This is a genomic window from Mycobacterium sp. 1245499.0 (genome assembly GCF_001673615.1).
Taxonomy (GTDB): domain Bacteria; phylum Actinomycetota; class Actinomycetes; order Mycobacteriales; family Mycobacteriaceae; genus Mycobacterium; species Mycobacterium europaeum_A.
Genome location: NZ_LZMG01000156.1, coordinates 1 through 57,671, shown reverse-complemented (window position 1 = coordinate 57,671; position 57,671 = coordinate 1). Strand labels below are relative to the sequence as shown.

Below are 57,671 nucleotides of genomic sequence, written 5' to 3'. Positions count from 1 at the left end.
GGCCCGAGGTCGGAGGCCAGGTCGGCCGGATCGCGGCGCCCTCGGTCGCCTCGATCACCCTGACCCTCGGCGACGGCCGGGTGGTGATCTGGGGCACTACCGACCGCACCGACGAGAAGGCCGAGAAGCTGGCCGCGCTGTTGACGCAGCCCGGCAAGACCTACGACGTGTCCAGCCCGGATCTGCCGACGGTCAAGTAGCGATCTTCGTCACGTCGTCCGCCCCCGATCCGCCGTCGAGCAGCGCTCACGCCGCCGCGACGCACCAAAATTGCCCAAAATTTGCGGGGCGCGTGTCGGCGCGCCTGCGGGGTTAGGGCGCGCCCTACCCATACCGTTCTGGTTGCGCGCCACTACTTGACATAACTCTAACTCTATGGTTGAGGTTGAGGGTTTGCCAGGGAGGGGCCGCGACGTCCGGAGGAGCCCACCGCCGGGAGAGCTGAGCCAAGCCCATCAGGGAGGAAGACGAATGATGACCCCCCCGCACAACTACCTGGCCGTGATCAAGGTCGTGGGTATCGGTGGCGGCGGCGTCAACGCCGTCAACCGGATGATCGAACAAGGCCTCAAAGGCGTGGAGTTCATCGCCATCAACACCGACGCGCAGGCGCTGTTGATGAGTGATGCCGACGTCAAACTCGACGTCGGGCGCGAATCCACGCGTGGCCTGGGCGCCGGGGCGGACCCGGAGGTCGGCCGCAAGGCCGCCGAGGACGCCAAGGACGAGATCGAGGAGCTGCTGCGCGGCGCGGACATGGTGTTCGTCACCGCCGGCGAGGGCGGCGGGACCGGCACCGGCGGCGCGCCCGTCGTCGCCAGCATCGCGCGCAAGCTGGGCGCGCTGACCGTCGGCGTGGTCACCCGCCCGTTCTCGTTCGAGGGCAAGCGGCGCGGCAACCAGGCCGAGAGCGGCATCTCGGCGCTGCGCGAGAGCTGCGACACGCTGATCGTGATCCCCAACGACCGGCTGCTGCAGATGGGCGACGCCGCGGTCTCGCTGATGGACGCCTTCCGCAGCGCCGACGAGGTGCTGCTCAACGGTGTGCAGGGCATCACCGACCTGATCACCACCCCGGGCCTGATCAACGTGGACTTCGCCGACGTCAAGGGCATCATGTCCGGCGCGGGCACGGCCCTGATGGGTATCGGCTCCGCCCGCGGCGAGGGCCGCTCGCTCAAGGCCGCCGAGATCGCCATCAACTCGCCGCTGCTGGAAGCCTCGATGGAGGGCGCGCACGGCGTGCTGATGTCGATTGCCGGCGGCAGCGACCTGGGGCTGTTCGAGATCAACGAGGCGGCCTCGCTGGTGCAGGACGCCGCCCACCAGGACGCCAACATCATCTTCGGCACCGTGATCGACGACTCGCTGGGCGACGAGGTGCGCGTCACCGTCATCGCCGCGGGCTTCGATGCCGCCGGCGCCGGCCGCAAACCCGTCATCGGCGGCAGCGCCGACAGGGAGGAAAAGGGTGGTGCGCACCGGATCGAGTCGGCAAAGGCGGGCAAGCTCACCTCGACGTTGTTCGAACCGGTCGACGCGGTCAGCGTGCCGGTTCACACCAACGGCTCGACCTTGAATATCGGCGGCGATGACGACGATGTCGACGTGCCGCCCTTCATGCGTCGCTGAGATATGCCGGTGACCCTGGATCCCCGGCCGCGACGGTCGGGGCCGCCTGTTAGACAGGGCATCTCCGATACTGGTCACGTGAGCGTTCGCATTCGACGGGTGACCACCACCCGCGCCGGTGGTGTCTCGAAGCCGCCCTTCGACAGCTTCAACCTCGGCGACCACGTCGGGGACGACCCCGCGGCGGTGGCCGACAACCGCGCCCGGCTGGCCGCGGCCATCGGGCTGCGCGGCGCTCGGGTGGTGTGGATGAACCAGGTCCACGGCGATCGGGTCGAGGTGGTCGACGGGGCGCGCGACACCGCGGTCGACGACACGGACGCGTTGGTGACCCGCACCGCGCGTCTCGCGCTGGCGGTGGTGACCGCCGATTGCGTTCCGGTGTTGCTGGCCGACGCGCGTGCCGGTGTGGCCGCGGCGGTGCACGCCGGTCGGGTCGGCGCCCAGCGCGGGGTGGTGGCCCGCACGCTGGAGACGATGGTGGAGCTCGGCGCGCGGCCCGAAGACATTTCGGCGCTCCTGGGTCCGGCGGTCAGCGGCCGCAATTACGAAGTGCCCGCGGCGATGGCCGACGAGGTCGAGGCGGCGTTGCCGGGCAGCCGGACCACCACCGGGGCGGGCACGCCCGGGCTGGATCTGCGTGCCGGAATCGCTTGGCAGCTAAGGAATTTAGGCGTGACGGCCATCGACATCGATCCGCGCTGCACGGTGGACGACCCGGCCTTGTTCAGTCACCGCCGGGACGCGCCGACCGGGCGGCTGGCCTCACTGGTCTGGATGGAGTGATTGCGATGGCGGCCCCGAATAGTCGAAGCGACCGCGAATCGGAATTGACCCACGCGTTGGCGTCGGTGCGCTCGCGCCTGGCCGCCGCAGCGGAAGCGGCGGGCCGCAACGTCGGCGAAATCGAAGTTCTGCCGATTACCAAATACTTTCCAGCAACCGACGTTGTGACTTTGTCCCGATTGGGTTGTCGTGCCGTTGGTGAATCGCGGGACCAGGAGGCGACGGCGAAAGTGGCCGAAGTCACCCGGCTGCTGGCGGCGTCCGCGCGGGCGGGCGTGGGAAATCCAAGCTGGCACATGGTCGGTCACATCCAGCGGAATAAGGCACGGTCGGTGGCGCGCTGGGCGCACACCGCTCACTCCGTCGACAGCGCTCACCTGGTGACCGCGCTGGACAAGGGGGTGGCCGCGGCGCTTTCCGACGGCCGTCGCACCGACCCGATGCGGATCTATGTCCAAGTCAGCCTCGACGGCGACGAGTCTCGCGGTGGCGTCGACATATCCCGGCCGGGAGCCGTCGATCAGGTGTGCGACCAGGTCGAGGAGTCCAAGAACCTGGACCTGGTGGGGCTGATGGGGATTCCGCCGCTGGACTCGGACCCCGAAGAGGCCTTTGACCGGCTCCGATCCGAGCATCGACGGGTTCTCGAATCCCACCGCAACGCCGTCGGGCTGTCCGCCGGCATGTCGAACGACTTCGAAATCGCCGTCAAACACGGTTCGACGTGTGTGCGTGTCGGTACCGCGCTAATGGGCCCGCGGCGGTTACCGTCACCGTAAGTAGTCACTGCAGTAACAGCTTTATCACTAACACCAGTACTCCCAGGGGCTAGAAGGGTCAACGCAATGAGCACACTGCACAAAGTCAAGGCCTATTTCGGTATGGCCCCAATGGACGACTACGAGGACGAGTATTACGACGACCACGCGCCGTCCCGTGGTTTCCCGCGCCCGCGATTTGACGACGGATACGGTCGCTACGAGCAAGACGACTACGACGATCCGCGCCGCGAACCCGCCGACTACCCGCCGCCCGCCGGCTACCGCGGCGGCTACGGGGACGAGCCGCGCTACGGCGCCGTCCACCCCCGCGAGTTCGACCGCGCCGAGCGCGGCGGCGGCCCGCGCTTCGGGTCGTGGTTGCGCAACTCCACCCGCGGCGCGCTGGCGATGGACCCGCGCCGGATGGCGATGATGTTCGAAGAGGGCCACCCGCTGTCGAAGATCACCACGCTGCGGCCCAAGGACTACAGCGAGGCCCGCACCATCGGCGAGCGTTTCCGCGACGGCACCCCGGTGATCATGGACCTGGTGTCGATGGACAACGCCGACGCCAAGCGGCTCGTCGACTTCGCGGCCGGCTTGGCCTTCGCCTTGCGCGGCTCGTTCGACAAGGTCGCCACCAAGGTGTTCCTGCTGTCGCCCGCCGACGTCGACGTGTCTCCGGAGGAGCGCCGCCGGATCGCCGAAACCGGTTTCTACGCTTACCAATAGGCGCTTCCGCCGCCCCGATCCGCAGCGGCGGCTCGGTCACCCGAGTCACCGCAAGGGTGACGTGAGATAGGGGCTCTTACTCGGAGTCGGTAGGCTGGCAGGCGCCGCGCTGGTCCGCGGCGCTTGGCCATCGCTGAGCATCGCTTGTCATCTCATGGGTAAGGTCGGGGCACTTCAGTTGGTGTTGTTCTTTCAGATCCTCGGGTTTGCGCTGTTCATCTTCTGGCTGCTGCTCATCGCTCGGGTCGTCGTCGAGTTCATCCGCTCGTTCAGCCGGGATTGGCATCCCACCGGCATCACCGTCGTGGTGCTCGAGATCATCCTGTCGATCACCGATCCGCCGGTGAAATTGCTGCGCCGGCTCATCCCGCAACTCACCATCGGAGCGGTCCGCTTCGACCTGTCGATCATGGTGCTGTTGCTCGTCGCGTTCATCGGCATGCAACTGGCCTTCGGCGCCGCCGCATAGGCCGCCCGGAGGCCCGCCGGGCGGTCCGTCGGAGCTAACGCATTCCGCCCCGGAGACGGTTCGGACACGTTTTAGCGTCGGTTTGGTTCCCCCGATTTAAAATTTCTAAGGTTTCGGATTTTATTGCCCTCAATGTTTGAAATTGGTCCTTATTTATTGGGCTAATCAGCAACGGTCGCGCCTGGTGTGACAGGATGGACGGCAGTTGCACTACGGCTACCACTGCGTTCTACACTTTCCAGAACGTTCGAGAAGGAACTTGAGGGGACGAAACAATGCCGCTTACACCAGCCGACGTCCACAATGTGGCGTTCAGTAAGCCACCGATCGGCAAGCGGGGCTACAACGAAGACGAGGTGGATGCCTTCCTCGATCTGGTGGAAGCCGAGCTGACGCGGCTCATCGAAGAGAACAGCGATCTGCGCCAACGAATCGAGGAGCTGGACCACGAGCTGGCCTCCGGCGGTGGCTCGGCCACTCCGGCCGCGGCCGCCGCCCCCACCCAGGCCATTCCTGTGCGCGAGCCGGTCCCCGAACCGGAACCGGTCAAGCCGGCGCCGGCCGCAGCCCCGGCCGCCGCGGCCAACAACGAGGAACAGGCCATGAAGGCCGCTCGGGTGCTGACGCTGGCGCAGGACACCGCCGACCGCCTGACCACGACCGCCAAGGCCGAGTCGGAGAAGATGCTGGCCGACGCCCGCGCCAATGCCGACCAGATTCTCAGCGAGGCGCGCAGCACCGCGGAGACCACCGTCACCGAGGCCCGGCAGCGCGCCGACGCGATGCTCGCCGACGCGCAGACCCGTTCGGAGACCCAGTTGCGGCAGGCCCAGGAGAAGGCCGACGCCCTGCAGGCCGACGCCGAACGCAAGCATTCCGAGATCATGGGCACCATCAACCAGCAGCGCACCGTCCTGGAAGGCCGCCTCGAGCAGCTGCGCACGTTCGAACGCGAGTACCGGACCCGGCTCAAGACCTACCTGGAGTCCCAGCTGGAAGAACTCGGCCAGCGCGGATCCGCGGCGCCCGTGGACTCCAGCGCCGACGCGGGCAGCTTCGACCAGTTCAACCGGGGGAACAACTAGCCGTTCGGGCGTGCCGGTCGCTCGCCGAGCTTCGGGGTTGGCACACTAGGTCATGAAACCGCGGTCCCGCTCGTCGCTTGGAGGATGACTGATGCTCATCATTGCGCTGGTATTGGCCCTGATCGGGCTCGTCGCGTTGGTGTTCGCGGTCGTCACCAGCAACGAGCTGGTGGCCTGGGTCTGCATCGCCGCTAGCGTGGTGGGCGTGGTGTTGTTGATCCTCGACGCGCTGCGGGAACGCCAGCGGCGCGACCTGGGCGGCGACGAAGCCCAGGACGCCGACGAGGCGCAGGTCGACGAGGAGGGCTACGTCGACTACCCCGAGGAGGTCCCGGGCGAGGGCGAACCGGCGACGGGGGAGACCGCGCCGACCGAGGAGTCCAGGGTCCCGGCCGAGGGCCACGGCGACGAGCCCGCCAAGTAATTCTTTGCCTCGACGGCTCGGCGCTCAGTCGGTAGCCGTGCCCAGCAGCTCGCGCACCTCGTCGTCGCTGATCTGGTGGAAGTCGTCGTAGACCTGTCCGACCGCTTCGAATCCGGGCGGCATCGTCAGGCACACCACGTCATCGGCCTCCCGCGCGAGGTCGCGGCAGGTCGACTCCGGACCCACCGGCACGGCGATCACGATCGATTTCGGCCCGGCGGCCCGGATGGCGCGCACGGCGGCGAGCATGCTTGCGCCCGTTGCGATTCCGTCGTCGACCAGGACGACGATCCTGTCGCGCAGGTCGGCCATCGGGCGACCGCCCCGGTAGGCGTGTTCGCGCCGCAGCAGCTCGGCGGCCTCGCTGTCGATCACCTCGCGGACCTGCTCGTCGGTGATGTGCAGGCTGGCCACCACATCGTCGTTCATCACCACGCCGCCACCGCTGGCCAAGGCGCCCATCGCCAGCTCCGACCACTGCGGTACCCCGAGCTTGCGGACCAGAAAGACGTCGAGCGGAGCACCGAGGGCCGCGGCGATCTCCAAGGCCACCGGCACGCCGCCACGCGCCAGACCGAATACCAGCACGTCACCGCGGCCGCGATAGGCCGCCAGCTGCAGTCCCAGCGCGCGTCCGGCCTCGCGTCGGTCGACGAACGTCTTCGGCGATGTCCGCCGGACAAAGCCACTCGATCGGTTCATGCGTTCACACTCCCGGCTACTGGGCCTGCTTCCAGGCTACGTGCGGTCGCAATGGGGAGGATGCGCGAGATGAGACCGCGCCACCCAGGCGGCGTGACCAGGTACGGGCGTGATCGCCGCTTCGCGGCTCAGCACACTCCATCGGCTCAGGAATGAATGCGAGCATCCATTTCACTCGGCTCAGTCGCGTGTGCGCGCCGCTGCGCGGCTCAACACACTCCATCCTCGGAAATGAACGCAAGCGTCCATTTCGCTCGCCTCAGTCGCGTGTCCGAGGGGGGACTTGAACCCCCACGCCCATTAGTAGGGCACTAGCACCTCAAGCTAGCGCGTCTGCCATTCCGCCACTCGGACAAGGCCAAACCAGCATGGGTTGGCAGCTAAGGCTATCGGATCGCGGGCCGCGAACCCAATCCAGCTCCTCGAGACGTGTCGACGATCGGCATCGAGCCGTCCGGCCTCGGCAATGGTAGGAAAGGTGGTTGTGACCATTCAGAGCGGGGCGACCGAGGGGCCAACCAACCCGAGCGACGACGTGGTCGAGGTTGTCAGCAAGTTGATCCGGTTCGACACCACCAACACCGGCGAACCGGAGACGACCAAGGGAGAGGCCGACTGCGCGCAGTGGGTGGCCGAGCAGCTCGCCGAGGTCGGCTACGCGCCGCACTACGTCGAATCCGGCGCCCCGGGCCGCGGCAACGTGTTCGCCCGGCTGCCGGGGGCGGACTCCTCGCGTGGCGCCCTGCTGATTCACGGGCATCTGGACGTGGTGCCGGCCGAGCCGACCGAATGGAGCGTGCACCCGTTCTCCGGCGCGGTCAAAGACGGCTTCGTCTGGGGTCGCGGCGCGGTCGACATGAAGGACATGGTCGGCATGATGATCGTGGTGGCCCGCCACTTGAAGCGGGCGGGCATCGTGCCGCCGCGCGACCTGGTCTTCGCGTTCATCGCCGACGAAGAACACGGCGGGACCTTCGGCGCGCAGTGGCTGGTCGACAATCGCCCCGAGCTCTTCACCGGCATCACCGAGGCGATCGGTGAGGTGGGCGGCTTCTCGCTGACGGTGCCGCGCAAGGACGGGGGCGAACGTCGGCTCTATCTGATCGAGACGGCCGAAAAGGGGCTGTCCTGGATGAAGCTGACCGCCCGGGGGCCGGCCGGACACGGGTCGATGGTGCACGACCAGAACGCCGTCACCGCCGTCGCCGAGGCCGTTGCCCGCCTGGGCCGCCACCAGTTTCCGCTCGTGCTGAACGACGCCGTCGCGCAGTTTCTCGCCGCGGTCAGCGAGGAGACCGGCCTCACCTTCGACACCGAATCGGGGGACCTGCGCGGGGCGATCGACAAGCTGGGCCCGATGGCCCGCATGCTCAAGGCCGTGCTGCACGACACCGTGAACCCCACCATGCTCAAGGCGGGGTACAAGGCCAACGTCGTACCGGCCGTCGCGGAGGCGGTGGTGGACTGCCGGATATTGCCGGGCCGCAGGGAGGCGTTCTTGGCCGAGGTCGACGAGCTGCTGGGACCGGACGTGACGCGCGAGTGGATCCAGGATCTGTCGTCCTATGAGACCAGCTTTGACGGCGACCTCGTCGATGCCATGAACGCCGCCGTGCTGGCGTTCGACCCGGGCGCCCGTACCGTGCCGTATATGCTTTCCGGCGGCACCGATGCAAAGTCGTTTGCGCGCTTGGGTATTCGTTGTTTCGGCTTCAGCCCGCTGCGGTTGCCGCCGGACTTGGATTTCACGGCGTTGTTCCACGGCGTGGATGAGCGGGTACCCATCGATGCGCTGCGGTTCGGCACCGACGTGCTGGCCCACTTCCTGACCCACTGCTAGATCAGACGCAAGCCGATCACACGAGAGGACCGCCATGAGCACTGCTCCTGACCCGTACGCATCGTTGCCCAAGCTGCCGACCTTCAGGCTGACCTCCCAGTCGGTCACCGACGGCCAACCGCTGGCCAAGCCGCAAGTCAGCGGAATCATGGGCGCGGGCGGCGAAGACGTCAGCCCCCAGCTGAGCTGGTCGGGCTTCCCGGACGAGACCCGCAGCTTCGCTGTCACGGTCTACGACCCCGACGCCCCGACGGCCTCCGGGTTCTGGCACTGGGCGGTGGCCAACCTGCCGGCCGACGTCACCGAGCTGCCCGCGGGCGCCGGCGACGGCAGCAACCTGCCCGGCGATGCGCTGACGCTGGTGAACGACGCCGGGCAGCGCCGCTACATCGGGGCCGCGCCGCCGGCGGGCCATGGCCCGCACCGGTACTACATCGCCGTGCACGCCGTGGACACCGAGAAGCTGGATCTGCCCGAGGACGCCAGCCCAGCCTTCCTCGGGTTCAATCTGTTCCAGCACGCCATCGCGCGAGCGGTCATCCACGCAACCTACGAACAGAAGTAGGGGCGGGCCTTAACGGCCAACGGCGTTCCGCGCGGGAAGGTTCCCGGCGCTGGTAGGGCTCCGGCGCGAGGCACGCTCCGGCCGCCCGGCATCTCAAATCACGTTCGCCACATCGTCCCGGTGGTTTCTCGGCGGCGCGTTTTGTCGGTGGGCTGTCGTAGCATTCGAACATGTGTTCGAGTGCATGGGAAAAGATTCAGGCCGACGTTGACGCGTTGAGCGCGGCCGTCTCGCGCTTCCAGGCGCTTTCCTGGGAGGCTCTGACGCCTGCCGAGCTGGTTGACGTGCTGGAGAGATACGCGTGTTTTATCGGCCGGCTGGATGCCCTCATATATGAGCTGCGAAGCCCCTTCGCACGGCTGGGTGGGACGCGCCCATGACTTTGACCAACCGCGAGCAGCTTCAGGACGACGTTGAGGCATTGTGCGCTGCGGCCGCTCGCTTTCAGGAGCATTCCTACGAGGCTTTGACCAACCCGGAACGCCTCGGAATCTTGGAGACACTCGAACGCGTAACACGCAAGCTTCGAACGCCAAGTCATCAGCTCATCAATCAGCTTGGTGAGCAAGGGGATTCAACGGAGTTTGGCGGCAAGCTGTCCTGGGTGTTGGCCGATCGGCTGCACATCACCCGCGCCGAGGCCGGCCACCGGATCGCTGAGGCCGCCGATCTGGGCCCGCGCCGGGCGCTGACGGGTGAGCCGTTGGCTCCGTTGTTGCCGGCCACTGCGGCGGCGCAGCGCGACGGGGCGATCGGGCAAGACCACGTGGCGGTGATCCGTCGGCTTTTCCACCAGCTGGCCGAGTCCGTCGACATCGAAACGCGTGAGCACGCCGAGCGGCAGCTGGCAGCCCAGGCGCGCGAATTCCGGCCCGATCAGCTCGCCAAGCTCGCCCGCCGCCTGATGGACTGCCTCAATCCCGACGGCAACTACACCGACGAGGATCGAGCACGAATGCGCGGGCTCGTACTCGGCAATCAGCAACCCGACGGCATGTCGCGCCTGAGTGGATGGCTGACGCCGGAAGCCAGAGCCAGCTGGGAGGCGGTGCTGGCCAAGCTGGCCGCGCCGGGCATGTGCAATCCCGACGACGACACGCCGATAGTGGACGGCGCCCCGCCAGAAGAGGCGGTGCGGCATGACCCCCGCACCCCCGGTCAGCGCAATCACGACGGGCTCAACGCGGCGTTGCGAGCTGCGCTGGCCAGCGGAGAGTTGGGTCAGCACAACGGATTACCGGCCAGCATCGTCGTGACCACCACGCTCAGGGAACTCGAAGCCGCCGCCGGAACGGGCTTGACGGGCGGCGGCACCCTGCTGCCGATGTCGGATGTGATCCGCCTGGCCCGCCACGCCCACCATTACCTGGCGATCTTCGACAAGGGCAAGGCGCGGGCGCTGTATCACACCAAGCGACTGGCATCACCCGGCCAGCGAATCGTGCTGTACGCCAAGGATCGAGGGTGTTCCCATCCCGGCTGCGACGTGCCCGGTTATTACTGCGAAGTGCACCACGTCGAAGATTGGGCCAAGACATACCGCACCGACATCGACCAACTCACCTTGGCCTGCGGACCGCACCACCGGCTTCTCGAGAAGGGCTGGACCACCCGAAAACGGGCGAACGGCGACACCGAATGGATACCCCCGCCGCATCTCGATCGGCGGCAACCGCGGACCAACACGTTCCATCACCCGGAGGAATTGCTGAGCGAGGGAGAAGACGGCGAGAACGACAACTCAGTGGGGGCGGCTTAAGGCGGCGACTTACATGCGTCCGTACGCGACGGCCATGATTAGACCCAAACCCGCCAGCAACAGAAACATGATTGCGACCGGGTCGATCACTTCGAAGATCATGTGATCATCCCTGGATGGGCGAGATGACAGGAATTGGTGTAACCGGCCGTAGTTCAACACATCCGGGCATCATGCGATCGCGACGCCTGGCGGGATACGTTGCGTGCTAATCATATTTGTCGTTCTCGTTATGCCGTAGTGCGAGTCCGGGCCGGTGCCCTTTGTGATGCGAACGTCGTTGATGCGGTTGGTTTTCCGCGGCTACCTTCCGCCAGATACATGTCATAGGGCACGGCCTTGAGTAGCGTCACCAGTCGCCCCGTCTCATCGGGAATTGAGTAGATGCGCTGGTCGCCGGGACGCGCGCCGGCTATCGCGCGGCCCAAGGGCGACGCCATCGAGTAGACCTTGATATTGGCGCCCTCGCTGCCGCGTCTGCCGAGCAGAAAAGTCTCGGTCTCGCCGGTGACGTCGTAACGGATCGTCAGAACCATGCCGGGTTCGGCCATGGAGTCACCGGCGGGATTCTCGTCAACGACCGCCTTGGACAACAGCTTTTGAATCTCGCGGATGCGTCGTTGTCGCGCTGCGCGATTCGCGTCGAAGTCCATTATGTCGTCGGGAGTTTCAACGATGAGCCCCGAGCGCAACGCGTTGAGTCTGTTCCGCAGACGGGTGTATTGCTGTCGTGTCATCCAGATGGGTTCGGAGCTGGTCATTTCAGCGGTGTCCCTTCGTTTGTAGGGGAGCGTCGTCAGGGGCGGGCCGAAGTGGGCAGCCGCCACTGACGACTCGGAGGCCCGTGGTGGGGCGAGATTTTGATGCGGTTCAAAGTTTTTCGTGTAGCGCTCTAATTCCATGGTGCCTGCATCGGTACGAGGGTGCTTGCCGGACACCGACAACCGCGGTGCGCGGCATTGTCAGGCCCCGACAACGCTGTGGCTGGTAGCGTCCCAACACACCACAGGGGAGCGCGCTGCTAAATACCAAAACTCAACCCCCGCGGGGCTGGGTCGGAGATAGAGTGGGGCGCGCTGCTTATCGTCGTTCGACCAGGCGGTCGAAGCTCTGCTGCCATCGGGCGTAGCGGAGTCGGTCAAGGGTGATGCGCGCGCGGGCGAACAGGGCGACTGCCAAGAGGCTCACCCCCCACCAGGTCGCTACTGCAAAGACCAGCGCGTCGTTGCGGGCGGCGTTTAGCGGTCTTGCCACCGGAAGGCCCCGGTCGTCGACCCAGATCTCGATCTCGTCCCCGGTTTTGGCTTTCAGCGGCGCGGTAACGTCGCCGGTGCGTTCGGTCCCGGCGGCGAACCATCGAGCGGGAACCGTCACTGTCGGGCTGTCAAGGTTGCGACGCTGACTCTCACCGGTGACAGTCGCGGTCACCGGGCGGCGAGTTTGGACCTGCTCGGCATAGAGACGGCTTCGAGAATCATGGACCACCGTGCCCACGGCGGCACCGATGGGTACGGCGATCAACGACATCGCAACGGCTAGTACCAGAATCAGTGCCTCCACTCGGTCTGTCTTGCGTATCAGCGGGTTACGACCAAACAGTCGCGCCAACAGCCTTCGGGGCACAGGCAGGGTGAATGTTTCCATCGCGGCGTCATCGTCTGGTCGGCGGTTGGCCATCCGTTGATGATCGGGCTCTGGGGTGGACATCGCATTTCCTATCGGAGGGTTCGACCCAGGCTTGAGGTCGCGCAATGCGGGCGGAAACCAATCGTGAGTCAAGCCTGGCCACTGACTGGGCAACCTTCATGATGGTGCGGATGTTCGCCGCAAGCTTTGCCGCAGCCGGACAATGTCGCCGACCCGCTTTGTCGGGTTTCGACAGCGCGTGGTCAATCGGTGTCGAGAGCCGCGAGTTCGATCATCATCGCCAGCCGCTTTCTGGCATCGTCTAACGGCAAAGTGGTGATCTCGGCCATCTTGCGCAGCCGGTAACGCACGGTGTTTTCGTGCACTCCGAGCTGTTCTCCGGCCTCGGCCGGGTCGCCCTGGGCCTCCAGCCATGCTCGCAGCGTGGCGACGTAGTCGGTCCCGTGGGCACGGTCATGACGGCCCAGCTCGGCCACCGGCCCACGGGATGGGGAACGGCCTGAGCGCGCTGCGGCGCGCAACCGCTGCAGCAGGATGTCAGCCCATGACTCGTCATAGACCGGAGGCGCGGCCCCGGGTGATATCTCATGCAGCGCAAGACATTCCTCGGCTTCCTGGCGTGCAGCGGCAAGGTCTGTCACCTCAGCCGCGCCACTTACACCGGCCAACACGGTCACCTGTTCGGGCAGGGCCGCCCGCAGACCGGTTACCCAGCGCCGCGCCGTCGCCGCTTGCTCGGCGGGCAGTAGCGTGTACACGATTTTGCCCGCCAAAGCGCTGCGCCCCGGCCGTGACCAGCCGAATCCGGTGGTAGCACGCTCGAACGACAACAACAAAGCGGCATCGCGTTCATCGCCGATGAACGCCTGCAGCGCAATGACTCTCAGGCCATCGTGCGGCAGACCCAGCCTGCTCGCCACCATGGCTGCATCAGCAGTGCCCTCCAGCAGTCGAAGCACGAGTTCGGATTCGACTTGACGTTCCAAATCCGCGCTCGCGCGGGACCGGAGAAGATGCAGGGCTACGGTGTGCGCACCCGCGGCCAAGGCGGTGCGCGCCGCTTCGTCGAGAGGCGCCGAACACGCCACCCATACCGACCCGATCAGCTCTCCCGCGGAGCGCACCGCCACCACTTCACGCCCGATCAAACCGTGTTCGGGATCCTCGGGGACGAACAGCGGTTCGTCGGAGGCCCCCAGGTGTGCGAATACGCCCCGCGCATCGAACGATTCGCGCAGCTGCTCGGGCGTCTGTCGTTCCAGGATGGTCTGCACCCGCGCCGGGTCAGCGTGCTGCTGTTGTTTCGAATACGCCAACACCCGCAACAGCGCGTCGTGAATGACGACTGAACTGCCGACAGCATCCGCCAGGCTATCGGCCAGCGCGAACAAATCCGTTGGGCCACGACCGGATTCGGTCTCGCGGCCCTCCAACACGAGACCGTAGACGACCGCACTCACCTCGCTCCAGGTGACCGCCTCGTCAACCACCAGGACGGCGCCGACCTCGGCCTCGCTGTCGAACGCCTCTCTGTCGAGCGCGATCGGCTCACCGTCGCGTACCAACACCACGACGGCGCGCGCCGAAGCCGCCCACCGCACCGCTTCGCGAACGGAGCCGGCGCCGATGGCCAGCAATACATCGCCTACCACCACACGATCCGGCGCGGCTTCGTGGATCACCACGCTGCGCAGTTCGGTCGACCTGGGCACCGACGACCACCGCAAGCGGACCCTATAACCACCCAGCACGTTCACCAAGCGGTCCAACGTGATCACCAGCCGCTCCTTATGCCGAACTGGTAGTCAGCCTAGCCAGGCGTCAAGCGGGTCCGATGAAAATGCAATTGCTGGGCCGATGAGCTTCTGCTCGACCGCGCGGCCCGACTCAATCCGGCGGGTGGGCCGCCGAGCCGACGGCATCGCTGAGCGACGCGAAGCCGCCGTCGCGTAGCCGCTGCGCGATGCCATCGTGAATCTGCTTGGCCCACAAGCCTCCTCCGTAGATGAAGCCGGTGTAACCCTGCAGCAGCGATGCGCCCGCGGTGATCCGCTCCCAGGCGTCGTCCGCTGTCTCGATGCCCCCCACACTGATCAGCACCAGGCGGTCACCGACCCGGCCGTAAAGCCGGCGCAGCACCTCGACCGCGCGGCGTGCCACCGGCGGCCCGGAGATGCCACCCGGACCCAGCTCGTCGACCCCGGGCGTCCGCAGACCCTGCCGTGACACCGTGGTGTTGGTGGCAACGATGCCGGCCAGGCCCAGTTCCATTGCCAGGTCGGCGATTTCGTCCACGTCGGCATCGGAAAGGTCCGGCGCGATCTTCACCAGCACCGGTTTGGACGTCTCGGCGAGCACCGCCGAAAGGATGGGCCGCAGCGTGTCGACGGCCTGTAGATCACGCAGCCCGGGGGTGTTCGGCGAGCTGACGTTGACCACCAGGTAGGACGCCAGGGGGCCGACCAGCCGGGCGCTCGCCCGGTAATCGTCGACGGCCGCGGCGGCCGGCGTCAGCTTCGTCTTGCCGATGTTGACCCCGATCGGCACCTCGGGCCGCTGCCGCGCGAGGCGCATCGCCAGCGCGCCGGCACCGAGGTTGTTGAAGCCCATCCGATTGAGCAGGGCCCGGTCGGCCGGCAGCCGAAACATCCGGGGGGCCGGGTTGCCCGGCTGTGGGCGGGCCGTGACCGTCCCGACCTCCGCGTGCCCGAATCCGAGCGCCCCCCACGTGAGCAGCCCCAGGCCGTCCTTGTCGAAGCCGGCGGCCAGTCCCAGTGGCCCGGCGAAGCGCACCCCGAACACCGTGCTCGCCAGTGCCGGATCCGTCGGGGCCAGCAGCCGGTGCAGCAACCGCCGTGTCCAGCCGACCGAGGTGACACCACGCAGCAAGGCGAACACCAGCGTGTGAATCCGCTCGGGCGGGATCACGAAAAGCAGCCGTCGCGCCACGCCGTACATCCGGTGTCCGCCCTCGCGTGGCCGGGCGGCTGTCACAGTTCCGGCTGGTCGGGCCGTCGCCCCTCGGAAGCCGCGCCCTCGATGCGAGACTTCTTGCGGCGCAACAACACTCGTCTGCTACCGTCGGTGTAAAGCCGCACCCTGGTCAACTCCCAGCCGCGGTATTCGGCCTCGATGGACAATCGGGTGGACGCACTGACCCGGGTCACGTCCGGCGGCAGACGCAGCGGCGCCCATTCGTATTCGTCGGACATCTCGGTGTCCCATCCCGCGGGCAGGCGGCTGCGCCGCGCCGCGGTCAACGCGTACCCGCCGCGTGCTCGATGACCTGAACTCCCGCACCGGAACCCGACACCACGTACAGGGTGCCTGACGCTTCGTCGATGGCCAGCGAGTTCGGTTGCTGCACGGTCGGGTAACGCACCTTTTCGACGGGAATTCCGGTGGACAGATCGTAACCAATGACGATATTGGAAACGGTCTGCGAAACCCAGGCTAACGCGCGGGAGCCGGCCAGGCCGTACGGCGCCTGCGCAACCGGGTAGGCCTGCCGCAGAATCAACGGGTCCACGCCGTACACCAGCAGCTGGCCACCGCGGGTGTCGGCGACCAGCACCCGGCCCGCCGGATCGGCGGCCATGGTGGTGGCGCCCCGGCCCGCGCGCAGCGCCTGCTCGGCATGACCGTCGGCGCCCATCGTGGTCACCGACGTCTGGCCGCGGTCCAGCACCACCGTCGTATTGCCTTGTGTGGCAAGGGCATCGACGCGCGCAAAGATCTTGTTGCGGTTGGCGACGGTCGCGCTGGTGGCCGCGCCCGGCGTCGGGGAGGCAAGGGTGTAGACGGCGCCGTCGGCGCTGCCCAGCACCAGCTTGCCGTCGGCGCGCTGGGCCACCGCGGTGAAATCGGTCTGGGAAGCGTCGGCGACGGTCACCTGAGTCGCCCGGCCGGTGGACAGCTCGACCGTGAAGTAGCCGCCGCGGGCGGCGAGGTAGGCGGTTCCGTGGCCGTCGTCGGCCAAGGCGGTGGCCGGTCCCGGCAACTCGACGACACGGGGCGTGACCTGCGCGTCACCGAAGACGGTGACGCTGGCGGGGGAGGCCGCGTCGGCCCCCGGGGTCAGGACCACCAGCTGATGCGTGCCGTCGTCGAAGACCGCCGCCGCGGCGTGACCGGGCAGCGGCCGCACGGCGCCGGTGGGCTGCTGTGACGCGGGCGGCGACACGGCGGCGCGTGCCGGTTCGATGGTGTGCGGAGCGCCACCGAGCGAAGTGGACGAACATCCGGCTATCGCTAGCAGCAAAACCGCGAGACTCGTCAAACCGCCCCGAACTGCCCGTTTCCGGCGCGACGGTAGTGGCAGCAATTCATTTCCCTTGTGGTCTGGCGGCGAGAAGCACGCGGAACACAGATTCTATGAAACGCTTTCGCCTCCACCGGGCCATGCCGCCTGCATTCGACCCTACCGGCGAGGTATGGTCAGCTCATGGCCGTCACCGCTGACCGTCATTTGACGCAGAAAGAGTTTGCTGTCGAGGACATGTCGACAGGCATTGCCGCAAGCGGATACGGACAAGTCGGTGATGGACGGAGCTTTTCGTTCCACATCGAGAACCGATCCCTGGTCGTCGAGGTTTACCGGCCGCGGCTGGCGGGGCCCGTGCCGCAGGCCGATGAGGTGGTCGCCACGGCGGTCCGCGACGTGGTCGACATCGACCTGACCGACGAGCGCAGCCTGAGCGCTGCGGTGCGCGACTCCATCGCGCATGCGGTGCCCGTTTCGCGCTAGCGGTGACCCGGCCAGCGGGTACCGTCGTGGTCGATATGACCGTCATCCTCTTACGGCACGGCCGCTCGAGTTCGAACACGGCGGGCGTTCTCGCCGGTCGCTCCGAGGGCGTCGACCTCGATGACAAGGGCCGTGAACAGGCCGAGGGGCTCATCGATCGGATCGGCGAGCTGCCGATCCGGGCGCTGGTCAGCTCGCCGCTGCTGCGCTGCCGGCGCACCCTCGAGCCGTTGGCCGACGCGCTGTGCCTGACGCCGCTCGTCGACGACCGGCTTGCCGAGGTGGACTACGGCGAATGGACGGGCCGCAAGATCGGCGACCTGGTCAGCGAGCCGCTGTGGAAGGTCGTGCAGGCTCACCCCAGCGCGGCGGTGTTCCCCGGCGGCGAGGGCCTGGCGCAGGTGCAGGCCCGGGCGGTGGCCGCCGTGCGTGAGCACGACCGCCGCCTGGCCGCCGAAGCCGGTGCAGACAGCGGCGGCGACGTGCTGTGGGTCGCTTGCACTCACGGTGATGTCATCAAGGCCGTCATCGCCGACGCGTACGGCATCCACCTGGACGGCTTCCAACGCGTCACCGCCGACCCGGCGTCGGTGAGTGTGATCCGGTACACCGAGCTGCGTCCGTTTGTGTTGCATGTCAACCACACCGGTGCGCGGCTGGCGGCATCCTTGCGCGCCGGCCCTCCGGCGAAGGAAGAGGCTAAGGAAGGCTCGAAGCACGACACGACGCCCGACACCGACCCCAAATCCAACGGAGAAGCACAGCGGCCGGGTGCGGGAGTGCCGTCCAGCGACGCGGTGGTCGGCGGTTCCGCGGATTAATTCGGCGGGTGGGTCCATCGGATCGCACGGCGACGGCAACTGCCGGTATTTTGGGAAGTGCCATGGCCCGCGCAATTCATGTTTTCCGCACACCCGACCGCTTCGTGGCCGGGACCGTTGGCCAGCCCGGAAATCGCACGTTTTACATCCAGGCTGTGCACGACGCCCGAGTGGTGTCGGTGATATTGGAGAAACAGCAGGTGGCGGTGCTCTCCGAGCGCATCGGTGCGCTGCTGCTGGAGGTGAACCGCCGGTTCGGCACGCCGGTTCCCCCCGAGCCCGCCGAGATCGAGGACCTCGATCCGTTGGTCACCCCCGTCGACGCCGAGTTCCGGGTCGGAACCATGGGCCTGGGCTGGGATTCGGAGGCCCAGACGGTGGTGGTCGAGCTGCTGGCGGTCACCGACGCCGAGTTCGACGCGTCGGTGGTGCTCGACGACACCGAGGAGGGTCCCGACGCGGTCCGGGTGTTCTTGACGCCGGAGTCGGCGCGCCAGTTCGCCACCCGCTCCAATCGCGTCATCTCCGCGGGACGGCCGCCGTGTCCGCTGTGCGACGAACCACTGGACCCGGAGGGCCATATCTGCGCGCGCGCCAACGGATATCGGCGCAGTGCGCTGCTCGGGCCTGACGATGACCCCGAGGTCTGACGACCGTGAGGTGTTGCGCGACGGCGAGCTGACGGTCATCGGACGGATCCGCTCGGCCAGCAACGGCACCTTTCTCTGCGAATCGACGCTTGGCGAGTCCAGCGTGCACTGCGTCTACAAACCCGTCGCGGGGGAGGCGCCGCTGTGGGATTTTCCCGACGGGACGCTGGCCGGCCGCGAACGGGCGGCGTATCTGGTGTCGGCGAAGCTCGGCTGGAATATCGTGCCCTACACCATCATTCGGCACGGACCGGCGGGCCCGGGCATGCTGCAGCAATGGGTGCAGCAACCCGGCGACGCGGTGGACACCGAGCCGCGGCCGGGGCCGGACCTGGTCGACCTGTTTCCCGCCGGCAGCAAGCAGCCCGGTTACCTGCCGGTGCTGCGCGCCCTCGATTATGCGGGCGACGAGGTCGTCCTGATGCACGCCGACGACATTCGCCTGTGGCGGATGGCGGTGTTCGATGTGCTGGTCAACAACGCCGACCGCAAGGGCGGCCATGTGCTGCGCGACCTCGACGGCCACATCTTCGGGGTCGACCACGGCGTGTGCCTGCACGTCGAGGACAAGCTGCGCACGGTGCTGTGGGGATGGGCCGGCAAGCCGATCGACGATCACACCTTGGAAGCCGTGGCCGGCCTGGCGGACGCGCTCGAGGATCAGTTCGGTGACGAACTGGCCGAGCACATCACCCGGGCCGAAGTCGCAGCGCTGCGCAGACGCGCCCACGCGCTGCTGGACCGTCCGGTGATGCCCGGGCCGAACCGGCATCGCCCCATTCCCTGGCCGGCTTTCTAGCGGTGATCGCAAGCGCGGCGCAGCCATCGGTGAAGGCCGCGGTACGCCGTCGGTGATACTGAAGCGGTGAGCCCCGCCGACGAGATAACCGCCGACGAGATAACCGATGCCGCGCTGGCCGCCGATCTCGCCGCCGAAGCCGGGGAGTTGCTGCTGAAGGTCCGCGACGAAGTCGGCTTCGGGTATCCCTGGGCGCTGGGTGATGCCGGTGACAGCCTGGCGAACGCCTTGATCCTGCGGCGGCTGCACGCGGAGCGGCCCGACGACGGGGTGCTGAGCGAGGAGGCCTACGACGACCTGTCCCGCCTCAACCATGACCGCGTGTGGATCATCGACCCACTGGACGGCACCCGGGAGTTCTCCACGCCGGGCCGCGACGACTGGGCGGTACACATCGCGCTGTGGCAGCGCCCCAGTAACGGCCAGCGCGAAATCACCGACGCGGCGGTGTCGTTGCCGGCCCGCGGCAACATCGTCTACCGCAGCGACACCGTGACCGCCGACGCCGCGCGCGTCGGCGTCAGCGACACCATCCGCATCGCCGTCAGCGCCACCCGGCCCCCCGCGGTCCTGCACCGGATGCGCCAGACGTTGCCCATTCAGCCCGTCGCGATCGGTTCGGCCGGTGCCAAGGCGATGGCCATCATCGACGGGCACGTCGACGCCTACGTGCACGCGGGCGGCCAGTGGGAGTGGGATTCGGCGGCCCCGGCCGGGGTGCTGATGGCCGCCGGCATGCACGCGTCGCGGCTCGACGGATCGCCGATGCGCTACAACCAGCTCGACCCGTACCTGCCCGACTTCGTGATGTGTCGCGCCGAGCTGGCGCCCATCCTGTTGAGCGCCATCCGCGGCACGTAGGCCGTTAGGCCGTCAGCGGCCGAGCCCGCGCCGCAAGTCTTTCGCCGAGAGCATCCGCACCATGTTTTCGATGAAGCTGCCCTTCCTGGTGCCGCAGGGATGCCAGAGCGGCTCCTTTCATCGCGTGTTTTTCGTCGCGCGCCGCCTTCCCGGCCCGCCGCGCGGGCCGCATCGTCGGCGCGCTTAGGCTGATTGCCATGCAGTCGTGGTCTTCCCCAGAGGTCCCCGTGTTGGCGGGGCGCGGCCCGGAGCTTCGGCTGTATGACACGTCCGACCGGCAAGTGCGTCCCGTGGCGGCCGGCTCGACCGCCACGATGTATGTCTGCGGCATCACCCCGTACGACGCGACACATCTGGGCCACGCGGCAACCTATCTGGCGTTCGACCTGATCCATCGGCAGTGGCTCGATCTCGGGCACGACGTCCACTACGTGCAGAACGTCACCGACGTCGACGATCCGCTGCTGGAGCGCGCCGAGCGCGACGGCATCGACTGGCGCGAGCTGGCCGCGCGTGAGGTGTCGCTGTTCCGCGAAGACATGGCGGCGCTGCGCATCCTGGCCCCCCGCGAATACGTCGGGGCGACCGAGGCCATCGCCGAGGTCGTCGAACTCGTCGAGAAGATGCTGGCGTCCGCAGCGGCCTACGTCGTGGACGGCGAATACCCGGACATCTACTACCGCGCCGACGCCACGATGCAGTTCGGCTACGAATCCGGCTATGACCGCGACACCATGCTGCGGCTGTTCGCCGAGCGCGGCGGCGACCCGCAACGGCCCGGCAAAACAGACCAGCTCGACGCGCTGCTGTGGCGGGCCGAGCGGCCGGGGGAGCCCAGCTGGCACTCGCCGTTCGGTCCGGGCCGTCCCGGCTGGCACGTCGAGTGCGCGGCGATCGCGCTCAGCCGCATCGGCAGCGGCCTGGACATTCAGGGCGGGGGCAGCGACCTGATCTTCCCGCATCACGAATTCACCGCCGCGCACGCCGAATGTGTGCGTGGCGAGCGGAGATTCGCCCGCCACTACGTACACGCCGGGATGATCGGCTGGGACGGGCACAAGATGTCCAAGAGCCGGGGCAACCTGGTCTTGGTGTCTGCGCTGCGCGCGCAGGGTGTCGAGCCTGCGGCCATCCGCTTGGGGCTGCTCGCCGGGCACTACCGCGGGGACCGGTATTGGAGCGACCAGGTGCTCGACGACGCCGTCGCCCGGCTGCACCGCTGGCGTAGCGCTACGGGGCTGGCCGTCGGGCCGGACGCCAGCGACGTGATCGCGCGGGTGCGCCAATATCTAGCCGACGACCTCAACACGCCCAAAGCCCTTGCCGCCCTTGATGGTTGGGTCAGCGACGCGCTGGAATACGGTGGCCACGACGCCGAGGCGCCCAGGCGGGTGGCGACGGCGATCGATGCGCTATTGGGCGTGGCGGTCTAGCGAGAGCATGCGCTCGGTCACGCCGGCAGGCCGCTTCCCGTCTTGGGTCCCTCGGGAATGACCTGTTCGGTCGCCGCCAAGGCCGCCGGCCACCATTTCGCCAGTGCCGACAGATCGGCCGCTTCCTCGTAGAGGCTCGTCGACCGGGAATTGACCACCACGGCTTGGTCGGGTGTCTCGGGTCGGTCTCCCGCGGCCTTGGCCTTGGCGGCGTGCGCCAGCTCGAAAGCGTTTGTCGCCGAATCGCGTTCGTCGGCCGGCACGGAGTATGTCTGGAAGAATCGGGCCAGCTCGTCTGGAGCGGTGGCACGGACATAGTGGCGCAGCTGCAGGATCGCATCGCGGATTTCGATGACCGTCTGGTGCAGCTGCAGCGTCGACTTTCGAAACCGCCGGTCGTCGTGTTCGAGGTCGTCGTGTTCGAGGTTGAAACTGCTTTCCGGGACCACGGCTGTCATGCTGAGCCGCAGCGGCTGCAGACCTCTCCAGGTGCGGCTGACGCGGTCGAGTCCGAGGTAGGAATGCAGGCGCACGGCGAGCGGAACCGCGCCGAAGAGATAGACGATGACGGCCATCCACAAAAATTCGAATCCGTGCACCCGCACCCGGAATGCCACGGTATTGCTCCAGCCGAGCTGGTCGCTCACCGCCAGCACCAGCGCCTCCAGGCAGGCCGCGACCGTCAGGACAACCGCGAGCACCCCGGCGGCCGCGAGCAGCAATTCGCGGGTGTCGGTGGCCCTTAGCAACTCCGAGCCGAACATCCACAGCAACCGCGCCACCAAGATGACGATGATGGTCAGGTACAGGCTCAACGCCAACACCGCATCCCAGCCGCCGGACACCTCGAACGGCTGGCCTGCCACGCGAGCACGCGTGCCCGTGGCCAGGAAGGCCGCGGACAGCGCGATCGCGGCCAGGCGGTAATAGCGGTGACTGCGACGCGTTGCCTCCGGTGAGATCCGGTTCCACAGCATGGTGAAACCGATGAATTCACCGCACGCCAAAATCATTGCAACGCAGGACAATTGTTGGGCGGTTGTCACGTTCATGAGGGCGCTCTTCGACAACACCGCTTGCACGCGGCGCTCGCGCAACAGCTGCGCCAGCAGCAGCCAGGCCATCACGTTGTTGAAGTAGGTCTGGTACAGGTTGGCCCTGCACCACCGGAACCGGGCGGCGAGAAGCATCGCCATGATCGCGATCACGGGCCACGCGACGATACCCGGGATGGTGGACGTCATTGGCGACGAAAGAAGGCGCTGCGCATCATCGAGCGACGTTCGGCGGCCTCCGCGGCGGCGATCAGCAACAGGGAAGCGAACATCTCGGCGTCGCGCTCCTGATCACTGGCGTAGTCGCCGCGTCCCAATATCGCGCGCACCGTGGCGGGATCGATGTCGGGCAAGGCTTGCCGGCACACCTTGTATTCCGGTGCCTCTTCGAAGCTGTGACCGCCACTTCGGCCGTGGCCCAGCAAGATGTGTCCGATCTCGTGGCCCACGATCTGGTCGATGTGGTAGTCGGTGGTGCCGGCCTCGTGCAGGATCAGGTCTTCGTCGTCGCAGGCCAGCCAGATTCCGCAGGGGCTGTCCGCCAGCGCCGCGGTGTCCGTCGGGACCAGCCTGATCGGCCGACCGCGCAGCTGGCCCAGGTTCTCGATGAAGACGTTCCGGTCCCAGGGCACCGGGATCGGCAGCTCGCGCGTCAGCGCGAGTATCTCAGCGTTCGAGGCCGCCATCGGGTTGGTCATCTCTCTGGGAGGAAATCGGGGGCAGCCGTTCAAGCTCGCGGAGGTGGTCGACGATCGCCGCCAGGCTGTTGAGGGCCTGGGGGGTGAGCCCCGAGGCGCGAGCCGCCAGGTCGCGCACGCCGTTATCGCGCAGTGCCTGCAGAAGATTCAGTTGCGCGTCGATCGCCGGGTCGGTGCCGCGATCGATCAGGTATGACGGCGGCACGCCGAAAAAGTCGGCGATCGCCCTCAGGTGCGCGACAGTGGGGTTCGTCTTTATGCCGCTTCTGAGTTGCCAGAGGTAAGCCGGGCTGATCGGGACGCCGGTTTTATCGGTGATCGCCGCGGCGGCCGCGGCGTTGGACAGCGGAGGCGTGCCCGCCTTGCGCATGAGTTCGAACAGCTTGTTCAGGCGGGCTGCCAACACGCCGTCGTCGGACCCTTTGGCTGGGGCGCCATCGGCTGCCAATGCACTCTCGTTTCATCAGATCTCTCGCGGTGTGTACTCATGTTACAGGTAGGCCCTTCTCGACGGCCGCGAAACACTACTCGCGAAGACGCTCCGGTGCGCGGCTGTGACCTCGGTGTCTGTGGATGGTGAAGCGCTTCACCTCGTTATGCACAGGGGGCGGCGCGCGGGTTTACATTTTCTTCAGCGTACGGTTGAATTTCCGGCGTGTACTGTGGTGTACGGTGCGGCGCGGCGCCTTTTCCTTCCGATAGGGCGATCGACATGCCGCGCGCTGCGCGTCCGGGCGCGGCTTTGCTGGTGAACGACGAGGGGCGGACGCCAGAGCGCCGGGTCCGGCTTCGCGCGGGGCGGCCCGGGATGTCTCGCCGTGGCCATCCTGCCTTAACAGGCCTTTTTTGTCGGCGAAACAATGCGCCGCGCAATTCACCACGAGGGCGGGAGATCGCCGCCCAGCACAGCAAACTCGAATTCCGGTTTGATGGCCATTGTCGCCATCGGGTAACACGGCCCTATCCAGATGCAGAAGCGCCACTTGTAGGTGAATCCTCACCTGCGACGACGCCCGCTGTTGGTGTTAGCCAACGCCACGATTTGAAGCCAAAGATTTGTTCTGCGCACCGGCGCCATTGCCGGCCGGCGGCGAGCCGTGCAGTGTAGTGATGTTTGCTATGAACTTACCTGGGATCCGACGTGCGTACCTATGAAACACCTGTATAACCTGGGTATTAATTTACACATGCGTCGAATCGCAGCGGGTCGGAATAATTTGCTGTTAGGTGCAAATCGGGGTAGCATTTTCAATACTTACTGGACTGCAGAAGGGATGAGTCCGGTGCACATGACGAGCGAGCCCGCGCGACTGTCGATAGACGGTCACCCCCGTCGGCCGCTGCGTCGTGATCATCGTCGGCCACAGGAGCGTCATGTGGCCGTTACCGATTGGGCCGGTCGCCGGCCCATCTGGAATTTGGAACGCTGCCCACTGGCTACCTTCCTGGCTTTGCCAAACGCCAAGGTGTCTGTGCTCGCTCGCTAAAAATTAGGGTTTACAAGTGTCGGGGGAAGTCGGGTCGACGTGGCCCATTGTGGGGCGAGATGTGGAGTTGCGGCGATCGCTGGCGGCCCTGAGTAGCGGGGATGTCCACGGGGTGGCGTTGGTCGGTGACAGCGGGGTGGGCAAGTCGACGCTGGCGCGCATGCTGGCCAAGACGGTCGAATCGGCAGGCCGGACAGTGCGGTTCGCGCTCGGGACCCAAACGGGCTACGCGGTGCCGCTGGGCGCGTTTTCGCGCTCGGTCAGCCTCGGGGTTACCCACGAACCGGCCGTCATGCTGGCCGCAGCGCACAAGACGCTGGCTCAAGAGAAGAACTTGGTGGTGGTGGTCGACGACGCGCAGCTGCTCGATCCGTTGTCGGCCACCTTGGTCAATCAGCTGGCGGCCGGTCGCAGCGCACGGTTGATCGTGACGATCCGGTCCGGCGAACCGGTCTCGGATGCGGTGACCGCGCTGCTCAAGGAACGCATCTTGTTGACCGTTCACGTCGATCCGTTCACCCGCGAGCAGACGGCCCTATTGGCCCGCGCGGTTCTGGGCGGTCCGGTCGATTTCCAGTTGGTCGACGAGTTGTTCGAGCGCAGCGCGGGAAATCCGTTGCTACTGCGCGGTTTTCTCGCGGCAGGGCAAGAGACTGGGGCGCTGGTTCGCACGGAAGAGGGCTGGCGACTTCGGGGACCGCTGCGCGCCGATCGCGAACTGCACGATGTGTTGGAGTTCCGGCTGCAATCACTGAGTCCGGACGAGTTGGAGGTGGTCGAGATCCTGGCCACCGCCGAACGGCTGAAGTGGGAGGTGCTGCGGGATATCTGCGATCCGGAGGCGGTGGCGAGCCTGGAGCGCCGTGGTCTGATCCAGTTGGTCGCCGACGGGTCGCACGCGGTGGCGCAGTTGAACCAACCCATGCTCGGTGAAGCGGCTACCCGGCACGCCGGAATGGTGCGCTCGCGGCAGGTCAACGGCAAATTGGTGCGGGCCCTGCAAAAGCACGAGCGGGCCGGGGACGGCGTGCTGAAGTTGCCCGGGTTACAGGGCCGAATCCGACTGGCGCAGTTCATGATGCGCAGCGACATGGAGCCCGACCTCGAGGTCGTCACCGCGGCCGCGGTGGACGCGTTGTCGATGTCGAATGTGGTGCTGGGCGAGGAGCTGGCGAGGTTCGCTGTCGATCGGGGCGGCGGTCTGCCCGCCGCGTTGGTGCTTGCCGAGGCGGTGAGTTGGCAGGGCCGCGGCGAGGAGGCCGATACCGTGCTCGTCGATGCCGAACCCGACGGCGGCGACGAATGGCTGATAGCGCGGTGGGGCTGTCTGCGCGCTGCCAACCTGTACTGGGGCTGCGCCGACGTCGAAGCCGCCACCCGGGCGCTCGATGACGTGAAGAAGCGGGTGGCGGCCGAGGCGGGTGTGCAGCTGATCGACGCGCTGGAGTTGTCGATGGGCTACTTCCGCGGCGACGTCGAGACGACCATCGCACTTGGGCCGGCGCTCTGCGAATCCGATCTATTACCGATCGCGACGGTGTGGGCTGCTTTCCCCACCTGCGGTGCCCTGGCCGTGGCCGGTCGACCGTCGGAGGTAAGCCGCGTCGCCGACGTCGGGCTGCGCGCGGCCGCACTGTGCGGACTGGGGCCGCATCAGTTCAACATCGGGATGACGGAGGTCATCGCCGCGACCGCCACCGGCAACGATCGCATGGCCGAACGCAGCTACAAGCGTTACGCCGCGATGGCCACCGGCCTTCCGGAAGCCGAGGCCATGGTGGACGCGATGCTGGGACTCGTGCATCTCGCGCGCGGCGAGCTCGCGTCGGCGTGCGCCGCGTTCGTCAAATCGGGGGCGGTGTTCACCGAGGGTTTTCCGTCGCCGTGGTTGGCACTGGTCGCCGCCCGCCATGCCCAGGCCGAGGGTGCGCGGGGCGACAGTGCCGCGGCAGCGGCGGCGCTGCGCCGCGCGGAGAAAGCCTACGGACCGCATATCGCGGTGTTCTTGCCCGAACTCGAGCTTGCCCGGGCCTGGGAGCGGGTGTCCGCCGGTGACACCACGGCCGCCCAGACGCATGCGTTGCGCGCGGCGCAAAACGCGCGAGTGGCCGGGATGCACGCGGTCGAAATGCAGGCGCGCCATGCCGCCGTGCGGTTCGGCGATCGTTCGCAGGTGGCGCGGCTGGAGCAGCTGGCGCGCATACTGGACACGCCGTTGGCCGGGGCGGTCGCCGATCATGCCCGCGGGCTGGCACGGCACGACGGCAATTTGCTCGATGCCGCGGCACACCGGTTCGCCGACCTCGGCGCGTTGGCTCTCGCCGCCGACGCATCGGCCCAGGCCGCCGCCGAACACACCCGCCGGGGCGACCGCGCGAAGGGATTCGATTCGTCCACCCGCGCACACGCGCTGGCCAGCCAATGCGGTTTGCGCACCCCGTCGGTCGACGCGTCGGCTCGCCCGCTGCCGTTCAGCGGCCGTGAACGCCAGATCGTCATGCTGGTCGCCGCCGGGCTGTCCAACCGGCAGATCGCCGACCGGCTGGTCATCTCGGTACGCACGGTGGAAGGACACCTGTACCGGATCTTCACCAAGCTCGGCATCAACAATCGCGACCAACTCATCTGCCTTACCCGGCAGGAGCCGCCCAAACGAGGGGAGTTGTCACTTCGTGACGACGAGTCCCTGGGCTACGGGAGCCACGACCACCCCCGGACGGGCTGACTCTTCATAGGTACCCTATGAAGTTCGGCGTCCCGCCACTCTATCTCTGCGCGCTCACCACTCGACTTAGCTGTGGATTCCAATGATGCCTGCTTGAGGGGCCATACGCTCCCGCCCATGAGAGGCATTCGGAAGCGCAAAGTCGCGATCGTTGACCACGATGTTGACCCGTCCGGACCCGCGGTGACGGTTTTGCCACGGGAGCCGCTCACAGTCGAGGGCCGACTCGCATCGGGCCGCGTGGGCGGGACCTCGGCGCCGCTTGACGCTTTCAGGCTTTATCTGGCGGCAGCGAGTTCGGCCTTCATGTAGCGAACGGCGAGCTCGGGCCGTCTTGTCGGGCAGACGAGAACGGCGCTGGCTCGCGGTAGTCGACGAGCGCTTGTCGCCGGCGTCGGCGGGAGTGGGGAAATTTTGACGCACCGGGCGAATGAATCGACGTGGCCCATCGTGGGCCGCGACGCCGAGTTTCGGCGGTCACTGGCGGCGCTCAGCAACGGGGACTTCAACGGAGTGGCCTTGGTCGGCGACAGCGGAGTGGGCAAGTCGACGCTGGCTCGCATGCTGGCGAAGACGCTCGAGTCGGCCGGCCGCACGGTGCGATTCGCGCTGGGCACGCAAACTGGTTGCGCTCTGCCGCTGGGCGCCTTTTCTCGCGTGGTGAGTCTCGGAGTGGGACATGAACCGGCGATCATGCTGGCCGCTGCGCACAACACCTTGGGCCAGGACAAGAACTTGGTGGTGGTGGTCGACGACGCGCAGCTGCTCGATCCGTTGTCGGCCACCCTGGTCAATCAGCTGGCGGCCGGCCGCAGTGCGCGGTTGATCGTGACGATCCGGTCCGGCGAACCGGTCTCGGATGCGGTGACCGCGTTGCTGAAAGAACGCATATTGCTGACGGTGCACATCGATCCGTTCACCCGCGAGCAGACCGCCCTATTGGCGGGCGCGGTGTTGGGGGGTCCGGTCGAGCCCGGACTGGTCGACGAGTTGTTCGAACGCAGCTCGGGAAATCTACTGCTGCTGCGTGGTTTTCTGGCCGCCGGGCGGGAGAGCGGTGCGCTGGTTCACACCGAGGAGGGTTGGCAACTCCGGGGCCCGTTGCGCGCCGACCGGGAGCTGCACGACGCGTTGGAGTTTCGACTGCAATCGCTGAGTCCGGCGGAGCTGGAGGTGGTGGAGATTCTGGCCACCGCCGAGTTGCTGGAGTTGGAGATCCTGCGCGAAATCTGCGATGCCGACGCGATGGCGAACCTGGAGCGCCGTGGTCTGATCCAGTTGGTCGCCGACGGATCCCACACCCTGGCGCAACTGAATCACCCCATGCTCGGCGAAGCTGCGATCCGGCGCGCCGGGATGGTGCGCTCGCGGCAAATCAACGGTCTACTGGCCAAAACTCTTCGAAGGCACCTGCGGACAACGGGGCGGCGCTCGCAATTGCCCGACCTACGGGGCCGGATCCAGTTGGCCAGGTTCATGATGCGCAGCGACCTCGAGCCCGACCTGGATGTGGCCGTCAAGGCGGCCGCCGACGCGCTGGCGATGTCGAACGTGGCGCTGGGCGAGGAGCTGGCGAGGTTCGCGGTCGATCGTGGTGGTGGCCTGCCGGCCGCGTTGGTGCTTGCCGAGGCGGTGAGTTGGCAAGGGCGCGGCGAGGAAGCCGAAGCCATCCTGCTCGACGTCGACATCGATGGTGACGAGTGGATGATCGCGCGGTGGGCGTGTCTGCGGGCCGCCAACTTGGCATGGGGGTGCGGTGACGCGGAAACAGCGCGGCGCGTACTGAGCGATGTGAAACAGCGCGTTGCGTCCGAGGGGGGCATCCATCTGATCAATGCCTTGGAGGTTTCCATCGGGTTCTTCTGCGGTGACGTTGCGACGACGCTCGAACTGGGGCCGGGACTATGCGAGTCCGATGTCATACCGATGGCGACCGTGTGGGCGGCCATCGCGACATGTGGCGCCTTGATGGCCGTCGGACGATTCTCTGAAGTCGGCCGAATAGCCGAGGCGGGCCTACGGGCGGCGGCGCTCTGCAAGGCGGGATCACAACGGTTCGCCATCGGGGTGGCCGAGGTCATGGTCGCGACCGCCTCCGGCGACTATCCCGCGGCCGAGCGGATCTACAAGCGCTATGCCGCGATGGCGATCGGCATCCCGGCGGCCGAGGCCATGGTCGACGCCATGTTGGGGCTCCTACAGGTCACGCGCGGTGAGCTACCGACAGCCTGCGCCACCCTCGACCGCTCGATCTCCGAACTGTCCCAAGGTTTTCCGTCGCCCTGGTTGCTGGTGGTGGCCGCCCTGCACGCGCAGGCGGAAGGGGCGCGCGGCGAGAGCGCGGCGGCCGCAGCGGCGTTACGGCGTGCGGAGAAGGCCTACGGCCCGCATGTCGCGGTGTTCTTGCCCGAGCTCGAGCTCGCCCGGGCCTGGGAACGGGCGGCCGCCGGCGACCCAGCGGCCGCCCAGACGCACGCGCTGCAAGCAGCCGAAATCGCACGAGAGGCCGGGATGCACGTGGCGGAGATTCGGGCACGCCATGCCGCGGTGCGCTTCGGCGACCGTTCGCAGGCCGCGCGCGTGGCGGAGCTCGTCGAGACGCTGAACACGCCCTCGGCGCGGGCGGTCGCCGACCATGCCCGCGGACTGGCGCAACACGACGGCGATCTGCTCGATGCCGCGGCACATCGGTTCGCTGACCTCGGCGGTTTGGCGTTTGCCGCCGACGCATCGGCTCAGGCCGCCGGCGAGTACGCCCGCGCGGGTGACCGTCGCAGGGAGGTCGAGTCGTCGACGTGGGCGCATGCTTTGGCCAGCCAATGCGGGCTGCGTACCCCCGCCCTCGAGGCCGCGGCGCGTCCCCTGCCCTTCAGCGGCCGTGAGCGTCAGATCGTGCTGCTGGTCGCGGCCGGGCTGTCCAACCGGCAGATCGCCGACCGGCTGGTGATCTCGGTACGAACGGTCGAGGGACACTTGTACCGTCTATTCACCAAACTGGGCATCAACAATCGCGACGAGCTCATCCGCCTCATGAGCCGAGACGCGTCTTGACCGACATGCCATTCGGAGGTTCGGATCGGGCCACCGGTAGCCAGCCCCGCGGCTGCTGTGTAGTTCGCGCAGGCCTCCGGCACCGGCCCGCATCGTTCACAATCCGAAAGAGTCTCCCGCGCAAGCCGATAGCGCGGGCGCCGCACGCGGTGGGTTCGGCGCAGGCAATCCATCTTTCCGCTGGCGGGCGACGGTCCGAGCACTCTGTGACCACCGGTCAAGCCGGCCGCGACCGAGCCGTCGCGCACTACCTGCCGGGGTACCACTCGATCTGTGCGCGCGTACCACTTGAGTCGATTGAATCGGTTCGTGTGGGTTGTTCGAGCAAACATAAGCTCGCGCACATGACATCATGCGTGGCGGGCATGGCCGGTTGGACTCCTGTGGTTGTCGATTGCTACAGGATGTCACAAAACCCGCGAAAGTCGTTACACCGGACGGATGTTGGGGTCCGCGGCGGGGTTGCCGCAACCGTACCGATGCTGCTCACTGCCGCATGGTGCACGCGCGCGGCTCTCATCTCCGCGAGCGCGGGCCTGCAGCCCGGACGCACACCCACTTGTAACTTCCTCCATCGGGCTGGGGCGAGCACGCAACACACCTACGCCGTTTCTAAGAGGTTGAAATCATGTCTCACAGCCACCGGGTGGTCGACCACATCGTCGGGTATCTCGCGTCAATCGGAGTCGACTACATATTCGGCGTCGACGGCGGCAACATCGAAGACCTGTACGACGCCGCATTCTCACACTCGGACGTCGGCGCGGTGTTGGCCAAACACGAATTCTCGGCCGCGGCGATGGCCGACGGATATAGGCGCAGCGGCGGTGGCTTGGGCGTGGTGGCGGCCTCCGGCGTGGGCGCGCTGAACCTTGTCGCCTGCCTCGAGGAATCGTCGACCAACCGCGTGCCGCTGTTGGCGTTGGTGGGTCAGCCGGCCACCGCGATGGATGGTTGCGGCAGCTTTCAGGACACGAGCGGCCGCAACGGTTCACTGAATGCCGAGGCGCTGTTCTCCGAGGTGTCGGTGTTCTGCCGACGGGTGCGGGCCCCCGCGGACATCGCCTCGGCGCTGCCCGCCGCCGTGGCGGCGGCGCGAGCGGGCGGCCCTGCGGTGTTGTTGCTGCCCAAAGACGTTCAGCAAGCTGACGTGTGCATCCACGGCTTCATGCCCGGCCGCGGAATTGATAGTCCACGGGACATCGGTGATCCGCGTCTGATCGTGGAAATGCTGCGCCGGGTGAGGGGGCCGGTGACAATCATCGCCGGTGAACAGGTGGTCCGTGACGATGCGCGAGCCGAACTGGCGTCGTTGCGGGCGGTGCTCCGCGCCCGGGTGGCGTGCGTGCCTCACGCCAAGGATGCCGCCGGCACACCGGGTTTTGGGTTGTCTTCGGCGCTTGGCGTCACCGGTGTCATGGGCCACCCGGGTGTGGCGAAAGCGGTGGCCGGCAGCGCGTTGTGCCTGGTGGTGGGCACGCGGTTGCCTGTGACAGCGCGCGCAGGTTTGGACGATGCGCTGGCCGCGGTGCCCACCCTCTCAATCGGATCGGTACCGCCATACGTCGCATGCACCCACGTCCACACCGACGATCTGCAGGCATCGCTGCATATGCTGACGAGCGCGCTGACCGGGCGCGAGCGGCCGACCGGAATTCGAGTTCCCGACGCGGTGTCGAGCAGCGAGTTGAATCCGCCGAACTTCGACGGTCCCGGGGTGCGCTATCGCGACGCGATGAGCATGCTCGACCGCGTGTTGCCCGACGGGGTCGATGTTGTCGTCGACGTCGGCAATAGCGGCGCGGCGGCCGTCCATTATCTGCCGGTTCGCCGCGGGGGCCGGTTCGCCGTCGCCCCCGGCATGGGCTACAGCTTTGGCGCCGGGATCGGAATGGCCTTCGGCCGTAGAAGATTCGGGCCGCGGCACGAGCGCGTCGTGGTGATAGCCGGGGACGGTGCCTTCTTCACACACGGCATGGAGGTGCATACCGCTGTGCAGTACGGGCTACCGGTGACGTTCGTCTTGTTCAACAACAACGCCCACGCCATGTGCGCGATGAGCGAAAAGTTGTTCTACGGGAATCGGCATAGTTACAACACCTTCACAACGAGTCGGCTGGGGGCCGGTCTCGCCGCGATGTTTCCGGACCTTCCATCGGTCGATGTCGATGACGTCGACAGCTTGAGCGCCGCCATGCATTCAGCGCTAGAGGTCGACGGGCCGTCGGTGATCAGCGTCGAATGCGCCGCCGACGAAATTCCGCCTCTCTCGACTTTTCTCGGGTCTTTGACACCGAAATCTGTTGATTGCCAGAGTGTCCCGACGGAGAACAGAACCGATATCGTCTTCAGCGCGTGACGGCATCACCCGCCGGTATCGGCGCGATGGCAGTTTCAATGCGTACATCAGCCTAGCTAGGGAGCGCTCGACACAGGTCTCGACCCGGCCCCCGGGTGGGGGTGGCTGTATCCGCGCATGTCGGACCCGGCGCACGGCTGTCTAGTCGGCGTCGGGTAATCCTCTGTGGCCATCTAATCGGTACCGGGTGTTTGCTGACAGCCCAGACCCGCAGCCGCGACGGAAAACGCTGTTGCAGAATAAATTCCACGCTGACACGTGCATCTTTGGTGAACATTTGTCTGCCACTACGCAAGCTGCTGCGTTGGCGTGCGCTGACCACTCTATGTGTGTGCAGTTACTACGCTACCCGGCTTGATAAGCCTTACAACATGATTCAAACCCATACGCTCCCGATCATGTGTAGACCGTTGCTCGGTCAAGCCCCCGAGCTCCCGGTCGGGACCAGCAAGTGCGCAATTCGAGAACTTGGAGGACTAGTGAGTATCAATCCGTTCGATGACGACAATGGCAGCTTTCTCGTGCTGATCAATGACGAAGAGCAACACAGCCTGTGGCCGGCATTCGCCGACATTCCGGCCGGCTGGCAGATGGTTTACGGCGAAGCGGATCGCACTGCGTGCCTGGATTACATCGAACAGAACTGGCCCGATATCCGGCCGAAGACTCTACGAACCAGGCTGGCGACAGAGCGCCGGGGTTCTGGCGAGTAAACCGCGAAGGAAATCCGATGACGATTGATGACCGGGCGCTGCAGGTTGGGCGCGAACAACTGACGGAACCTGACGGTGGCCCATTCCCGCTGACGCGCGGACAGCTAGACATTTGGCTTGCGCAGCAAACGGACCACCAAGGTGCGAGGTGGCAGCTGGGCTATCTTCTGCGAATTGAGGGCACGGTCGACCCGTGGCTGCTTGAGCACACGATCCGGCAAGTGGTGCGCGAGGCCGAACCGATCAGAGCTGCCTTCTTCCAGGTGGATGGCCAGGTCTTCCAACAGGCGGTCGATTACCCGGATGTCGAGCTCGCCTGCTATGAGCACATGGGCTCGCAGGACCCGGTCCAGGAAGCCTATCGGCTGGCAGCCTCGATTCAGAGCACGGTGATGCCGCTTGATGGCCCGCTGTTCAAATTTGCGTTATTGCAAACGCGGCCGGATGAGTTTTATCTTTTCGTCTGCTGCCACCACATAGTGGCGGATGGAATCGGCCTTGCCCTTATTTGTCATCGGATCGGAGAGGTCTACAACGCCCTGGCTTCGGGGGCACCGATTCCCCCCGTCTTCTTTGGATCGCTGAGTGATCTGATTGCTTGCGAGGTGGAATACGAAGCGTCCACCGATTACCTCGATGATCAGGCCTATTGGGCCAAGAACCTGCCGGCGGAAAGCGAACCGCGTTATCGGTCGGCGCCCGCAACGGGCGCGCGCGAGCCATCTGAATCGTCTCCACCCGTTGAATTAGACCCGGCCGTAGTCGCCGGGATCCAGGAATTGGCGCAGGCGTTGGGCGTGCGCCGCTCTTCGGTGATCGCCGCGGCGTGCGCGCTGCTGGTGGGTGGTTGCGACGTCGAGAGTTCCGAGGTGGTGTTCGAATTCCCGGTAAGCAGGCGGGTGCGTCCGGAGACGCAGGCGGTGCCCGGCATGATTACCGGGTTCGTCCCACTGGTGTTAAAAGCTTCGCCGGGGTCCTCGGTTGCCAGTTTTTGTGAACATGTCGACACGCGACTGCGAGAAGCGCTGCACCATCAGCGATTCCCGGTGCACCTCATCGAGAACAGGCGTCTCCGCGGCTCTGCGCAGCGGTCAAATCGCATAATCCTTAACTTCATTCCGACTACAAACCTGGCGAACATTGCTGGTGCCACGGTTTCGGGAACACTGACCCACACCAATCTCGTCGATCAGCTTGGGCTGGATTTTTTCAGCGACCACGATCGGCTTTTTCTCGGCATGCAGCCCGGCGCCACGACGGGTGGGTTCGGGGGCGCTGGACAATGGCTTTCTGATTGTGACGTCCGCGATTTGATCGATCGGTTGGAGCGGGTGTTGGTGGCGATGACCGCCGACCCGGCACGGCCGCTGTCATCGGTGGATGTGCTCGGCGCGGGTGAGCATGCCCGGCTGGGGGAAATCGGCAATCGGGCCGTGTTGAGCGAGTCGGCGAGTATGCCGGTGTCGATCCCGGCGCTGTTCGCGACTCATGTGACCAGGATTCCGGATGCGGTGGCGGTGGTGGGTGAGGGCAAGTCGGTCACTTACCGCGAGCTCGATGAGGCTTCGAATCGGCTGGCGCACATGTTGGCTGGCCGAGGTGCGGGCCCTGGACAGGTTGTGGCACTGCTATTTTCGCGTTCGGCCGAGGCGGTGGCCGCGATCTTGGCGGTGCTCAAGACGGGGGCGGCCTATCTGCCGATCGACCCGGCAGTGCCCGATGAGCGGATCGGATTCGTGCTGGCCGATGCCGCACCGATCGCCGCGGTGACGTCCGGTGGGCTGGCCGAGCGGCTCGACAACCATGACGTGGTCGTCATCGATGTCAACGATCCCGCTGTGGATGCCCAGCCCGGTACAGGCTTGACGGGCCCCGAGCCCGACGATATCGCGTACTTGATCTACACCTCGGGCACCACCGGGGTGCCCAAGGGGGTGGCGATCACCCATTGCAATGTGACCGAGCTGTTGGGGTCGTTGGGCGCCGGCCTGCCGGGGACGGGTACGTGGGCGTTGTGTCACTCGTTGGCTTTCGACGTGTCGGTGTGGGAGATCTTTGGTGCCCTGTTGCGAGGTGGGCGCCTGGTGGTGGTCTCTGAGCCGGTGACCAGTTCCCCGCACGAGTTACATCGGGTTTTGGTGGCCGAGCGGGTCAGCATGTTGACCCAGACGCCGTCCGCGCTCGCGACGTTGCCGGTCGAGGAATTGGAGTCGGTGGCCGTGGCCGTGGTCGGTGAGGCGTGCCCCGTCGAGGTGGTGGATCGGTGGGCGCCTGATCGGGTGATGGTCAATGCCTATGGCCCGACCGAGACCACGATGTGTGTGGCGATCAGCGCCCCGCTGTCCGCGGGCGCGGGTGTGGTGCCGATCGGCTCGCCGGTCAGCGGAGCCGCACTGTTTGTCCTCGACAGTTGGTTGCGCCCGGTGCCCGCCGGGGTGGTGGGGGAGTTGTATGTGGCCGGCACCGGGGTCGGGGTCGGGTATGTGGGTCGGGCCTCGTTGACCGCCTCGCGGTTTGTGGCCTGCCCGTTCACCGCTGCGTGGGGGCAGCGGATGTATCGGACCGGCGATCTGGTGCGCTGGCGTGCCGATGGGCAGCTGGAGTATCTGGGGCGTGCTGATGAGCAGGTCAAGATCCGCGGCTACCGCATCGAACTGGGCGAGATCCAGAGCGCACTGACCGCCCTCGACGGCGTCGAGCAAGCGGTCGTGATCGCCCGCGAAGACCGCCCCGGCGACAAACGCCTCATCGGCTATGTCACCGAATCGGGTAGCGGGACAGTAGATCCGGGCGCGCTGCGTACCGCGCTGGCCGAGCGATTGCCCGAGTACATGGTGCCCGCCGCGGTGGTCGTGCTGGACGCGCTGCCGCTCACTGTCAACGGCAAACTCGATACCCGCGCTTTGCCCGCACCCGAATACCAGAACGCCGGATATCGCGCACCGGCCAGTGCGGTCGAGGAGATCCTGGCCGGTATCTACGCGGACGTGCTCGGCGTCGAGCGTGTCGGGGTGGACCAGTCGTTTTTCGACCTGGGCGGGGATTCACTGCTGGCGACGCGCCTGATCGCGGTGATCGAGACCAGTCTGCACGCCGAGCTTTCGGTGCGCACGGTGTTCGAGTCGCCCACGGTGGCCCAGTTGGCGCTCCGCGTCTGCGCGGGCGCAAGTCGGCTTGAGCCGTTGGTGGCGGTGGAGCGGCCTGCGGCGGTTCCGCTGTCGTTCGCCCAGCAGCGGTTGTGGTTTATCGACCAATTGCAGGGACCGTCACCGATCTACAACATACCGGCCGCATTGCGGCTGTGTGGACGGCTGGATGCCGAGGCGTTGGGTGCGGCGCTGGCCGATGTGGTGGCCCGCCATGAGACCCTCCGCACGCTGTTTACGGCGCCCACCGGAACACCGCAGCAAGTGGTTATCCCATCAGAAGAAGTCGATTTCGGTTGGCAGATCATTGATGCCACCGGCTGGTCGTCAGGCCGCCTCAGTGAGGCCGTAAACGCCGCGGCGTGCCACACGTTCGATCTGGCCACCGAGATCCCCTTGCGGGCAAAGCTTTTCCGCGTCGCCGACGACGAACACGTGCTGGTGGCCGTGGTGCACCACATCGCCGCCGACGGCTGGTCGATCACCGCACTGGTGCGTGATATGGGACTGGCTTACGCCAGCCGGTGTGCGGGTCAAGCCCCGGGGTGGGCGCCGTTGCCGGTGCAGTACGTCGATTACACGCTGTGGCAGCGTGCGCAGTTGGGCGATGTCGCCGATCGCGAGAGTCCGATCGCTGCGCAGTTGGCCTACTGGGAACAGGAGCTGGCTGGGCTGCCCGAGCGCCTGGCGTTGCCCACCGATAGGCCCTACCCGCCGGTGGCCGATTACCGCGGCGCCAGCGTAATCGTGGACTGGCCCGCCGAGCTCCAAGAGCGGGTGCGCGCGGTGGCACGCGAGCACAATGCGACCAGCTTCATGGTGATCCAGGCCGCCCTGGCCGTACTGCTGGGCAAGCTCAGCGCCAGCAGCGACGTGGCAGTCGGATTCGCGACCGCCGGGCGGAGCGACCCAGCGCTCGATGAGCTGGTGGGGTTCTTCATCAACACCCTGGTGCTGCGGGCCGATTTGGCCGGGGACCCCACCGTGGCCGAGTTGCTGGCCCAGGTGCGGTCGCGCAGCGTCGCCGCCTACGAACACCAAGACGTGCCCTTCGAGGTGCTCGTTGATCGACTGAACCCGACCCGAAGCCTGGCCCACCACCCGCTGATACAGGTCGTGTTGGCCTGGCAGAACTTCCCGGGGCACACCAGCGACCCCGCCGCCGGGCTGGACCTGGGCGACCTGAAGGTCACGCGTTTGCCAGTGGACACCCAATCGGCGCGCATGGATCTGACGTTCACCCTCGCGGAACGTTTCACCCAGACCGGTGAGCCCGCCGGAATCGCCGGGGATGTGGAGTTTCGCACTGATGTCTTCGACGCGGCCAGCATCGAGGCGCTGATCGAGCGGTTGCGGCGAGCATTGACGGCCATGACCGCCGACCCCAGCCGACGGTTGTCGTCGGTGGACCTGATGGATGCCGACGAGCACACCCAACTGGACAAGATCGGTAACCGGGAGGCGCTGGCCCGGCCGGTGCCAAGCGTGGCGTCGATCCCGGCAGTGTTCGCCGCTCAGGTGGCGCGCACGCCAGAGGCGGCGGCGATCACCTTTGCAGGCCAGTCGATGACCTACCGCGAGCTCGACGAGGCGTCCAACCGGTTGGCGCACCTGCTGGCCGCCCTGGGCGCCGGCCCGGGACAGTGTGTGGCGCTGCTGTTGCCACGATCGGCCGAGGCGGTCCTGGCGGTAATGGCGGTGCTCAAGACCGGGGCGGCCTATCTGGCGATCGACCCGGCGCATCCCACCGCGCGCATGGAGTTCATGGTTGCTGATGCCGCACCGATCGCCGCGATCACCACCGCAGGACTGGCCGAGCGGTTCGACGGTTGTGGCCTGCCGGTCATCGACGTCGCGGACCCGCGCATCCTCGGCTGCCCGTGCACGGGCTTGGCGGCGCCGGGCCCCGAAGCGATCGCTTACCTGATCTACACCTCGGGCACCACCGGGGTTCCCAAGGGGGTGGCCGTCGCTCACCAGAATGTGATCCGGCTACTGGACTCTTTGAATGCGGACCAAGAGCTGGTGGGGCAGGTGTGGACGCAGTGCCACTCGCTGGCCTTCGACTACTCGGTGTGGGAAATCTTCGGTGCGCTGTTGCACGGCGGACGGCTCGTGGTGGTGCCGGAGTCGGTGACCCGCTCGCCTGAAGAGCTGCACGCCTTGCTGATTGCCGAACAGGTCAGCGTATTGAGTCAGACGCCGTCTGCGTTTTATGCGCTGCAAACCGCCGACGCGCGGGCAGCCGAGTCCGAGGAACGGCTGAACCTGCAGATGGTGGTGTTCGGTGGCGAGGCGCTAGAACCCCAGCGCCTCGGGACGTGGTTGGACCGCCACCCGCGATCACCGCGGCTCATCAACATGTACGGCATCACCGAGACAACGGTGCACGCCTCGTTCCGGGAGATCACGGTCGCCGACGTCGACCGCAGTGTCAGCCCGATCGGGTTGCCCCTGAACCATCTCGGCTTTTTCGTGCTGGACACCGACTTGCACCCGGTGCCCGTCGGGGTGACAGGGGAGTTGTACGTGGCCGGCGGCGGACTGGCGTACGGATACCTGGGCCGCGCGGGGCTGACGGCGTCGCGGTTTGTGGCGTGCCCGTTCGCCGCGTCCGGGGCGCGGATGTATCGGACCGGGGATCTGGTGAGTTGGGGTCCCGATGGGCAGCTGCGGTATCTGGGGCGCGCCGACGAGCAGGTCAAGATCCGGGGATACCGCATCGAGCTCGGCGAAATCCAAGCGACGCTGGCCGCTTTCGACGGGGTGGAGCAGGCGGCGGTCATCGCCCGCGAGGACCGCCCCGGCGACAAGCGGCTGGTGGGTTATGTCACCGGAACCGCTGACCCGGCCGAGGTTCGGGCATGGCTGGGTCAGCGGCTTCCGGCCTACATGGTGCCGGCGGCGGTGGTGGTGATCGATGCGCTGCCGCTCACGGTCAACGGCAAGCTGGATACCCGGGCCCTGCCGGCGCCCGAATACGGCGAGGGTGATCGGTACCGCGCCCCGGCTACGCCCACCGAGGAGATCCTGGCCGGCATCTACGCTCAAGTGCTCGGGCTCGACCGGGTCGGGGTCGATGACTCCTTCTTCGACCTGGGCGGGGATTCGCTGTCTGCCATGCGGGTCATCGCCGCCATCAACAAATCCCTGGACGCCGGCCTTGCGGTACGCACCGTGTTCGAGTCCCCCACGATCGCCCAGTTGGCGCCCCGTATCGGCGGGGCCGGGAATGGGCGTAAGCCGCTGGTGGCCGGCGAGCGGCCCACGGTGGTGCCGTTGTCGTATGCGCAGAGCCGGCTGTGGTTCCTCGACCGATTCGAGGGCGGGGTGGCGACCTACAACATGCCGACCGCGTTTCGGATCAGCGGGGCGCTGGACGTCGAGGCGCTGACGGCGGCAATCGATGACGTGATCGCCCGCCACGAGACGCTGCGCACCATATTTCCGGATATCGACGGTGTGCCGTTCCAGAAGGTACTGCCGGCCGAGGCGGGGATGTGGCGTCGCGGGGGCCCCGCAGTCGTGTCGTTGGCGGAGCAGGATCTGGTCGGCGAACTGGTGGGGCTGGCGGGCCATCGGTTTGACTTGGCAACCGAAATCCCGCTTCGGGCGCAGATCTATGAGGTGAGCCCCGAGCAGCATGTCGTGGGAATTGTGGTGCACCACATCGCTTGTGACGGGTGGTCCCTGGCGCCGATGGCCAGAGATATCGGCGAGGCATATCGGGCGCGGCGGCAGGGCCAGACCCTGCAGTTGGCGCCGTTGCCGGTGCAGTACGCCGATTTCACCCTCTGGCAACGGGAATGGTTGGGCGTCGAGTCCGATCCCGACAGTGTGATCGCCGGGCAGTTGGCGTACTGGCGAAACGAGTTGGCCGATCTGCCTGAGGTGGTGTCGCTGCCGGCGGACCGGGCGCGCCCGCCGGTGCCGAGCTACCGCGGCGATGCGGTGGACGTGCACCTCGATCCACGGCTGTGGGCCGGAATCAAGGCGCTGGCGGCTGCGCATAATGCGACCGCCTCGATGGTGTTGCAGGCGGCCATGGCGGTGGTGTTGCACCGGGCCGGGGCCGGCGAGGACATCGCGATCGGCACCCCGATCGCCGGCCGGATGGATGCGGCGCTCGATGAGCTGGTCGGGTTCTTCGTCAACACGTGGGTGTTGCGGGTGGGGGTGACGCCCGCGAACCGGTTCAGCGAGGTGCTTGAGGGCGTGCGTCAGAAAGCGCTGGACGCCTACAGCAACCAGGATCTGCCCTTCGAGCGGCTGGTCGAGCAGCTCAACCCGGTGCGCTCCACGGCGCATCATCCGGTGTTCCAAGTGGCCTTGGCCTTCCAGAACAATGTGCGGCCCGACGTGGCTCTCGACGGGCTCAGCGTCGAGCCACTCGCGGTGGACAGCCGCACCGCCAAGTTCGACCTGGACGTCGATCTGCGAGAGGTGCCCTCCGAGGACCCGACCGCACCGATGGCCGCCGGCGTCGTGACCTATGCCACCGATCTGTACGACCGGGTCACCATCGAGCGCTTCGTCACCTGGTTTGAGCGGGTGATCGAAGCGATCGTAGGGGACGCGTCCGTGGTGGTGGGCGACCTGGCGTTGCTGGATCCCGACGAGCGGGATTTGGTGCTCTTGCGGTGGTCTGGCGCCGGCGTCGAGGCGCCGACGGGAGTGGCGCCGGAGTTGTTGGCAGCAGCGGTGGCCGCCGACCCGGATGCGGTGGCGGTCGTCGATCATGCCCGGACCTTGTCCTATCGCGAACTCGACCAGTGGTCGACGCGGCTGGCGCGGGTGCTGATCGAGGCAGGGGTGGGTCCGGAACGCGCCGTCGGCGTGGCGATCGGCCGGTCCACGGAGCTGGTGGTGGCGTGGTGGGCGGTGCAGAAAGCCGGCGGCGTGTATGTGCCGGTCGATCCCACTCACCCCGTCGAGCGGATAGCCACGGTGCTGGACTCGGTGGACGCGGTGTGCGTCCTGACCCGCGATGCCGACGTGGTGGCCGGGGCCGGGACGCGCGCGGTGCTGCGCATGGACGGCCTGGACCTTTCTGGGCGGTGCGCAGAGGCGATCACCGACGCCGACCGGCTGGCGTCGCTGGGGCCGGATAACACCGCCTATGTGATCTTCACGTCGGGGTCCACCGGCAGCCCCAAGGGTGTGGCGGTCAGCCACGGCGGTCTGCCCGGGGTAGCCGCGGCGCACCGCGAGGTATTCGGCATGGGCGAGGACACCCGCATGCTGGCGGTGCTCTCCCCGACGTTTGACGCCGCGCTCGGCGAGCTATTGGTCGCGGTGGGAGCGCGGGGCGCGTTGGTGGTTGCGCCGCCGGAGGTCTTTGCCGGCGAGGCGTTGACCGCCTTGCTGGAGGAGCATCGGGTCAACGCGGCGGTGATGACCCCGACGTTGCTCTCGACGCTGGATCGAACCCGGCTGGATGGGTTGTTGACGCTGATCGTCGGCGGTGAGGCCTGCCCGGACGAGTTGGTGACCGCGTGGGCGCCGGGGCGGTGCATGTTCAACGGCTACGGTCCCACCGAGGCCACGATCTGGGCCACCACTGCGCCGCTGCTGGCGGGGCAGCCGGTCCGCATCGGCACCCCGCTCCCGGGGATGCGCGCACTGGTGCTCGACGCGCGGCTGAACCCCGCGCCGATCGGGGTGGTCGGTGACCTGTATCTGGGCGGACCGGCGGTGGCGTGCGGCTACCTGGGCCGGGCGGAATTGACCGCGGAACGATTCGTGGCGGATCCCTACGGGCCTGCGGGCGCGCGGCTGTATCGCACCGGCGACCTGGTGCGCTGGGCACCCGACGGAACCCTGGAATATCTCGGCCGTGCCGACGCACAGATCAAGCTGCGTGGACACCGCATCGAACTGGGCGAAATCGAAAACACCTTGCTGGGCTGCCCCCAGGTCACCCGCGCGGCCGCGACCGTGCATGAGAGCAAAACCGGCTCGCATCTGGTCGCCTATGTGACCCTCGAGCAGACCACCACCGCCGAGCATGACGCCGAAACCGTCGACGCGTGGCAACAGCTATATGACGAGGCGTATGGCGCTGACGTGGAGGCGCCGGAGTTCGGCATGGACTTCCGCGGCTGGAACAGCAGCTACACCGACGATCCGATTCCGCTCGAAGAGATGGAGGAGTGGCGTTCGGCCACCGTGGATCGGATCCTTCAACTGCATCCCGCGCGGGTACTGGAGATCGGCGTGGGCTCGGGGCTATTGCTTTCCCAGGTGGCCCCGGTGTGTTCCGAGTATTGGGCGACGGACTTCTCCGCGCCGACGATCCAGCGGCTGCAGGCCGCCGTGGCCGGACGGTCGTGGGGCGATCGGGTGCGGTTGCAGGTGCAGCCCGCCGATGTCGCCGCCGGGTTGCCGGAAGGCCACTTCGATCTCGTGGTGCTCAATTCGGTGGTCCAGTACTTCCCGAGCGCGCGGTATCTGACCGACGTGCTGGCGGTCGCGATGCGATTGCTGGCACCGGGCGGGGCACTGTTTATCGGCGATGTGCGCAACCACAGTCTGCAGGGCGCGTTCCAAACCGGGATCGCGCTCGCCCGCAGCGCCACCGACATCGCCGACGCCGACGCCGACGAGATTCGCCAACGAGTTCAGCGCGCCGTGCTCAGCGAAGCCGAATTGTTGTTGGCCCCAGAGTTTTTCACCACCTGGGCTGCCGGCCATCCGTCGGCCGCCGGGCTGGATATCGAAGTCAAGCGCGGGATGGCCGACAACGAACTCAACCGCTATCGTTACGACCTCGTCGTCCGTAAATCCCCCGCGCCGGTGCGCTCCCTGGCCGGCGCGGACAGCTGGGCGTGGACCCAGTGCGCGGGGTTGAGCGGACTGCACGACCGGTTGGTGGCTCAGCGTCCCAGCACCGTTCGCATCACCGAGATCCCCCGCGCCGGACTGATCAGCGACGTCCGCATCGAGCAAGCCCTGCTGGGCGGGCTGTCCCTGGCGGACGCAGTGGCCCTCGCCGACGGCGCCGATGCAGTTGTCCCCGAACAACTGCACCGCCTCGGGGAGAGCGCCGGATATCACGTCGCCGTCACCTGGGGTGCCCAACCGGGCACCGTGGATGCGGTGTTCATCGCTGCAGCGGACGCTGAGCGGACGTCGGCGCTGGCCGATCTGTATCTGCCGGCTGACGGGCCCCACCGGGTCACCGGTTACGCCAATGACCCGCAGACCAACACCAAGATCACCGCGGTGCGTCAGCAATTGAGCGCGTGGTTGCCCGAATATATGGTGCCGACCCATATCGTGGTGCTCGACGAGTTCCCGATGACGACCTCGGGCAAGATCGACCGTAAAGCCTTGCCGGCGCCGGTGTTTGCCACCACAGCCTTCCGGGCGCCGCAGACCCAGACGGAAAGAATCCTCGCCGGCATCTATGCCGAGGTGCTCGGGATCGACAAGATCGGGATAGACGACTCGTTCTTCGACCTGGGCGGGGATTCCCTGTCGGCGATGCGTTTGATCGCCGCGGTCAACACCCGTCTGGATGCCGATATTTCGGTGCGTGCGGTGTTCGAGGCGCCCACGGTCGCCCAGTTGGCGTCCCGTGTCGGTAAGGGCGGGGGCCTGGAGCCGCTGAAGCCGGTTGAGCGGCCGGCGGTGGTTCCGTTGTCGTTTGCCCAGAGCCGGTTATGGTTCATCGACCAGTTGCAGGGGCCCTCACCGCTTTACAACGTGGTGCTGCCGTTGCGGTTGGCCGGGCCGCTTGATGTGGACGCGCTGGGTGCGGCACTGGTGGATGTGGTGGGCCGCCACGAGAGCCTGCGCACGCTGTTCCCGGCGGTCGAGGGGGTACCGCGGCAGCTGGTAGTGCCCGCCGAGCAGGCCGATTTCGGTTGGGACGTCATCGATGCCACCGGCTGGCCGGCAGGCCGGCTGCAGGAGGCTATCCGCGCTACCGTGAGTTACGGATTTGACCTGGCTGCCGAGATCCCGTTGCGGGCAAGGCTTTTCCGCGTCGCCGAGGACGAACACGTGATAGTGGCGGTGGTGCACGAAATCGCCGCTGATGGTTGGTCGACGACCCGGCTGGTGCGTGACCTGGGGGTGGCCTATGCCAGCCGGTGCGAGGGGCAACCCCCCGGCTGGACGCCATTGCCGGTGCAGTATGTCGATTACACGCTGTGGCAGCGCGCGCAGTTCGGCGATCTCGATGACACTGAAAGCCGCATCGCCGCGCAGGTGGCCTACTGGGAGCAGGCATTGGCCGGGATGCCCGAGCGGCTGCAGCTGCCCACCGATCGGCCCTACCCGCCGGTGGCCGATCAGCGCGGCGCCAGGGTGGCGGTGCAGTGGCCGGCGCTATTGCAGCAGCAGGTTGCCCGTGTTGGCCGCGAGCACAACGCGACCGGTTTCATGGTGACGCAGGCCGCCCTGGCGGTGGTGCTGTCCAAGCTCAGCGCCAGCAGCGATGTGGCAGTGGGCTTCCCGATTGCCGGGCGCCGCGACCCGGCACTGGATGAGCTGGTGGGCTTTTTCGTCAACACCTTGGTGCTGCGCGTCGATCTAGCCGGCGATCCCACCGTGGCCGAGCTGCTGGCTCAGGTGCGAGCACGCAGCCTGGCCGCCTACGAGCACCAAGACGTGCCCTTCGAGGTGCTCGTCGAGCGGCTCAACCCCGCGCGGTCGCTGGCCCATCACCCGCTGGTTCAGGTGGTGTTCGCCTGGAACAACTTCCCCGGGCAAATCGAAGTCCCCGCGACGGGGCTGAGTTTGGGCGATCTTCAGGTCACGCCGCTGGTCGGCGACACCCAAACCGCGAAGATGGATGTGGTCTTCTTCCTCAAGGAATCCTGGACCGAGGCCGGTGAGCCCGCCGGGATTTCCGGGACGGTGGAATATCGCACCGACGTGTTCGACCCGGCCAGCATCGAGGCGTTGATCGAGCGGTTGGAGCGCGTGTTGGCGGCGATGACCGCCGATCCCACCCGGCGGCTGTCGTCGGTGGATTTGCTTGGCGAGGGTGAGCATGCCCGCTTGGATCGGATCGGTAACCGGGCGGCGTTGACCCGACCCGCACCGCCGCCGGTGTCGATTCCGGTGTTGTTCGCCGCGCAGGTGGCTCGCGCCCCGGAGGCGGTCGCGCTGACGTGCGGAGGCCGCTCGATGACCTACCGCGAGCTTGATGAGTCGTCGAACCGGTTGGCGCACTTGCTCGTCGACCAGGGAGTGGGCTCGGGGGCGCCGGTGGCACTGCTGTTTTCCCGGTCGATGGAGGCGGTCGTGGCGATTCTGGCGGTGCTCAAGGCCGGGGCGGCGTATCTGCCGATTGACCCGGGCGCGCCGGCGGAACGGATCGGATTCCTGCTCGACGACGCTCAGCCGACCGCGGCGATCACCACGGCGGACCTGCGCGTGCGTCTCGACGGGCGTCAGCTGCTGGTCATCGATGTCAACGATCCCCGCGTGGACACCTACCCGTGCACGGGTGTGCCGGGGCCGGCCCCGGATGCCATCGCCTATTTGATCTACACCTCGGGCACCACCGGCGTGCCCAAGGGAGTGGCGATCACCCATCACAACCTCACCCAGCACCTGGAGTCGTTGAACGCCGGCCTGCCGCCCGGACGAGTGTGGACGCAATGCCATCCCTACGTCTTTGACTTCTCGGTGTGGGAGATCTGGGGCGCGTTACTGCACGGCGGGCGCCTAGTGGTGGTGCCCGAGTCGGTGACGAGTTCCCCGGAAGAGTTTCATGCCTTGATGGTGGCGGAGCAGGTCAGCGTGTTGACCCAGACACCGTCGGCGGTGGCGGCGTTGCCGGTTGAGGGATTGGAGTCGGTGGCGCTGCTGGTGGGTGGCGAGGCCTGCTCGGCCGAGGTGGTGGATCGCTGGGCGCCGGGGCGGGTGATGGTCAATGCCTATGGCCCGACCGAGGTCACGATATACGCGGCGATGAGCGCGCCGCTGGCGGCGGGTTCGGGTGTGGTGCCGATCGGCGCGCCGGTGTCAGGGGCGGCATTGTTCGTGCTGGATAGCTGGCTGCGGCCCGTTCCCGCGGGAGTCGTCGGGGAGTTGTACGTGGCCGGTGGGGGGCTGGCGAACGGATATGTGGGCCGGGCTTCGTTGACCGGGTCGCGGTTTGTGGCGTGCCCGTTCGGGGCGCCGGGGACGCGGATGTATCGCACCGGAGACTTGGTGTGGTGGGGTGCTGACGGGCAGCTGCGGTATCTGGGACGTGCCGATGAACAGGTCAAGATCCGCGGGTATCGCATCGAGCTGGGGGAGATTCAGGCCGCTCTGGCAGCGCTGGACGGGGTGCAGCAGGCGGTAGTGGTAGCCCGCGAGGACCGCCCGGGCGACAAACGCCTGGTCGGCTACGTGACCGGGACAGCTAGCCCGGCCGAGCTACGCAGCGCGCTGGGCGAGCGGTTGCCGGAGTACATGGTGCCGGCCGCGGTGGTGGTGTTGGCGGCGCTGCCGCTCACGCCCAATGGCAAACTCGATGCCCGCGCCCTGCCGGCGCCCGCGTATCAGAACGCCGGTTATCGCGCTCCGGCCAGCCCGGTTGAGGAGATCTTGGCCGGCGTGTTCGCCGAGGTGTTGGGGACCGACGAGGTCGGTGTCGATGACTCGTTCTTCGATGCGGGCGGGGATTCGTTGTTGGCGATGCGTCTCGTCGCCGCGATAGAGATGGGTTTGGGCGCCGAGTTGTCGGTGCGCACGGTGTTCGAGGCGCCCACGGTGGCCCAGTTGGCGTTGCGTGTGGGTGGCGACGGGGGTCGGCGCGAGCCGTTGGTGGCCCTCGAGCGGCCCGCGGTGGTGCCGTTGTCGTTTGCCCAGCAGCGGTTGTGGTTCGTCGACCAGTTGCTGGGGCCGTCACCGGTCTACAACATGGCGGCGGCGTTGCGGCTCAGTGGGCACCTGGACGCCGAGGCGTTGGGGGCGGCGCTGGCCGATGTGGTGGCTCGCCAGGAAAGCCTGCGCACCTTGTTCCCCGCGGTCGAGGGGATACCACGGCAGGTGGTGATCCCGGCCGACCGGGCCGACTTCGGCTGGCAGGTCGTCGATGCCACCGGCTGGCCGGTGGACCGGCTGCAGGATGCCATCGATCCCACGGTGCGGCACTCGTTTGATTTGGCGACCGAGATCCCGTTGCGGGCAAGGCTTTTCCGTGTCGCTGAGGATGAGCATGTGTTGGTGGCCGTGATGCACCATATCGCCGGCGACGGCTTGTCGATGGCCCCGCTGGTGGCTGATCTGGGGGTGGCCTATGCCGCCCGGTGTGCCGGGCGGGCGCCGGGGTGGGCGCCGTTGGCGGTGCAGTACGTCGATTACACGTTGTGGCAGCGCGCCCAGCTCGGGGATGTGGCCGATGCCGACAGCCCGATCGCCGCGCAGCTGGCTTATTGGGAGCAGGAGCTGGCCGGGCTGCCCGAGCGGCTGGCGTTGCCCACCGATCGGCCCTACCCGCCGGTGGCCGATTACCGCGGCGCCAGTGTGATCGTGGACTGGCCCGCCGAGCTGCAGCAACGGGTGCGCGCGCTGGCTCGCGAGCACAACGCGACCAGCTTCATGGTGATCCAGGCCGCCCTGGCGGTGCTGCTGGGCAAGCTCAGCGCCAGCAGTGATGTGGCAGTTGGGTTCTCGATCGCCGGGCGTGACGATCCCGCACTCGATGAGCTGGTGGGATTCTTCGTCAACACCTTGGTGCTGCGTGTCGATTTGTCGGGTGACCCCAGCTTCACCGAAGCCCTCGACCAGGTGCGTGCCCGCAGCCTGGCCGCCTACGAGCACCAGGATGTGCCCTTCGAGTTACTCGTCGAGCGGCTCAACCCCACCCGCAGCCTGGCCCATCATCCGCTGGTGCAGGTCGCGCTGGCTTGGCAAAACTTCGCCGGGCCCGACAATGACCTGGCCGCCGGGGGGCTGGCTTTGGGTGATTTGCAGGTCACACCGCTATCGGCGGACACGCGGGTCGCCCGCATGGATCTGACCTTCACGCTGGCCGAACGTTTCGGCGAGGGCGGCCAGCCCGCCGGGATCGCCGGGTCGGTGGAGTATCGCACCGACGTGTTCGACGCGGCCAGCATCGAGGCGTTGATCGAGCGGTTGGGCCGCGTCTTGGCGGCCGTGAGTGCCGACCCCAGCCAGCACTTGTCAGCGGTCGATCTACTCGACGAGCGTGAGCACGCCCACCTCGACGGGATCGGCAACCGGGCCGCGTTGACCGCGCCGCAGTCCACCGCGGTGTCGATTCCGACGCTGTTCGCTGCGCAGGTGGCGCGCACGCCCGAGGCGGTGGCGATCACCTGCGACGGCCACTCGATGACCTACCGGGGCCTCGACGAGGCATCTGACCGGTTGGCGCATCTGCTGGCCGGCCATGGGGCGTGCCCGGGACAGACTGTGGCACTGCTGCTTTCCCGTTCCGCCGAGGCGATCGTGGCGATCTTGGCGGTGCTCAAAACCGGGGCAGCCTACCTGCCGCTCGACCCCGCGCATCCCGACGCGCGAATCGAATTCATCCTGGCCGACGTCGCGCCGATCGCCGCGCTCACCACCGCCGAGCTCGCCGACCGGTTCGACAAGTACTCGTGTGACCTGGTGGTCATCGACGTCAAGGACGCCCAGATCAAGGACGCCCGAATCAACGGCTACCCGTGCACCGACCTGTCGGCGCCGGCCCCCGACGACATCGCCTACCTCATCTACACGTCTGGCACCACCGGTGTGCCCAAAGGCGTTGCCATCACCCATCACAACGTCACCCAGATGTTCGGGCCGCCGGATATCCACCTGCCGGCGGGGCCGTCGACGCTGGGGCATTCCTTGGCCTTCGACGCCTCGGTGGAAGAGATCTGGCGTGCGTTGTTCCACGGCGGGCGGCTGGTAGTGGTGCCCGAGTCGGTGACACGCTCGGCCGAAGACTTGCATGCCTTGCTCGTCGCTGAGCAGGTCAAGACATCGAGTCAGTCGCCGTCTCCGCTGGCGATGCTGTCCCCTGAGGGATTGGAGTCGATGGCGCTGCTGGTGGCCGGTGAGGCGTGCCCGGCCGAGCTGGTGGATCGGTGGGCGCCCGGGCGGGTGATGGTCAATGAATACGGCCCGACCGAAACCACGGTGTGTGCATCCAGGAGTGCGCCGTTGGTCGCCGGTTCGGGCGCGCCGCCGATCGGCTCGCCGCTCCCAGGCGCCGCGTTGTTCGTGCTGGATCAGTGGGCGCGTCCAGTGCCGGTCGGGGTCGTCGGGGAGTTGTATGTGGCCGGTGTCGGAGTCGGGGTCGGCTATATGTTCCGCGCGGGATTGACCGCATCGCGGTTTGTTGCCTGCCCGTTCGGGGCGCCGGGGACACGGATGTATCGCACCGGAGACCTGGTGAAGTGGGGCCCCGATGGGCAACTGCAGTACCTGGGCCGCGCCGACGAGCAAGTCAAAATCCGTGGTTACCGCATCGAACTCGGAGAAGTTCGCGCCGCCCTGGCCGCACTCGACGGCGTAGATCAGGTGGCGGTGATCGCGCGCGAGGACCGCCCCGGTGACAAGCGCCTGATCGGCTACATCACCGGCACTGCAGATCCGGCCGAAAGCCGCACAAAGCTCATGCAGCGACTCCCGGCCTACATGGTGCCCGCCGCGGTCGTGGTGATCGACGCACTGCCGCTGACGGTCAACGGCAAACTCGACACCCGCGCCCTGCCGGCGCCGGAATACCAACGGGGCGATCGCTATTGCGCCCCGACCACTCCCACCGAGGAGATCATGGCCGGCATTTACGCCCAGATACTCGGCCTCGAACGGGTCGGGGTCGACGACTCCTTCTTCGATTTGGGCGGGGATTCGCTGTCGGCGATGCGCCTGATCGCCGCGATCAACACCAGCCTCGACGCCAAGCTAGCGGTGCGCACACTATTCCAGGCGCCGTCCGTGCGGAGTTTGAGTCAGCAGCTGGACCAAGATGCTGGCGAGGTGGAACTAGTCCCCGTTGAGTTCCTCAAAGAGGGCGCGGGTCGCCCGATGTTCTGCATCCATCCCGCGGGTGGGCTGGTCTGGCCGTATTACGCTCTCGGCGATTACTTGGACTGCCCGATCATTGGCATTCAACAAACCCCGCAAAATGGCGAGGCTGAACCCGAGTCAATCCGCGAGATGGCGGTAACCTACGCCGACCGGATCCAAGGGGTTGATCCAACCGGGCCCTACAACCTTCTCGGTTGGTCGTTTGGCGGCATTGTCGCGCATGAAATTGCCATCGAGCTGCAGCGGCGCGGATGCGTAATCGCAAACCTTGTCCTTCTCGACGCTTTACTCATCACCGACAGCAGCGTCGATCTACCAAACCTGGCCGAGCAGGACGTGCTGGAAGAGGTCTTGCGGTTGTGTCACATAGAGATGCCCGATCAGGATGAGCCGCTTACTTTTGAGCGGGCGGAAGGACTGCTTCGCGAACGAGGAATTGTCGAATTTGCTCGGTACAAACAACTGGTCGATTTCGGCGTTCAGAACATCAACCGTAACCAGGCATTGGCTCAAGTCCACGAACCCGGTGTCTTCGATGGGGACATAACCCTATTCTCCGCCATGGAGGATAAGGGGGATCAGGGCTCGTGTCCTACGCAAAGTTGGCGACCTTACGTTACTGGCGACATCAGCAGCTACCCGGTCGAGTGTGCGCACCTGGATATGTTGACTGCCGAATCGCTCGTCCAGTACGGACAACACATCAAAGCCCTGATAGAAACCGAGCCTGCGTGCATAGATTAAAAGCACCAAAAGCGCCTTGAACGCACCCGGACAATACCGCCATCACACTCACGAAAGAGCTGGGCTCCATGCGAAAATTCGAGAAGGGTCGGTGTGGTCGCGTTGTGGTGAGTGATACCCAGACGCAGGGATTCGCTCTTCGAACGCGCATTTGGCGCTATGGCGACGCGGCGAAATAGCGGTTCCTAATGTCCGTCGAACCGACCACATTGCACCATACGACGCGGCGCATTCCGGCTTTGTTGCGGTCCCGCCGGTTCGTCGCCGTAGTTGTCGCGATCGGCGGCATACAGCTGATGGTGTCGATGGACGGCCCCGTCGCGATCTTTGCGCTTCCCAGGATCCAGAACGAGCTCGGCTTATCGGATGCCGCGCGGAGTTGGGTGATCACCGCCTACATGCTGACCTTTGGCGGTTTGATGCTGCTGGGCGGCCGCCTGGGTGACGCTATCGGCCGCAAACGTGCTTTCATCGTCGGGGTCGCGCTGTTCACTTTCGCCTCGATGCTGTGCGGCGTCGCCTGGGACGGGGGCGTGCTGATATCGGCACGGCTGCTGCACGGCGGGGCCGCCGCAATCACCACACCGACGATTCTGGCGCTAATAGCGACCACGTTCCCGACGGGACCGGAACGTAACTTTGCGACGGCGGTGTTCGGCGCAACGTCTGGTCTCGGTGGGGTGCTGGGCCTGGTGGTGGGCGGGGCACTCACCGACATGTCCTGGCGCCTGGCGTTTTTGGTAAACGTGCCGATCGGTCTGGCCGTGATTTACCTCGCCGTCAACACGTTGCAGGAGACCCAGAAGGAGCGGATGAAGCTCGACAGCGCCGGGGCTGTGCTGGCCACCTTCACCTGTACCGCCGCAGTGTTCGGCCTCTCGATCGGCCCGGAGAAGGGGTGGCTGTCGGCCGTCACGCTCGGTTCGGGCGTGACGGCTCTGGCCGCTTTCGTGGCGTTCCTCGTCGTCGAGCGCAGGGCCGAGAACCCCCTCGTGCCGTTCAGCCTGTTCCTCGACCGCAACCGGCTGGCCACATTCGCATCCATGTTCCTTGCCGGTGGGATATTTTTCACCCTGACTGTGGTGGTCGGCCTGTATGTGCAGACCATCATGGGCTACAGCCCGCTGCGCGCCGGCATCGCCTTCGTCCCGTTCGGCATCGCGATGGCCATCGGGGTGGCCGTGGCGTCCAAGCTGGTGACGTGGTTCCCGCCCCGGGTGGTGGTAATCGCCAGCGGCGGCCTGATTCTGGGCGCGGCGCTGTACGGCTCGACCTTCAACCGGGGCACGCCGTACTTCCCGAATCTTGTGTTGCCGCTCATCGTTGGCGCTATCGGTATCGGGGCGGTCTTCGTCTCGCTCACGCTATCGGTGATCGCCTCCGTCGATTCGGACCGGATCGGGCCCACCTCGGCGATTTCGATGATGCTGCAGACCTTGGGTGGACCGCTGGTGCTGGTCGTCATCCAGGTCGCCATCACGTCGCGCACGCTGCACCTCGGCGGCACCCTCCGGCCGGTGAAGTTCATGAACGCCGCCCAGTTGCATGCGCTGGACCGCGGCTACACCTACGGCCTGTTGTGGTTGGCCGGAGTGGTCGTGCTACTGGGTGGGGTGGCGCTGCTAATCGGGTACACCGCCGCGCAGGTAGCCCGCGCGCAGGAAGTCAAGGAAGCCATCGACGCCGGGGGGCTTTAGCTGGTCGTCGTCGGCTACGTCTACTGGACGCCGAGCGGCACGGTCGCGGTACAGTCCTCTCCGGCGGCCCGCCGCGTAATACCCAACTCCCGTAGGTCGACGAAAAGTGCTGTCGCGGAATCTAATCCGTGCCAAAAGACTCATTTTCGGTAGCGTTATTTATTGCCGGTACCGGAGCCACCACTCTGTCGCCTTGCGTTCACCACTCTATGTGCGGGTCCTGACTACGCTACCGACTTGATAAGCCTGACAACAGGATTGAAAGCCACGACGCTCGGGGCATGCACTTCGTCGAGGCCCTTTCCGGGCGCAGCCCTAGCGCGCACGGTCGGTTGCAGCGAGTGCACCGACCCATTCGGCTCATGCCAAAGCGAAATCATGGAGGACCGGTGAGTATCACCCCGTTCTACTACACAACCGACGGCACCCCCGCGACTGACAAGCCACTCGGTCGCTGCCGCAAGGAGGCGAAATGACTGCCCAACTGATCGACGACGCCATGCAGCGCTCGCCTTCGACCGATTACTCCGCCCCGATGGCCACCACGCCTGTCACTCCTGTTGCGGTGATCGGCATGGCGTGTCGGCTTCCCGGCGGCATCGACTCGCCGGATCAGTTGTGGGAAGCGTTGTTACGCGGCGATGACCTGGTCACCGAAATACCGCCCGACCGCTGGGACGCCGACGAGTACTACGACCCGGAACCCGGTGTGCCGGGCCGGTCGGTATCGCGGTGGGGCGCCTTCATCGACGACGTCGCCGGTTTCGATTCCGAGTTCTTCGGGATCAACGAGCGAGAAGCGACCGCGATGGATCCGCAACACCGGTTGCTGCTGGAGACCTCGTGGGAGGCCATGGAACACGCCGGTCTCACGAGGGAGCGCATCGCTGACTCACTGACCGGTGTGTTCCTGGGGTTGACGCATGGCGACTACCAATTGCTGGCCGCCGACGCGCACTCCGTGGAGGGGGCATATGGCTTCTCCGGCAACAGCTTCAGCCTGGCGTCCGGGCGCATCGCCTACGCCTTGGGGGTCCACGGTCCCGCATTGACGGTGGACACGGCGTGTTCTTCCGGCCTGACGGCGATACACCTGGCCTGCCGCAGCCTGCACGAGCGTGAAACCGACCTCGCGCTGGCCGGCGGGGCCACGCTGGCGTTGGATCCGCGGAAATTCTCCGCCGGGTCGGCCGAGGGCATGCTGTCGCCGACCGGATGCTGCCACGCCTTCGACGTCGCGGCGGACGGGTTCGTGGGCGGGGAGGGCAGCGTCATGCTGCTGCTCAAGCGGTTGGCGGACGCGCAACGCGACGGGGACCGAATCCTGGCGGTGCTGCGCGGGACCGCTGCTAACCAGGACGGACACACCGTGAACATCGCGACACCATCGGAGACCGCCCAGACAGCCGTATATCAGGCGGCGTTAGCCGCCGCGGGTGTGGACGCCCGCACGGTCGGCATGGTCGAGGCGCACGGCCCCGGCACCCCGGTGGGTGACCCGATCGAATACGCCAGTTTGGCCAACGTCTATGGCGTCGACGGCCCCTGCGCGTTGGCGTCGGTGAAGACCAATTTCGGGCATACCCAAGCGGCCTCCGGAGCGCTCGGGCTGCTAAAGGCCATCCTCGCCCTGCAACACGGTGTGGTTCCCCGGAATCTGCACTTCACCCGGCTACCCGATCACCTTGCCCGAATAGATACGAAGCTGTTTGTGCCGCAGGAAAATACACGGTGGGTCACGAACGGCCATCACCCGCGGCGGGCGGCGGTCTCGTCGTATGGGCTATCGGGAACCAACGTGCACGCCATCGTGGAACAAGCACCTGAACAGGTTCTCGAAGCCGCTGTGCCCGAGGGTGTCTCACCCGAGGCTTCGACGACGGCGTCTCTGCTGTTTCCACTGTCGTCCACCTCGGCCGACGAACTGCGCCGCACCGCCGGCCGGCTGGCCGATTGGGTGCGAGCACATGACGACCTGGCGCTGCCCGACCTTGCCTATACCCTGGCACGTCGGCGCGCGCACCGCCCGGTACGCACCGCCGCCATAGCCGGCAACCGGAGCGAACTCGCAGAGGCCCTGCGCGAGATTGCCGACGGCGACACTCCGTATCCGGCCGCGGTCGGACAGGACGACCGCGGACCGGTATGGGTGTTTTCCGGGCAGGGTTCGCAATGGGCGGCGATGGGCGCCGACCTGTTGGCGAACGAACCGGTGTTCGCCGCCACCGTCGCGCAAGCCGAGCCGCTGATCGCCCGGGAGTCCGGATTCTCGGTGACCAACGCGATCTCGGCGCCGCAGACCGTGACCGGTCAAGACCGGGTCCAACCGACGCTGTTCACCATGCAGGTCGCCCTGGCCGCCACGATGAAGGCCTACGGGGTGCGCCCGGGGGCGGTCATCGGGCACTCTCTCGGTGAGGCCGGGGCAGCTGTCGCCGCGGGCGCGTTATCGCTGGAAGACGGGGTGCGCGTGATCTGCCGGCGCTCGCGGCTGATGACTCGCGTCGCCGGTGCCGGTGCCACGGCTTCGGTGGAATTGCCTGCGCAGCAGGTGCTTTCGGAACTGACGGCACGCGGTATCAACGATGTCGTGGTGGCGGTCGTGGCCTCGCCGCAGTCCACGGTGATCGCCGGCGCCGCGCAAACGGTTCACGACCTGGTCGCGGCCTGGGAGCAGCGCGACGTGATGGCGCGCGAGGTTCCCACCGATGTCGCCTTCCATTCGCCTCAGGTCGATCCGATCATGGACGAATTGATCGACGTGCTCGCCGACATCAGCCCGATGACACCGCAAATGCCCTTCTACTCGGCGACCCTGTTCGATCCGCGGGAGCAGCCGGTGTGCGATGCCCGCTATTGGGCGAACAACATGCGCCGTATGGTGCGGTTCGCCACGGCAGTGCAGGCAGCTCTCGAGGACGGCTACCGGGTCTTTGCCGAGCTGTCGCCACACCCGCTACTTGTCCGCGCCCTCGAGCAGACCGCCCGCAACCGCGAGATGCCCATGGCCGCTCTGGCCGGTATGCGCCGCGAACAGAAGCTTCCGCACGGCCTGCGTGGATTTGTGGCGGACCTGCACACCGCGGGCGCGGCGGTCGATTTCTCGGTGCTCTACCCGAGCGGGCGGCTGGTCGATGCACCGCTGCCGACGTGGACGCACCGGCGGCTGTGGTTGAGCGGCGGGGGCCAGGAATCCCCGACACATGGTGGTTGCACCGTCGCAGTGCACCCCCTGCTGGGCTCGCATGTGCGCTTGGACGAGGAACCGGAACGCCACGTCTGGCAGGCCGAGGTCGGCACCGCCGCCCACCCCTGGCTCGCGGACCACCGGCTTCGGGACGTGCCCATGCTGCCGGGAGCCGCTTACTGCGAGATGGCGCTGGCGGCGGCGCGTACCGTGCTGGGCGAGGCGGCTGAGGTTCGTGACATCCGCTTCGAGCAGGCGCTCCTGCTGGAGGAGCTGACCACGATCGGCGCCTCGGGGTCGTTGTCCTCGCCTGGCGTTGTCGACTTCACCGTGGAGTCACATCAGGGCGCCGAAAAGGCGCGGCATGCTTCCGCCGTCCTCCACGTCGCGGAGGACGAGCAGCCACTTGCGCACGACATGTCCGCACTACTTGCGGCGCATCCGGGTTGTGACGACGGCGCAGAAGTGCGCAAGCGCATGGACGAGCGGGGCGTCCACTACGGTCCCGCGTTCGCCGGTCTCGGCGCCGTGCACACCGGCGGTGGGGCGACGGGCACCGTGCTGGCCGAGGTGGCGCTACCCCGCCAAATCCGCTCGCAGCAAGCGGCTTACAGCGTGCATCCCGCACTGCTGGATGCGTGTTTTCAGTCCGTGGAGGCTCATCCGGACGTTCAGGCCCTGGGCGAAGGCGCGCTCGGATTGGTATTGGGTATTCGCCTCCTGCGCGCCTACAGCGCTGCCCGCAACGTCCATTACTGCTACACACGGGTGACGAAAGCCGATACCTCCGGGGTCGAGGCCGACATCGACCTGCTCGACGAGCACGGGGCGGTCCTGGTCACCGTGCAGGGGCTGCGGGTGGGCACCAGCGCGTCGGGGAGCGGCAATGACGATCGGCTGCTGGCCGAGCGGCTGTTGACCATCGAATGGCGGCAACGAGAATTGCCCGAGCTGGACCACACCGACGCCGGAAGCTGGCTGCTGATCGGCACCAGCGCCACCGCCGACGTGGTGGCCAGCACATTGGCCGACGCGCTGAAGAACCATGGGGTGCAGTGCACCACCATGTCCTGGCCGCAGCAGGCCGACCACACCTCCAACTCC

Annotated in this window: 33 protein-coding genes, 1 tRNA gene and 1 pseudogene (1 of these 35 running past the window's edge); 24 read left to right on the top strand and 11 right to left on the bottom strand. The window is 66.8% G+C overall.

The features are described from left to right. The 8 genes from A5646_RS08315 to A5646_RS08280 all read left to right on the top strand — a co-directional run. Positions 1–200, top strand: the final stretch of a protein-coding gene (locus tag A5646_RS08315) for a cell division protein FtsQ/DivIB (protein ID WP_066875976.1). It extends 772 nt beyond the left edge of the window; the window shows 200 of its 972 coding nt (coding positions 773–972); its start codon lies beyond the left edge, outside the window; its stop codon occupies positions 198–200. Between the two features lie 274 nt (positions 201–474). Further along, positions 475–1,632 carry a cell division protein FtsZ gene (gene ftsZ / locus A5646_RS08310; RefSeq protein ID WP_067021187.1) on the top strand — a complete coding sequence of 386 codons (1,158 nt, stop codon included), beginning with the start codon at positions 475–477 and terminating at the stop codon, positions 1,630–1,632. A gap of 78 nt (positions 1,633–1,710) precedes the next feature. Beyond that, the gene (gene pgeF / locus A5646_RS08305) at positions 1,711–2,418 is read left to right on the top strand and encodes a peptidoglycan editing factor PgeF (protein ID WP_066875975.1); all 708 of its coding nucleotides are present in this window, start codon (positions 1,711–1,713) and stop codon (positions 2,416–2,418) included. A 5-nt stretch (positions 2,419–2,423) separates the two neighbouring features. Continuing rightward, positions 2,424–3,197 carry a YggS family pyridoxal phosphate-dependent enzyme gene (locus tag A5646_RS08300; RefSeq protein ID WP_066873525.1) on the top strand — a complete coding sequence of 258 codons (774 nt, stop codon included), beginning with the start codon at positions 2,424–2,426 and terminating at the stop codon, positions 3,195–3,197. Positions 3,198–3,263: 66 nt separating this feature from the next. After that, positions 3,264–3,911, top strand: a complete 648-nt coding sequence (locus A5646_RS08295) for a cell division protein SepF (RefSeq protein WP_066873504.1) — start codon at positions 3,264–3,266, stop codon at positions 3,909–3,911. A 178-nt stretch (positions 3,912–4,089) separates the two neighbouring features. After that, on the top strand, positions 4,090–4,380 hold the full coding sequence (locus tag A5646_RS08290) for a YggT family protein (protein ID WP_007770770.1): 291 nt from the start codon (positions 4,090–4,092) through the stop codon (positions 4,378–4,380). Between the two features lie 275 nt (positions 4,381–4,655). Continuing rightward, on the top strand, positions 4,656–5,465 hold the full coding sequence (locus A5646_RS08285) for a DivIVA domain-containing protein (protein WP_067021184.1): 810 nt from the start codon (positions 4,656–4,658) through the stop codon (positions 5,463–5,465). Positions 5,466–5,556: 91 nt separating this feature from the next. Further along, complete coding sequence (locus tag A5646_RS08280) at positions 5,557–5,889, top strand: phage holin family protein (RefSeq protein WP_066873498.1); 333 nt, start codon at positions 5,557–5,559, stop codon at positions 5,887–5,889. A 24-nt stretch (positions 5,890–5,913) separates the two neighbouring features. On the opposite strand, the pseudogene A5646_RS08275 reads toward A5646_RS08280, so the two are convergent. Both A5646_RS08275 and A5646_RS08270 read right to left on the bottom strand, forming a co-directional pair. Continuing rightward, positions 5,914–6,591, bottom strand: a pseudogene (locus A5646_RS08275) (phosphoribosyltransferase); the annotation flags it as partial. A 268-nt stretch (positions 6,592–6,859) separates the two neighbouring features. Beyond that, positions 6,860–6,945, bottom strand: a tRNA-Leu gene (locus tag A5646_RS08270). Between the two features lie 112 nt (positions 6,946–7,057). Between A5646_RS08270 and A5646_RS08265 the strand changes: the two genes are divergently transcribed. From A5646_RS08265 to A5646_RS08250, 3 genes are all read left to right on the top strand, one after another. Beyond that, positions 7,058–8,431 carry a M20/M25/M40 family metallo-hydrolase gene (locus tag A5646_RS08265; RefSeq protein ID WP_369806919.1) on the top strand — a complete coding sequence of 458 codons (1,374 nt, stop codon included), beginning with the start codon at positions 7,058–7,060 and terminating at the stop codon, positions 8,429–8,431. Positions 8,432–8,465: 34 nt separating this feature from the next. Further along, positions 8,466–8,996 (top strand): YbhB/YbcL family Raf kinase inhibitor-like protein, encoded by a 531-nt coding sequence (locus A5646_RS08260; protein WP_067021178.1) that lies wholly within the window; start codon positions 8,466–8,468, stop codon positions 8,994–8,996. Positions 8,997–9,372: 376 nt separating this feature from the next. Continuing rightward, a complete protein-coding gene (locus A5646_RS08250) occupies positions 9,373–10,755 on the top strand; it encodes an HNH endonuclease signature motif containing protein (RefSeq protein WP_067021172.1) in 1,383 nt (460 codons plus the stop codon). Positions 10,756–10,985: 230 nt separating this feature from the next. On the opposite strand, the gene A5646_RS08245 is transcribed toward A5646_RS08250, so the two are convergent. The 6 genes from A5646_RS08245 to A5646_RS08220 form a co-directional block, all read right to left on the bottom strand. Continuing rightward, on the bottom strand, positions 10,986–11,516 hold the full coding sequence (locus tag A5646_RS08245; RefSeq protein ID WP_067021169.1) for a GreA/GreB family elongation factor: 531 nt from the start codon (positions 11,514–11,516) through the stop codon (positions 10,986–10,988). A 319-nt stretch (positions 11,517–11,835) separates the two neighbouring features. Continuing rightward, positions 11,836–12,462, bottom strand: coding sequence for a hypothetical protein (locus A5646_RS08240; RefSeq protein WP_067021166.1), 627 nt, complete (start codon positions 12,460–12,462; stop codon positions 11,836–11,838). A 182-nt stretch (positions 12,463–12,644) separates the two neighbouring features. After that, on the bottom strand, positions 12,645–14,180 hold the full coding sequence (locus tag A5646_RS08235; protein WP_067021162.1) for a CdaR family transcriptional regulator: 1,536 nt from the start codon (positions 14,178–14,180) through the stop codon (positions 12,645–12,647). A 109-nt stretch (positions 14,181–14,289) separates the two neighbouring features. Beyond that, positions 14,290–15,360, bottom strand: coding sequence for a quinone-dependent dihydroorotate dehydrogenase (locus tag A5646_RS08230; RefSeq protein ID WP_067021160.1), 1,071 nt, complete (start codon positions 15,358–15,360; stop codon positions 14,290–14,292). A gap of 32 nt (positions 15,361–15,392) precedes the next feature. Then, positions 15,393–15,662: a DUF5703 family protein gene (locus A5646_RS08225; RefSeq protein WP_066873471.1), complete on the bottom strand. Its 270-nt coding sequence runs from the start codon at positions 15,660–15,662 to the stop codon at positions 15,393–15,395. Continuing rightward, entirely contained in the window at positions 15,659–16,681 is a 1,023-nt protein-coding gene (locus A5646_RS08220) for a YncE family protein (RefSeq protein WP_067021157.1), read from the bottom strand. The genes A5646_RS08225 and A5646_RS08220 overlap by 4 nt, the downstream gene beginning before the upstream one ends. A 165-nt stretch (positions 16,682–16,846) precedes the next feature. Between A5646_RS08220 and A5646_RS08215 the strand changes: the two genes are divergently transcribed. The 6 genes from A5646_RS08215 to mshC all read left to right on the top strand — a co-directional run bounded on the left by A5646_RS08215 (position 16,847) and on the right by mshC (position 21,713). After that, positions 16,847–17,149 carry a hypothetical protein gene (locus A5646_RS08215; protein WP_066873465.1) on the top strand — a complete coding sequence of 101 codons (303 nt, stop codon included), beginning with the start codon at positions 16,847–16,849 and terminating at the stop codon, positions 17,147–17,149. A 35-nt stretch (positions 17,150–17,184) separates the two neighbouring features. Further along, a complete protein-coding gene (locus A5646_RS08210; RefSeq protein ID WP_066875958.1) occupies positions 17,185–17,970 on the top strand; it encodes a histidine phosphatase family protein in 786 nt (261 codons plus the stop codon). A gap of 62 nt (positions 17,971–18,032) precedes the next feature. Continuing rightward, the gene (locus tag A5646_RS08205; protein ID WP_007770786.1) at positions 18,033–18,620 is read left to right on the top strand and encodes a DUF3090 domain-containing protein; all 588 of its coding nucleotides are present in this window, start codon (positions 18,033–18,035) and stop codon (positions 18,618–18,620) included. After that, positions 18,604–19,419: an SCO1664 family protein gene (locus tag A5646_RS08200; RefSeq protein ID WP_066875956.1), complete on the top strand. Its 816-nt coding sequence runs from the start codon at positions 18,604–18,606 to the stop codon at positions 19,417–19,419. Before A5646_RS08205 ends, A5646_RS08200 begins: the two co-directional genes overlap by 17 nt. A 66-nt stretch (positions 19,420–19,485) precedes the next feature. Then, on the top strand, positions 19,486–20,280 hold the full coding sequence (locus A5646_RS08195) for a 3'(2'),5'-bisphosphate nucleotidase CysQ (protein ID WP_067021153.1): 795 nt from the start codon (positions 19,486–19,488) through the stop codon (positions 20,278–20,280). A gap of 197 nt (positions 20,281–20,477) precedes the next feature. After that, a complete protein-coding gene (gene mshC, locus A5646_RS08190; protein WP_067021150.1) occupies positions 20,478–21,713 on the top strand; it encodes a cysteine--1-D-myo-inosityl 2-amino-2-deoxy-alpha-D-glucopyranoside ligase in 1,236 nt (411 codons plus the stop codon). A gap of 17 nt (positions 21,714–21,730) precedes the next feature. Here the strand turns inward: mshC and A5646_RS08185 are convergent, their stop codons facing one another. From A5646_RS08185 to A5646_RS08175, 3 genes are read right to left on the bottom strand one after another with little or no spacing between them, the layout of a single operon-like run. Beyond that, positions 21,731–22,957 (bottom strand): DUF6545 domain-containing protein, encoded by a 1,227-nt coding sequence (locus A5646_RS08185; RefSeq protein ID WP_067021146.1) that lies wholly within the window; start codon positions 22,955–22,957, stop codon positions 21,731–21,733. Beyond that, entirely contained in the window at positions 22,954–23,454 is a 501-nt protein-coding gene (locus tag A5646_RS08180; RefSeq protein WP_066876002.1) for a hypothetical protein, read from the bottom strand. The genes A5646_RS08185 and A5646_RS08180 overlap by 4 nt, the downstream gene beginning before the upstream one ends. Next, a complete protein-coding gene (locus A5646_RS08175; RefSeq protein WP_231998269.1) occupies positions 23,435–23,836 on the bottom strand; it encodes a helix-turn-helix domain-containing protein in 402 nt (133 codons plus the stop codon). Before A5646_RS08175 ends, A5646_RS08180 begins: the two co-directional genes overlap by 20 nt. A gap of 1,166 nt (positions 23,837–25,002) precedes the next feature. Here A5646_RS08175 and A5646_RS08170 point away from each other — a divergent pair. The 7 genes from A5646_RS08170 to A5646_RS08140 form a co-directional block, all read left to right on the top strand. Next, positions 25,003–27,678, top strand: a complete 2,676-nt coding sequence (locus A5646_RS08170) for a LuxR family transcriptional regulator (RefSeq protein WP_231998268.1) — start codon at positions 25,003–25,005, stop codon at positions 27,676–27,678. Positions 27,679–28,128: 450 nt separating this feature from the next. Beyond that, entirely contained in the window at positions 28,129–30,729 is a 2,601-nt protein-coding gene (locus A5646_RS08165) for a LuxR family transcriptional regulator (RefSeq protein WP_066867429.1), read from the top strand. A gap of 628 nt (positions 30,730–31,357) precedes the next feature. Continuing rightward, the gene (locus tag A5646_RS08160; RefSeq protein ID WP_067021142.1) at positions 31,358–33,088 is read left to right on the top strand and encodes a thiamine pyrophosphate-binding protein; all 1,731 of its coding nucleotides are present in this window, start codon (positions 31,358–31,360) and stop codon (positions 33,086–33,088) included. A gap of 479 nt (positions 33,089–33,567) precedes the next feature. Continuing rightward, the gene (locus tag A5646_RS08155) at positions 33,568–33,801 is read left to right on the top strand and encodes an MbtH family protein (RefSeq protein ID WP_066867433.1); all 234 of its coding nucleotides are present in this window, start codon (positions 33,568–33,570) and stop codon (positions 33,799–33,801) included. A gap of 17 nt (positions 33,802–33,818) precedes the next feature. Beyond that, positions 33,819–51,683 (top strand): non-ribosomal peptide synthetase, encoded by a 17,865-nt coding sequence (locus A5646_RS08150; protein ID WP_082984674.1) that lies wholly within the window; start codon positions 33,819–33,821, stop codon positions 51,681–51,683. A gap of 188 nt (positions 51,684–51,871) precedes the next feature. After that, positions 51,872–53,380, top strand: coding sequence for an MFS transporter (locus tag A5646_RS08145; protein WP_067021139.1), 1,509 nt, complete (start codon positions 51,872–51,874; stop codon positions 53,378–53,380). Between the two features lie 472 nt (positions 53,381–53,852). Next, positions 53,853–57,671, top strand: a 3,819-nt coding sequence (locus A5646_RS08140; RefSeq protein WP_156765553.1) for a type I polyketide synthase, incomplete at its 3' end; no start/stop codon positions are given.

Excerpts from the sequence above, each read along its gene's own strand:
- A5646_RS08280 (WP_066873498.1), top strand. The coding sequence starts at position 5,557 with ATGCTCATCATTGCGCTGGTATTGGCCCTGATCGGGCTCGTCGCGTTG.
- A5646_RS08185 (WP_067021146.1), bottom strand. The coding sequence starts at position 22,957 with ATGACGTCCACCATCCCGGGTATCGTCGCGTGGCCCGTGATCGCGATC.
- A5646_RS08160 (WP_067021142.1), top strand. The coding sequence starts at position 31,358 with ATGTCTCACAGCCACCGGGTGGTCGACCACATCGTCGGGTATCTCGCG.
- A5646_RS08175 (WP_231998269.1), bottom strand. The coding sequence starts at position 23,836 with ATGCGCAAGGCGGGCACGCCTCCGCTGTCCAACGCCGCGGCCGCCGCG.
- A5646_RS08295 (WP_066873504.1), top strand. The coding sequence starts at position 3,264 with ATGAGCACACTGCACAAAGTCAAGGCCTATTTCGGTATGGCCCCAATG.
- A5646_RS08210 (WP_066875958.1), top strand. The coding sequence starts at position 17,185 with ATGACCGTCATCCTCTTACGGCACGGCCGCTCGAGTTCGAACACGGCG.
- A5646_RS08180 (WP_066876002.1), bottom strand. The coding sequence starts at position 23,454 with ATGGCGGCCTCGAACGCTGAGATACTCGCGCTGACGCGCGAGCTGCCG.
- A5646_RS08150 (WP_082984674.1), top strand. The coding sequence starts at position 33,819 with ATGACGATTGATGACCGGGCGCTGCAGGTTGGGCGCGAACAACTGACG.
- A5646_RS08230 (WP_067021160.1), bottom strand. The coding sequence starts at position 15,360 with ATGTACGGCGTGGCGCGACGGCTGCTTTTCGTGATCCCGCCCGAGCGG.
- ftsZ (WP_067021187.1), top strand. The coding sequence starts at position 475 with ATGACCCCCCCGCACAACTACCTGGCCGTGATCAAGGTCGTGGGTATC.
- A5646_RS08260 (WP_067021178.1), top strand. The coding sequence starts at position 8,466 with ATGAGCACTGCTCCTGACCCGTACGCATCGTTGCCCAAGCTGCCGACC.
- A5646_RS08250 (WP_067021172.1), top strand. The coding sequence starts at position 9,373 with ATGACTTTGACCAACCGCGAGCAGCTTCAGGACGACGTTGAGGCATTG.
- A5646_RS08215 (WP_066873465.1), top strand. The coding sequence starts at position 16,847 with ATGGCCGTCACCGCTGACCGTCATTTGACGCAGAAAGAGTTTGCTGTC.
- A5646_RS08200 (WP_066875956.1), top strand. The coding sequence starts at position 18,604 with ATGACCCCGAGGTCTGACGACCGTGAGGTGTTGCGCGACGGCGAGCTG.
- A5646_RS08145 (WP_067021139.1), top strand. The coding sequence starts at position 51,872 with ATGTCCGTCGAACCGACCACATTGCACCATACGACGCGGCGCATTCCG.
- A5646_RS08265 (WP_369806919.1), top strand. The coding sequence starts at position 7,058 with ATGGTAGGAAAGGTGGTTGTGACCATTCAGAGCGGGGCGACCGAGGGG.
- mshC (WP_067021150.1), top strand. The coding sequence starts at position 20,478 with ATGCAGTCGTGGTCTTCCCCAGAGGTCCCCGTGTTGGCGGGGCGCGGC.
- A5646_RS08245 (WP_067021169.1), bottom strand. The coding sequence starts at position 11,516 with ATGACCAGCTCCGAACCCATCTGGATGACACGACAGCAATACACCCGT.
- A5646_RS08240 (WP_067021166.1), bottom strand. The coding sequence starts at position 12,462 with ATGTCCACCCCAGAGCCCGATCATCAACGGATGGCCAACCGCCGACCA.
- A5646_RS08285 (WP_067021184.1), top strand. The coding sequence starts at position 4,656 with ATGCCGCTTACACCAGCCGACGTCCACAATGTGGCGTTCAGTAAGCCA.
- A5646_RS08205 (WP_007770786.1), top strand. The coding sequence starts at position 18,033 with ATGGCCCGCGCAATTCATGTTTTCCGCACACCCGACCGCTTCGTGGCC.
- A5646_RS08300 (WP_066873525.1), top strand. The coding sequence starts at position 2,424 with ATGGCGGCCCCGAATAGTCGAAGCGACCGCGAATCGGAATTGACCCAC.